This window comes from Aliidiomarina quisquiliarum (assembly GCF_023922585.1).
Lineage (GTDB): Bacteria > Pseudomonadota > Gammaproteobacteria > Enterobacterales > Alteromonadaceae > Aliidiomarina > Aliidiomarina quisquiliarum.
Map to the genome: position 1 here is coordinate 1 of NZ_JAMFTN010000050.1, position 50,349 is coordinate 50,349.

45 protein-coding genes and 3 pseudogenes are annotated in these 50,349 nt (G+C 45.4%); 9 read left to right on the forward strand and 39 right to left on the reverse strand.

Features of this window, described 5'->3' with window-relative positions; genetic code table 11:
• Positions 1 to 326 (forward strand): hypothetical protein (locus M1L23_RS13160; protein ID WP_252627898.1); only part of this gene is annotated, 326 nt, incomplete at its 5' end.
• A gap of 42 nt (positions 327 to 368) precedes the next feature.
• Here M1L23_RS13160 and M1L23_RS13165 read toward each other — a convergent pair.
• The 4 genes from M1L23_RS13165 to galE all read right to left on the reverse strand — a co-directional run bounded on the left by M1L23_RS13165 (position 369) and on the right by galE (position 5,649).
• On the reverse strand, positions 369 to 680 hold the full coding sequence (locus tag M1L23_RS13165) for a hypothetical protein (protein ID WP_252627899.1): 312 nt from the start codon (positions 678 to 680) through the stop codon (positions 369 to 371).
• A gap of 145 nt (positions 681 to 825) precedes the next feature.
• Entirely contained in the window at positions 826 to 3,825 is a 3,000-nt protein-coding gene (locus tag M1L23_RS13170; protein ID WP_252627900.1) for a YjbH domain-containing protein, read from the reverse strand.
• Positions 3,818 to 4,549 carry a YjbF family lipoprotein gene (locus M1L23_RS13175; protein WP_252627901.1) on the reverse strand — a complete coding sequence of 244 codons (732 nt, stop codon included), beginning with the start codon at positions 4,547 to 4,549 and terminating at the stop codon, positions 3,818 to 3,820. Before M1L23_RS13175 ends, M1L23_RS13170 begins: the two co-directional genes overlap by 8 nt.
• Before the next feature lie 68 nt (positions 4,550 to 4,617).
• Complete coding sequence (galE, locus tag M1L23_RS13180; protein ID WP_252627902.1) at positions 4,618 to 5,649, reverse strand: UDP-glucose 4-epimerase GalE; 1,032 nt, start codon at positions 5,647 to 5,649, stop codon at positions 4,618 to 4,620.
• A 133-nt stretch (positions 5,650 to 5,782) separates the two neighbouring features.
• Between galE and M1L23_RS13185 the strand changes: the two genes are divergently transcribed.
• Positions 5,783 to 6,691: a sugar transferase gene (locus M1L23_RS13185; RefSeq protein ID WP_252627903.1), complete on the forward strand. Its 909-nt coding sequence runs from the start codon at positions 5,783 to 5,785 to the stop codon at positions 6,689 to 6,691.
• A 154-nt stretch (positions 6,692 to 6,845) separates the two neighbouring features.
• Here M1L23_RS13185 and M1L23_RS13190 read toward each other — a convergent pair.
• Positions 6,846 to 8,001: pseudogene (locus M1L23_RS13190) on the reverse strand (phosphohexomutase domain-containing protein); the annotation flags it as partial.
• Positions 8,002 to 8,073: 72 nt separating this feature from the next.
• Between M1L23_RS13190 and M1L23_RS13200 the strand changes: the two are divergent.
• Positions 8,074 to 9,635 (forward strand): IS3 family transposase gene (locus M1L23_RS13200; protein ID WP_252627906.1). Its coding sequence is split into 2 segments (ribosomal slippage): positions 8,074 to 8,542 and positions 8,542 to 9,635, totalling 1,563 coding nucleotides; the frame shifts between segments, so codons are not numbered across the junction.
• A 42-nt stretch (positions 9,636 to 9,677) separates the two neighbouring features.
• On the opposite strand, the pseudogene M1L23_RS13205 reads toward M1L23_RS13200, so the two are convergent.
• The 8 genes and pseudogenes from M1L23_RS13205 to M1L23_RS13235 form a co-directional block, all read right to left on the reverse strand.
• A pseudogene (locus M1L23_RS13205) lies at positions 9,678 to 9,884 on the reverse strand (phosphoglucomutase, alpha-D-glucose phosphate-specific); the annotation flags it as partial.
• 35 nt (positions 9,885 to 9,919) lie between these two features.
• On the reverse strand, positions 9,920 to 11,086 hold the full coding sequence (locus M1L23_RS13210; RefSeq protein ID WP_252627907.1) for a nucleotide sugar dehydrogenase: 1,167 nt from the start codon (positions 11,084 to 11,086) through the stop codon (positions 9,920 to 9,922).
• A gap of 39 nt (positions 11,087 to 11,125) precedes the next feature.
• Complete coding sequence (locus tag M1L23_RS13215) at positions 11,126 to 11,905, reverse strand: glycosyltransferase family 2 protein (protein WP_252627908.1); 780 nt, start codon at positions 11,903 to 11,905, stop codon at positions 11,126 to 11,128.
• A gap of 3 nt (positions 11,906 to 11,908) precedes the next feature.
• Positions 11,909 to 12,694 carry a glycosyltransferase gene (locus M1L23_RS13220; RefSeq protein ID WP_252627909.1) on the reverse strand — a complete coding sequence of 262 codons (786 nt, stop codon included), beginning with the start codon at positions 12,692 to 12,694 and terminating at the stop codon, positions 11,909 to 11,911.
• A gap of 3 nt (positions 12,695 to 12,697) precedes the next feature.
• Positions 12,698 to 13,411 (reverse strand): glycosyltransferase family 2 protein, encoded by a 714-nt coding sequence (locus tag M1L23_RS13225; RefSeq protein ID WP_252627910.1) that lies wholly within the window; start codon positions 13,409 to 13,411, stop codon positions 12,698 to 12,700.
• On the reverse strand, positions 13,395 to 13,475 hold the full coding sequence (locus tag M1L23_RS15100) for a hypothetical protein (RefSeq protein ID WP_420840642.1): 81 nt from the start codon (positions 13,473 to 13,475) through the stop codon (positions 13,395 to 13,397). Before M1L23_RS15100 ends, M1L23_RS13225 begins: the two co-directional genes overlap by 17 nt.
• Before the next feature lie 57 nt (positions 13,476 to 13,532).
• Positions 13,533 to 14,828 carry a phenylacetate--CoA ligase family protein gene (locus tag M1L23_RS13230; RefSeq protein WP_252627911.1) on the reverse strand — a complete coding sequence of 432 codons (1,296 nt, stop codon included), beginning with the start codon at positions 14,826 to 14,828 and terminating at the stop codon, positions 13,533 to 13,535.
• A 9-nt stretch (positions 14,829 to 14,837) separates the two neighbouring features.
• A complete protein-coding gene (locus tag M1L23_RS13235) occupies positions 14,838 to 15,620 on the reverse strand; it encodes a glycosyltransferase (protein ID WP_252627912.1) in 783 nt (260 codons plus the stop codon).
• A 232-nt stretch (positions 15,621 to 15,852) separates the two neighbouring features.
• On the opposite strand from M1L23_RS13235, the pseudogene M1L23_RS13240 reads away from it, so the two are divergent.
• A pseudogene (locus M1L23_RS13240) lies at positions 15,853 to 16,821 on the forward strand (IS30 family transposase).
• A 95-nt stretch (positions 16,822 to 16,916) separates the two neighbouring features.
• Here the strand turns inward: M1L23_RS13240 and M1L23_RS15030 are convergent.
• From M1L23_RS15030 to rfaH, 16 genes are all read right to left on the reverse strand, one after another.
• A complete protein-coding gene (locus tag M1L23_RS15030) occupies positions 16,917 to 18,137 on the reverse strand; it encodes an O-antigen ligase family protein (RefSeq protein ID WP_252627913.1) in 1,221 nt (406 codons plus the stop codon).
• 202 nt (positions 18,138 to 18,339) lie between these two features.
• Complete coding sequence (locus M1L23_RS13250) at positions 18,340 to 19,398, reverse strand: glycosyltransferase (RefSeq protein ID WP_252627914.1); 1,059 nt, start codon at positions 19,396 to 19,398, stop codon at positions 18,340 to 18,342.
• Position 19,399: 1 nt separating this feature from the next.
• The gene (gene wecB, locus M1L23_RS13255; protein WP_252627915.1) at positions 19,400 to 20,467 is read right to left on the reverse strand and encodes a non-hydrolyzing UDP-N-acetylglucosamine 2-epimerase; all 1,068 of its coding nucleotides are present in this window, start codon (positions 20,465 to 20,467) and stop codon (positions 19,400 to 19,402) included.
• Positions 20,468 to 20,534: 67 nt separating this feature from the next.
• Positions 20,535 to 21,173 (reverse strand): serine O-acetyltransferase, encoded by a 639-nt coding sequence (locus M1L23_RS13260; protein WP_252627916.1) that lies wholly within the window; start codon positions 21,171 to 21,173, stop codon positions 20,535 to 20,537.
• On the reverse strand, positions 21,130 to 21,954 hold the full coding sequence (locus M1L23_RS13265) for a polysaccharide deacetylase family protein (protein WP_252627917.1): 825 nt from the start codon (positions 21,952 to 21,954) through the stop codon (positions 21,130 to 21,132). The genes M1L23_RS13260 and M1L23_RS13265 overlap by 44 nt, the downstream gene beginning before the upstream one ends.
• Positions 21,955 to 22,095: 141 nt before the next feature.
• Positions 22,096 to 23,226 (reverse strand): N-acetyl sugar amidotransferase, encoded by a 1,131-nt coding sequence (locus M1L23_RS13270; RefSeq protein WP_252627918.1) that lies wholly within the window; start codon positions 23,224 to 23,226, stop codon positions 22,096 to 22,098.
• Positions 23,227 to 23,245: 19 nt separating this feature from the next.
• Entirely contained in the window at positions 23,246 to 24,520 is a 1,275-nt protein-coding gene (locus tag M1L23_RS13275; protein WP_252627919.1) for a lipopolysaccharide biosynthesis protein, read from the reverse strand.
• A 237-nt stretch (positions 24,521 to 24,757) separates the two neighbouring features.
• Positions 24,758 to 25,867 carry a DegT/DnrJ/EryC1/StrS family aminotransferase gene (locus tag M1L23_RS13280; RefSeq protein ID WP_252627920.1) on the reverse strand — a complete coding sequence of 370 codons (1,110 nt, stop codon included), beginning with the start codon at positions 25,865 to 25,867 and terminating at the stop codon, positions 24,758 to 24,760.
• A gap of 56 nt (positions 25,868 to 25,923) precedes the next feature.
• The gene (locus M1L23_RS13285; protein WP_252627921.1) at positions 25,924 to 26,286 is read right to left on the reverse strand and encodes a GxxExxY protein; all 363 of its coding nucleotides are present in this window, start codon (positions 26,284 to 26,286) and stop codon (positions 25,924 to 25,926) included.
• 47 nt (positions 26,287 to 26,333) lie between these two features.
• The gene (locus M1L23_RS13290; protein WP_252627922.1) at positions 26,334 to 26,912 is read right to left on the reverse strand and encodes an acyltransferase; all 579 of its coding nucleotides are present in this window, start codon (positions 26,910 to 26,912) and stop codon (positions 26,334 to 26,336) included.
• Positions 26,913 to 27,866: a Gfo/Idh/MocA family oxidoreductase gene (locus tag M1L23_RS13295; protein WP_252627923.1), complete on the reverse strand. Its 954-nt coding sequence runs from the start codon at positions 27,864 to 27,866 to the stop codon at positions 26,913 to 26,915.
• Entirely contained in the window at positions 27,863 to 29,140 is a 1,278-nt protein-coding gene (locus M1L23_RS13300; RefSeq protein ID WP_252627924.1) for a nucleotide sugar dehydrogenase, read from the reverse strand. The genes M1L23_RS13295 and M1L23_RS13300 overlap by 4 nt, the downstream gene beginning before the upstream one ends.
• 73 nt (positions 29,141 to 29,213) lie before the next feature.
• A complete protein-coding gene (locus M1L23_RS13305) occupies positions 29,214 to 31,412 on the reverse strand; it encodes a polysaccharide biosynthesis tyrosine autokinase (RefSeq protein ID WP_252627925.1) in 2,199 nt (732 codons plus the stop codon).
• A 23-nt stretch (positions 31,413 to 31,435) separates the two neighbouring features.
• Positions 31,436 to 31,891: a low molecular weight protein-tyrosine-phosphatase gene (locus tag M1L23_RS13310; RefSeq protein ID WP_252627926.1), complete on the reverse strand. Its 456-nt coding sequence runs from the start codon at positions 31,889 to 31,891 to the stop codon at positions 31,436 to 31,438.
• 15 nt (positions 31,892 to 31,906) lie between these two features.
• Complete coding sequence (locus M1L23_RS13315; RefSeq protein WP_252627927.1) at positions 31,907 to 33,013, reverse strand: polysaccharide export protein; 1,107 nt, start codon at positions 33,011 to 33,013, stop codon at positions 31,907 to 31,909.
• A 322-nt stretch (positions 33,014 to 33,335) separates the two neighbouring features.
• Positions 33,336 to 33,842, reverse strand: coding sequence for a transcription/translation regulatory transformer protein RfaH (gene rfaH, locus M1L23_RS13320; RefSeq protein ID WP_252627928.1), 507 nt, complete (start codon positions 33,840 to 33,842; stop codon positions 33,336 to 33,338).
• A 589-nt stretch (positions 33,843 to 34,431) separates the two neighbouring features.
• Here rfaH and M1L23_RS13325 point away from each other — a divergent pair.
• Positions 34,432 to 35,859, forward strand: coding sequence for an MBL fold metallo-hydrolase RNA specificity domain-containing protein (locus tag M1L23_RS13325; RefSeq protein WP_252627943.1), 1,428 nt, complete (start codon positions 34,432 to 34,434; stop codon positions 35,857 to 35,859).
• Here M1L23_RS13325 and M1L23_RS13330 read toward each other — a convergent pair.
• The 8 genes from M1L23_RS13330 to cmoA form a co-directional block, all read right to left on the reverse strand.
• Positions 35,849 to 37,915, reverse strand: coding sequence for a hypothetical protein (locus M1L23_RS13330; protein WP_252627929.1), 2,067 nt, complete (start codon positions 37,913 to 37,915; stop codon positions 35,849 to 35,851). The genes M1L23_RS13325 and M1L23_RS13330 overlap by 11 nt on opposite strands.
• 97 nt (positions 37,916 to 38,012) lie before the next feature.
• Positions 38,013 to 38,498, reverse strand: a complete 486-nt coding sequence (locus M1L23_RS13335) for an LPP20 family lipoprotein (RefSeq protein WP_252627930.1) — start codon at positions 38,496 to 38,498, stop codon at positions 38,013 to 38,015.
• Positions 38,499 to 38,616: 118 nt separating this feature from the next.
• Positions 38,617 to 39,522, reverse strand: coding sequence for a UTP--glucose-1-phosphate uridylyltransferase GalU (galU, locus tag M1L23_RS13340; protein WP_252627931.1), 906 nt, complete (start codon positions 39,520 to 39,522; stop codon positions 38,617 to 38,619).
• 83 nt (positions 39,523 to 39,605) lie between these two features.
• A complete protein-coding gene (gene pgi / locus M1L23_RS13345) occupies positions 39,606 to 41,129 on the reverse strand; it encodes a glucose-6-phosphate isomerase (RefSeq protein WP_252627932.1) in 1,524 nt (507 codons plus the stop codon).
• Positions 41,130 to 41,214: 85 nt separating this feature from the next.
• On the reverse strand, positions 41,215 to 42,222 hold the full coding sequence (ruvB, locus tag M1L23_RS13350; protein WP_252627933.1) for a Holliday junction branch migration DNA helicase RuvB: 1,008 nt from the start codon (positions 42,220 to 42,222) through the stop codon (positions 41,215 to 41,217).
• A 127-nt stretch (positions 42,223 to 42,349) separates the two neighbouring features.
• On the reverse strand, positions 42,350 to 42,964 hold the full coding sequence (gene ruvA / locus M1L23_RS13355; RefSeq protein WP_252627934.1) for a Holliday junction branch migration protein RuvA: 615 nt from the start codon (positions 42,962 to 42,964) through the stop codon (positions 42,350 to 42,352).
• Between the two features lie 70 nt (positions 42,965 to 43,034).
• The gene (cmoB, locus tag M1L23_RS13360) at positions 43,035 to 44,018 is read right to left on the reverse strand and encodes a tRNA 5-methoxyuridine(34)/uridine 5-oxyacetic acid(34) synthase CmoB (protein ID WP_252627935.1); all 984 of its coding nucleotides are present in this window, start codon (positions 44,016 to 44,018) and stop codon (positions 43,035 to 43,037) included.
• 97 nt (positions 44,019 to 44,115) lie between these two features.
• Positions 44,116 to 44,847, reverse strand: a complete 732-nt coding sequence (gene cmoA / locus M1L23_RS13365) for a carboxy-S-adenosyl-L-methionine synthase CmoA (protein WP_252627936.1) — start codon at positions 44,845 to 44,847, stop codon at positions 44,116 to 44,118.
• A 109-nt stretch (positions 44,848 to 44,956) separates the two neighbouring features.
• Between cmoA and aspS the strand changes: the two genes are divergently transcribed.
• Complete coding sequence (gene aspS, locus M1L23_RS13370) at positions 44,957 to 46,720, forward strand: aspartate--tRNA ligase (protein ID WP_252627937.1); 1,764 nt, start codon at positions 44,957 to 44,959, stop codon at positions 46,718 to 46,720.
• A gap of 802 nt (positions 46,721 to 47,522) precedes the next feature.
• On the opposite strand, the gene M1L23_RS13375 is transcribed toward aspS, so the two are convergent.
• The gene (locus M1L23_RS13375) at positions 47,523 to 47,723 is read right to left on the reverse strand and encodes a hypothetical protein (protein ID WP_252627938.1); all 201 of its coding nucleotides are present in this window, start codon (positions 47,721 to 47,723) and stop codon (positions 47,523 to 47,525) included.
• 106 nt (positions 47,724 to 47,829) lie between these two features.
• On the opposite strand from M1L23_RS13375, the gene M1L23_RS13380 reads away from it, so the two are divergent.
• Entirely contained in the window at positions 47,830 to 48,567 is a 738-nt protein-coding gene (locus tag M1L23_RS13380) for a YebC/PmpR family DNA-binding transcriptional regulator (protein ID WP_252627939.1), read from the forward strand.
• Entirely contained in the window at positions 48,568 to 49,086 is a 519-nt protein-coding gene (gene ruvC / locus M1L23_RS13385) for a crossover junction endodeoxyribonuclease RuvC (protein WP_252627940.1), read from the forward strand.
• A 46-nt stretch (positions 49,087 to 49,132) separates the two neighbouring features.
• Here the strand turns inward: ruvC and M1L23_RS13390 are convergent, their stop codons facing one another.
• Entirely contained in the window at positions 49,133 to 49,279 is a 147-nt protein-coding gene (locus M1L23_RS13390) for a hypothetical protein (protein ID WP_252627941.1), read from the reverse strand.
• A 358-nt stretch (positions 49,280 to 49,637) separates the two neighbouring features.
• Here M1L23_RS13390 and M1L23_RS13395 point away from each other — a divergent pair, with 358 nt between their 5' ends.
• Positions 49,638 to 50,156, forward strand: coding sequence for an REP-associated tyrosine transposase (locus M1L23_RS13395; protein WP_252627942.1), 519 nt, complete (start codon positions 49,638 to 49,640; stop codon positions 50,154 to 50,156).
• The last annotated feature ends 193 nt before the right edge of the window (positions 50,157 to 50,349 follow it).

Sequence of the window (50,349 nt, forward strand, 5' to 3'; positions counted from 1 at the left end):
ATATTTTCCGTGGCCGTTGCCCCAACCATCGTGCGGCGTACGGCAGTGCCGTACCTACAAAATATTTCCCGTGGCCGTTGCCGATAACCACCGTGCGGCGTACGGCAGTGCCGTACCTACAAAATATTTCCCGTGGCCGTTGCCCCAACCACCGTGCGGCGCACGGGAATGTTACCGTTGTCGTTGCCGTTAACCACCGTGCGGCGTACGGCAGTGCCGTACCTACAAAATATTTCCCGTGGCCGTTGCCGTTAACCACCGTGCGGCGTGTGGGAATGTTTCCGATTGCCGCCCAACCCAAATACAAAAATGCCGCCCTAGTTTAACCTAGGGCGGCATTTATATTTACCAAAAACCAGTCCGGGAAGTTAACCAGTGCTGGTGGTGGTTACTGTGGTTGTCGGTGGCGTTGTTGGTGGTGGTGTTACTGTGCCGCCGTCGCCATCCATCGGGTTGGCTTTTGATTTACCAACTGTGCCTACAACTGCGCCAACAGTTACTGCTCCAGCAGCCAATACACCTGGGCCTAATGCACCTATTGCTGCACCAAATCCACCTGCCGCGCCGCCGGCTGCACCAGCTCCTGCGCCCGCACCAGCTCCACTGCCTGTGCCTTGCGCCATAACTGGGCCGGTCGCTAATGCTAGCGCTGCCACTATAGCTAAAGTAATTTTTTTCATAATACATCCTTAATTCGAAACGTACGTATAAAGTGATGGCCCGCTAAAGCCACCTTGAGCTCAAATGCTCGTTCATACCTGAACGAACACCCTTACTATCCTCTGATCCACACTAAAATTCAAGAACTTTACAATTCCTTCACCCTTAACGCCCATAAAACGGCGCGCGTAAGTCGGTGGCGCCATACAGCGACACGCGGCGGCCTAAACGTTGGCCACCATCCCGTGAAAGCGGTACCCAATCAAAGCCTAAGCGGTTGCGGGTTGGCAACACCCCTAACAAGTCAAAGGGTATGCTTACAAACACGCCTTTAGTAAAGCTGCCTTCGCCGTAATCTTCAGCCGAAACGTTGGTTATGTGCGCATAGGCCCCCACTATTACCCCGCTGTCGAAGCGGCGCTGAAACTGTATGGCGGCGCCGGTGTCTTTGGCTAAAAACTTACCTATGCCCACTTGTAGCATCGAATCTTGCAGCCAAGGCATTTGGTAGTAGGCGGTTAAAAAGCCGGTTACCGTGGTGTAGTCCCGTAAGCCAAAGCCGCCATTAAAATCGCGCTGTTTTACCCAGTTTACATCTAAGCCTAAAGAAAACGGCGAATCGAGCGGACGCCACAGGGCTTCTGCCCCTACACCCGCAAACATGCGCTCTAACAACCCGGCGTAGGCCATGCCATACACGGTGTCGCTAAAGCGCTGAAAACGGGTTATTTGCAAGGTATCTAACCAAAAGTCATTGTCCATGTACTCCCGCGAGTAGGTGCGTACCCGGGGTAATGGTAAGTGGTCAAAGGCGTCCACTTTAAAATTAAATTTATCGAAGTTGTTCGACAGGTTTATGCCCACATCGGTTACAAACCAGGTGCTGTCGTCTAACCACAGCTGTACCGAGCCCTTTAGCCCTAATTGGTAAAAGTGGAAGGTTTCTGGCGCGCCAAAGTCTTGCTCAAAAAATGGTTGTAGGGCATAGCCGGGTTTAAAGTTATATTCCGACGCATCGCGCCACACGGGGCTGTCCCAGTCCGGTCGGTGGCCTGGCTCTACGCGCTGAAACACTTCTTTTACTGCGGCGGGCTTGCGCTCAATCAGCTCGTTGGCAATTTGCGCCCGAAACTCAGCGGCAGGCACTTGGGTGGCCACCATGGGAATAAACAAACTTTGCTCAACAAATTCATAGGTTGCTACACTTTCTGGCAGCTCGGCGGCCAACACGCGGGCGGCGCGCTCTATGGCTTCATTGCCATCACGAAAACGGTAGGGGTGCACATAGGCGGTCACTTTGCTTTCATCTTCATTTACCGCAAATCGGGCCGACCGAAACGCATACTGCTTATCAAGCTTGGTAGCTACGCTGTCCCACTCAACATCTTGCAGGCGCACTTCTGGCGCAGGGGTGGCGGCAACCCGCGCTGGGGTCACTTTCATTTGCGACAAGGTGCTTAAATTGGTGCGTATGGTAAAGCCAAAAGTAAAGGTGTCGCCGCGCTCATAACCTAATTGTAAATCAAGCCAGTCGTAGGCACGGTAGGTTAAGCCTATATTCACTGGGGTTTTCGGGGTCATATCAACGCCGGCGTTATCCTGTGAATAGTCGTTGCCTTCATATTCTAGCTTCAAGCGTAAACCCGGTACTGGTGTTTGGTATTCAACCCCACCGAAAATAGCCGCATCGCCACGAAACCAATTGCCTGTTTCCAGCTTGCCGCCTTTGCCTGAAAAACCATCTTCCCGCTGACAAAAAGAATCTTTCACTTCACAAAAGGGGTTGGGGAATGAATCGCGCGTGCCTAAACGGCCAAAACCAACGCCTAAACTAAAGTCAAAAGCGCCCCAGCGTTTATTGGCCACTACATATTCGCCGCTAAATATGCCCGTGCCGGCAAAGTCATTTAAACCGACAGAAATTTCAGGCAAATAATCGCGCTCTTGCAGCAGCCGAACTTTTAAATCGAAGCCTTTGTCCGTATAAACGTTAGTGCCACTAAAGCCAGGTGAATTACTATAAAGCCGATTCGGAATTCGCACATAAAACCCGGTGGCTTCTAGCCAAGGTAATACTTGTAAAGAAGCACTATACCGACGGTACTCACTCATATCAGAATAGCCCAAGCTAAACTCGCCTTCCTCGGCCATGCGGGCGGTGGGGGTTTGTAGTAAACCTATGCCGCCATAGTTGGTGCGGGTTGGGCTTAAGTCGTGCCGCTGCCAGTTATTGGCGCTGGGTACGTACTGTTCAACGCTGCGCATAATAGACGAGTCCATCAGCTGCGCACCTGGGTCGGCCCACCAGTGGCGAAGTAAGCCGGCTATCTCTTCGTTCAGTTGTTTTAGGGTACGGGCGTGGGCTCTTTGGCTGGGGGTTAAACTTAGTAGCGGCTCTTCAAAGCCAAGTAGCACAATATCCCCAGGTAACATTTGCACTGGGCTGGCGTTATAGTTACCCCACGTTACATTTGTCCAACCTTGTTCACTTATGTGCGCATTAGCGGGCGCACCGCTACTAATATGGTAAGCATGGCTGGTATTGGCATCGGGCCAAAGTAGTTCATTGGCATGGTGTGGCTGTAAATAGCCACGTAGGGTTTGCTGCGGCTGTATCGGTTGTTTACCCGCGCTTTTAGTTAAGCCATACACATAAAAATGTGGCTCGCGTTCGGGTAGGTATAAATGGTAAATACCTTCTGCTAATAAGGGGTTTTCTTCTAAAAACAAGCGGCTGGCGTCTAAATTAGGTGCGCCATAGGGCTGCCACGCTAAAATCATACTACTTAACTGCTCAACTAAAGCCATGGCCTGTGCAGCGCGCTCACGCTCACCTTGCGCTAGCCAATAGTCTGCTAGCCCATGCAGTTGCTCAATAACAGTTAAGCGTTTGGCTTCTAGGCTATCTTGCTTACTTAAGGGCCCTGCCACCATGCTTAAACGGGCGTTGGGCCAATAAATATCTATATCAGGACTGCTTTCAGGCCAGTTTACTAAAGCCGCATCGAGCACCTGGCTTAACCGCACTCTGTCGTTAAAGCTAAGCTCTAACTGATCATTCACTATTACTTTTATCGGTGCGGTTGGCGCCTCTTGCTGCTCGGCAAAAGCAGCGCTGGTAAAGCTAAGGCAGGCTAAGGCCATCATCCATAGTAATCTAGTCATTGCGCCCTACCCACTTTACTTGTGTTAGTTCTATTGGCTTGGTGTTTGCGGTTAATTGCTGGCGGCTTTTCACCACATGGCCGTCGGCGGCTAACCAAAACTCATTGGTAAAGGCTTGGCCCGTAAACATAAACTGCCCTTGCTCTTGCACCCGGGTTACTTGCGTTAAGCCACTCGGCAGCGCTACCGTTTCTGGCCCTATGACAGTAAAGCGCGAAACAACGGTGTCCGTGCTTCGTGGCTCGCTGCTTTTTTTGTAGTTAGGGTGCGAATATGTAGGCTGTATGTCTATTTGGCGGGTCCACTTTGTTGGGCAGTTTGCATTAGTGGCACTGGCGTTAACAGTTGTGAGTATACAGCGCAGCGGATCGGCGGTTAAATTCGACACCCCAGCTAAATCCACCGCTAAGCCGGCGGTGCTAATAATGCGGTTATGCTCTGTTACTAAAGTTTCTCTACCACCGGTTACCCAGGTTAAGCGCTCTACTGCACTGGTTTGGTTCACAAAACCCAGCACAATTAGCACTTGCGTGCCGCCGTCTACTCGAGCATATATAGCCGTATAGGGTAATTCAGCAATTTGCTCCGCCGTTAACACCACATCTTGGGGCTTTTGCCGCGACACATCCCATATTTTTTTAATGTCAGCGGTTAGCGCAGAGCAGCCGCTGAGAAGAAGGCTAGCGAAGAGAGCAAAGCTGGCTAAAGAGGCAAGTCGTTTCAATATGAAGTTCCTTTGTTAAATACAGCGGTCTGGAAATACATTAAGCCCAAACAATACATCACATTCGGTTACTTTTTGTAACCGTTAGGGTTGTTCGACTGCCAGCGCCAAGTATCACGCACCATGTCTTTTATTGTTTTTTCTGTACGCCAGTTTAATTCTTTAGCTGCTTTATCAACTGCAGCATAACAAGTGGCAAGGTCACCCGCACGACGAGGTGCTACCTTGTAAGGGATCTTAACGCCATTTTCATGTTCAAATGCATGTACGAGCTCAAAAACGGAAGTTCCTTTACCACTCCCAAGATTATAAATAGCACACTCTGCTTCTTTATTTGAAAACATTTTATTCAAAGCCGCCAAGTGGCCTTTGGCTAGGTCCACCACATGAATATAGTCACGCACCCCGCTTCCGTCTGAAGTCTCATAATCATCGCCGAATACTGACAGCTCCGGTAGTCGCCCTACAGCTACTTGGCTAATGTAAGGCATAAGATTGTTTGGGATACCCTGAGGATCCTCACCAATTAAGCCAGACTCATGGGCGCCTATGGGGTTGAAATAGCGAAGCAAGGTGACATCCAATGGGTTCGCGGTATTCTTACTAGCCGCATGAATGTCTGTCAGTATTTGTTCTACCATGGCCTTCGACGTGCCATACGGGTTTGTCGTCGTACCACGAGGCATGCTTTCTTTATACGGTGCAGGTGCTTCTTCTCCATACACTGTCGCGGAAGAGCTAAATACTAGCTTAGAAACACCCGCCTTCTGCATTGCTCGCACTAAGCATAAGCTTCCGTTTACATTCACATCATAGTATTCTGTGGGCTTTTCGACACTTTCCCCTACGGCTTTTAAGCCAGCAAAGTGGATGACTGCTTCAATTGGATAAGCGCTAAAAAGCTCATGAAGACCAGCTTCATCCCGAATGTCACCCTGTACGAAGGTAAGCTTTCGGCCAGAAATTTGTTCGACACGTTGTAACGACTCTACACTTGCATTACTCAAATTATCGAGCACCAACACTTTATAGTTATCGTTCAAAAGCTCTAATACGGTGTGGGAACCAATATAGCCGGCACCGCCTGTCACTAAAATCATATACTCAATCCCTAATAATCAATGTGAACCAACCATTGCTCACTTAAACAATACAGATTACAAATCATGCCTGCGCTGTTATAATACGTTCTTCAACTACCTTTACACCTAGAAAAAGAAGGATTTTGCGCTGATGTTAAAGCCAAAAAGGAAAACAATCCACCTATACTGTCCGAAGGAACACGAAGCGTCAGTAACATCAGTATTACAAAAGTACGAAATTAATTTCACCATAAACAGCTTCGACTTTCAGACAAACCGTGGCGATGTGGTTTGTCACTATCGCAGCTATGATTTATCACATGAACAAAAGAAGATACTTATTGAAGCTACCGAAAAAGGTGCTTGGGTAGAGCCTCTCACAAGCTACCTCGACCGAGAGCTAGGCTTCACCGAAATTAAGCTGGTAGATAGTAGCTTTTTTCTCTATCAAAAAGCTTTCTCGATATTGAATAGTGCAAGCAGTAAGTTCATAAAGCGGAGTTTTGATCTCATTCTCGCTAGCATTGCTATCATCATGCTATTACCACTCTTTATTCTTACCGCTCTCGCTATCAAGCTAGATAGCCGTGGACCTGTGTTATTTAAACAAGCTCGCACAGGCCTTTTCAATAAAGAGTTTAAGGTTATTAAGTTTCGCTCTATGACAACAGATGCAGAGAAAGACGGCGCACAGTGGGCTACTAAAAATGACGCAAGGGTTACACGAGTTGGCAAATTCATTCGCAAAACCCGCATCGATGAATTGCCACAGTTATTGAATGTCATCAAAGGAGAAATGTCGCTCATTGGCCCACGACCAGAAAGAGAAGTGTTTATTCAAGATCTAGAGAAAAGCATTCCATACTACCGTTTTCGACACTCAGTTAGACCAGGGATTACCGGGTTAGCTCAGGTTAAATACCCTTACGGGGCTTCAATAGAAGATGCGGAATGGAAACATAGATACGATCTATATTATATAAAACACCAAAGCTTTTGGGTTGATGTTAAAATCACTCTATTGACTATACAAACAGTAATATTTGCCAAAGGCCTGTAATAGCTCAGTCTCCCAATCGAAGAGCTGATTACTTAAACACGACAACTATGTTGACAGACACCGAACGCCACCACGTCATTGCGAGCGAAGCGAAGCAATCCATCTTTCCAACAGCACGGTGCTACAGACAATACGTGGCGGGAAGCAATCCACCTCACAACACCCCAGCCAACAACCCCTGCGCCTCATCAATCAACAACTGCAAATGCGCTTCACTGATAAAGCTCTCAGCATAAATCTTATACAACGCCTCAGTACCACTGGGCCGCGCGGCAAACCAGCCGTTCTCGGTACAGACCTTAATCCCACCAATTGCCGCGCCATTGCCTGGGGCATTGAGTAGCACCGCGGTAATCGCCTCACCCGCCAATTCAGTGGCGCTAATATGCGCAACAGTCAAACCCTTAAACGCAGCCTTCTGCTCAGGCGTGGCAGCGGCATCAATGCGGCGGTAATAAGGTGTACCGTGTTGCGCCGTGAGCTTGGCGTAATACTGTGAGGGGCTTAAACCGGTCACGGCAGTGATTTCCGCCGCTAACAAACACAAGACAATACCGTCTTTATCCGTGGTCCAAGTGTCACCGGCAAAAGTCAATACAGTTGCTCCTGCACTTTCTTCGCCGGCAAAAGCTAATTCACGCTGATGCAAACCCTCAACAAACCACTTAAACCCCACTGGCACTTCATACAGCTCACGGCCATGGGCCGCGACAATGCGATCCATCAAGGATGAAGTGACCAAGGTTTTGCCAATTTTTAGCGTAGAAGACCACAGCGGCCGATGGGTTAACAGGTAATCCACACACACGCACAAAAAGTGGTTGGGATTCATCAAACCGGCGGCATCAACAATGCCATGCCGATCTGCATCGGGGTCATTGGCAAAGGATAAAGCAAACTGCTCACGAATCTTCAGTAAATTCGCCATGGCCGCAGGGCTTGAGCAATCCATACGAATACGACTCGGCAATATAACGCGCCACATAATCGTACTGCGCAAGCTGCGCCAAAGCATCCGATAACGCCACACGCTGCACCGCAGCACAAGCATCACGCAAATACTGATTCGCCCGCGCTTCAATCCAACTCGTCACATCACTGTCTGCTGGACCACCATCGGGCGTGTTGTATTTAATACCGCCATCTTCCGGTGGATTATGCGATGGGGTAATAATCAAACCATCGGCCAAATCCGCCGAGCGCTGCGCGTTATAGCTTAAAATCGCCCGACTGACCAAAGGCGTCGCCGTCACGACCTCATCCTGCGTCACACGCACCGCTACCTGATTGGCCAGCAACACCTGGAACGCCACCTCCCCCCCTCTGGCAGGATAGTTGACACTACTTAAAATTTAACCAGTTAGGGCGTTAAGGTTTTGATTGTGCCACGTTATTCTGAAGAACGTAAAAATGCAGTTCTTAGTAAATTATTACCCCCGTTGAATATGACGGTCGCAGAAGTATCTCGGGTTGAAGGCATTGGTCTACAAACTTTGTATAATTGGCGAGACAAAGCCAAATTACAGGGGCGCTCAGTGCCAGGAAACAAACCAACTTCCGAACAATGGTCAGCAGAAGCTAAACTTGCTGTTGTTATTGAAACAGGCTCAATGAATGAAGCCGAGCTTAGTGAATACTGCCGCTCTAAAGGGCTCTACGTTGAACAAGTTAAAGGCTGGAAAGCCAGCTCACTTAAAGGTTTTGCAAATTCACGTGAGCAAGAGATTGAATCTAAACAGCAGCGTAAAGCGGATCAAGTAGAAATTAAAAATCTCAAGCGCGAGCTGCGAAGAAAAGAAAAAGCTCTGGCTGAAACTGCTGCATTACTGGTACTAAGAAAAAAGCTGGATGCGTTTTGGGAGAACGACAACGAGGACGATTAACCTCGGTCTCAGAGCGCACACAGTATGTTGCATGGATACGTGAAGCCAACCAGTCGGGTGCGCGGTTACCGCTCGCCTGCGACGAAGTAGGGATTAGTTTGCGCACTTACAAACGTTGGTACCAAGACGGACAGGTACTTGCGGATAAGCGGCCTGATGCCGTACGCCCTGAGCCTTTAAATAAGCTTTCTAAGGCAGAGCAAGATGCAATATTAGCGGTGAGCAATGAAAAGCGTTTTGCTAGCTTACCGCCAACGCAGATAGTGCCAACACTGCTTGATGAAGGCGTTTATTATGGCTCAGAGTCTACTTTTTATCGGGTGTTACAACTGCATGGCCAGCTGCATCACCGTGGCCGTAGCGCTGCGCCTAGGGGGCATAAAGCACCCAAGACTTTTGAAGCAACTGGGCCATGCCAAGTCTTTTGCTGGGATATCACCTATTTACCGAGCACGGTGCGCGGTCAGTTTTTTTACCTGTATATGATCGAAGATCTGTTTAGTCGTAAAATCGTTGGCGATGAAGTGCATGAACAAGAGTCGGGTGAACTCGCTTCGGAGCTGCTGCAGCGTACGTTATTACGAGAGGGTTGCCTGCACTCAGGTTTGGTGTTGCACTCTGATAACGGTGCGCCAATGAAGTCACAGACGATGCGTGCAAAAGCTTATGAGCTTGGTGTTACAACGTCTTACAGTCGCCCTCGAGTGAGTAACGACAACCCATTTGCAGAGTCATTATTTAGAACCTGCAAGTACCGGCCTGAATGGCCATCGAACGGTTTTAAAGGCCTTGATGAAGCGCGTGATTGGGTGCTGAAGTTTACGCGCTGGTATAACTACGAACACAAGCACAGTAAGTTGCGTTTCGTGACACCTCACCAGCGTCACACTGGGCAAGATGAAGTTATCTTGGCTAAGCGCAAGCTGCGTATGGAAGCTATAAAGGCGGCAAATCCTGATCGTTGGGGTAAGCGTGATGTTCGCAATTGTGAGCCTGTTGGGCCTACCACACTGAATCCAGAAAAAGAACACATTAAGCAGGAAGATAAACAAGCCGCTTAAACGGTAAAAAGGTGTCAACTAGCTTGAAAAACACCGCTCCCAAGCCGGGCGTGATAAAGCGTGAGTGTCTAAACCGATAAACAACGGCCCAGTAATCCCCGCCTGCCAACGGTAATCCACCACAGCTTGAGCAATGGCGAGAATGTGCAGCTCATTAAAACTGGCAGTTAAAGAAGAACCGCGATGGCCAGAGGTGCCAAAGCTGACTAACTGAGCGGGAAAAGTAGAATCGGGGACAACTGAATAGAAAGCGTTAGTCCATGTACCAATCAAAACAGCCTTCCTTAGTCGCTACCAAACAAATCACGGGTGTAAACCTTATCTACCACGTCTTCTAACTCTACAGACAAGCGATTTGAGATAATCACATCAGCTTCTAGCTTAAACGCGGATAAATCTCGAATCACTCTTGAGCCAAAAAAGTACGCTTCATCGAGTACGGGCTCATACACAATCACTTCAATGCCTTTCGCTTTAATGCGCTTCATCACACCTTGCATAGCGCTGGCTCGAAAGTTATCAGAGCCTGTCTTCATAACTAAGCGATACACACCAATAACTTTAGGCTTGCGCTTTAATACCGCATCGGCAATAAAGTCTTTACGAGTACGGTTGGCATCGACAATTGCGCGAATAATATTATTAGGCACCTGTTCGTAGTTAGCCAAAAGCTGCTTGGTGTCTTTAGGGAGGCAGTAACCACCATAACCAAAAGACGGATTGTTGTAATGATTGCCAATACGTGGGTCGAGTCCTACGCCTTCAATAATTTGTCGACTGTCTAAACCATAAGCTTCGGCGTAGCTATCCAACTCGTTAAAGTAGGCAACGCGCATAGCTAGATAGGTATTAGAAAACAATTTTACCGCTTCGGCTTCGGTGCTTTCAGTGAATAGCAGCGGTACATCTTTCTTAATTGCACCTTGTAGTAACAGCTGAGCAAATTGCTCTGCTCTTGCCGAGCGTTCACCAACAATAATACGTGATGGATGCAGGTTGTCGTATAGTGCCTTGCCTTCACGTAAAAACTCAGGTGAGAAAAGTAGATTCTGCGTATTAAATCGCTGTTTAGCTTCTTCGGTGTAACCCACGGGAACTGTAGACTTAATCACCATCACAGCATTAGGATTAACCGCTAGCACTGCCTGAATTACAGTCTCGACACTGCTGGTATTAAAGTAATTATTTTTTGGATCGTAATCGGTAGGTGTAGCAATAATTACAAAGTCAGCGTCTGCGTAAGCAGTAGCCGCATCGAGCGTAGCAGTAAAATTAAGATTGCCTTCAGTTAAAAAAGCTTGGATTTCTTTGTCTTCAATCGGTGACTGGCCTGCATTAAGCAGTTGAACTTTTTCTGCAATAATATCGACTGCTATTACCTCATTGTGCTGAGCTAATAAAACAGCATTAGATAGCCCCACATAACCAGTGCCGGCAATAGCGATTTTCATATCAACTTCCTTAAATTAACTTTGGTATACACAATATAATCACTTCAAAATGCCTAAGAATCTAGCAACGCCTGGATATTTTGTACGTAACAACCCGCGAACAGCATAATGTGAAAAATAATAACTTGCTTTAGGTAAGCTTAATTTTTCAATGTCACGATATAAGCGCCAAGTAAACAGAGCAGCGCTTTTCTTGTTTGCAGATATGGAATCTTTACGTACTTTGTAAAAGCCTAATGTCTCGTTTAACCCATACGCATATTTAGTTTTCTTCAGCAGTTTTAACCACAAACCTAAATCCTGCCTTTTGCGTATTAAAGGCATGTAAACTTTGCCAAAAAACTCAGTGTCATACATTGCGGTTAAGCAACCAATAGAACATGACTTAAGTAAATCAGAGTAGGTAACTTTATCAGGTACACCTACATGGCCAAAAACCTTGCCAGCTTCATCGACTTTATCGTAAGCAGCAAAAGTGAATGGGTAATCGTTCGCTTGCATAAAAGCTAGTTGCTTCGCTAATTTGTCTGGTGACCATGCATCATCACTGTCTAAGAAAGCTATATAACGGCCTTTCGCAGCTTCGATTGCAGTATTGCGGGCAACAGCAGCGCCTGAGTTCTCAGCCAGTTGAATCAGCTTAATTCGCGGATCTTGATCAGCGAAAGACTGAATCACCTCAACGGAGTTATCAGAGGAACAATCATCAACAATGATCATTTCCCAGTTATCAAAAGACTGAGAAGTTACTGACTTAAGTGTTTTCAAGATAAAAATTGAGGAGTTGTAAGAGGGGGTTATGATGGTAACTAATGCCATTATTTATTTAACTCCAAACATCAAGGTTTTTGTAAAAGGGATGGCATAACCTTCTTTAAGTACAGCAGGAAGCTTTTTTAACCAAAATGCAAAAATAAAAACAAAACTTTTCCAGCCAAATATCCGTTTAAACATCTCGCGTTTTGCTAAGATTTTAGGGAAGTTCGAATAAAAATCCATCCCTGATATTATATCAGGGTGGATGCCTGTGATAATGGGATAATACTTAACCGCTAAGTTGTTTTTTAAACAGTCTGTTAGAAGAATGTACTCTTCTCCAGATGGAAGGTTTGTTCCTAGTCCAAAGCGCTCATCAAACGAAATATTTTTGTTTTTTAAAGACTGAATGTTCAAACAAATTTCAATAGACGCAACACGCGCTGAGCTTAGGAAATTGTGAGCGAACGTTGAGTTAGAGTATGGGCGTGGTGAGTTATCACTTTTAAATTGGTACTGACATGTAGCTACATCGACCTTTTCTTGTTCCATGAAATCAACTAGCTTTTCAATTGCGTCTAAGTCAACCTCAACATCATCATCCATTATGTACCCGTACTTAGTAGTGCATATCTCTAAGGCCACATTACGACTTTTAGAGAGACCAGGGTAATCCAAACGCTTGTAAGTAACGTCAAGTCGACCTTCAAAAAGATTGTCGTAGAGCAAGTCAATACAGTTATTATCAAATACCTGATGAACAACAACGTAATGAATATTTTGATTTTTTGGAAGAATCAAATTGCTGATGTTGTTGTTCACAGTCGATATGAGAACGCTTATCTTATGCATTGTTTAGCTTAGTCTTATAAGAAAAAATAGAAATTTGTACTGGTCAAGCCCAAGCAAACGGGCTAACCGTGGAAACATCGTGCGCAAAACACCACGCACTGCATAATACGAAAAATAATAACTGGCTTTTATCAGGTTTAGTTGTTCAACTTCACGATACAACAGCCAGGTGTAGGCAGAAGCATTGCTTTTTTTGGAGGAAATAGAGCCAGAACGAACCCGATAGAGTGCTAAAGGCTGTTGGATGCCATAAGCGTAATTGACATTTTTCAATAGCCTTAGCCAAAGACTAAAGTCTTGTCTTTTACGAATCAGTAGCATGTAAACCTTACCCAGTTTATGAGTATCGTAGATTGCGGTTAAGCAACCGATAACACAACACTTCAAAAGCTGATCGTAATTGACCTTTTCAGGCACACCAATCAAACCCAGAGGCTCTCCCTGTTCATCAATTTTTTCATAGGCTGAGTAAGAAAAAGCAATATCTTTTTCCTGCATAAACTGCAGCTGACTTTCCAATTTATCAGGAAGCCACAGATCATCACTATCCAGAAACGCAATAAAACGCCCCTGCGCATCCTTAATCGCCGTATTTCTTGCGACTGCAGCACCCGAATTTTCAGACAACTGAATCAGCTTAATCCGTGAATCCTGCTCAACAAAAGACTGAATCACCTCAACCGAATTATCCGTTGAACAATCATCGACAATAATCATCGACAATAATCATCTCCCAGTCAGAAAACGTCTGGCCCAAAACAGACTGAATGGTTTCAGAAATAAATGGATCGGAATTATGGGAGGGGGGTTACTATGGTAGTAAAATTCATACAATCTTCTATATATATGACTCAAAATCTTTTAACTTTTTCTTCTTATCATGTATAAGAACATTTGGAATTATTTCAATTTCCAACGCATCAGAAAAATATGATTTCGATACTTCATTTATCAATACCAATTCTTTATCAGTAATTTCTCTATCCAGTAAAAATTTTAATTTTCCAACCACATGTTGTTCAGCTTTATAATTCAGAACAACTCCGTAATCTAATGCCAGCACCTTAAAAATGTAGTAAAGAGTCAGTGAAGGGTAACTAGAACCATTTTTACCAACAATACTTTTACCGACACGACCTAATACTTCATTTATTATTTTATGCGAACGACCACATTTACATTTAGTATCTGACAAAGAAATGTAATCACCAAGTTCATACCTTATAATCGGAAAAGAAAATGATGCCAAATTTGTTACAACAATCTTACTCTCAACCACCTCGACTATACAATTTTCTTCATTGATATGCATAGAACCATGAGGACATTCAAAAGCAATTATCCCAGCTTCAGCAGAGCCGTACTCACTAACAATTTTCTGACCAAATGCTTTAGTTGCAGCATCTTGATAGTGATCATAAATCTTCTCAGAAGTACCTTTCACAAGTTTTAAATTTTTAAGCATTGTACCATCAGCAGTTAATTTTTTTGCAACCTCATAAATCATCGAACTATAACCGTGTATGTATTTAGCTTTTTTAGCCTTTTTTACAAACTTATCAATATCATTATCATAATAAGAGAAAAGCCTGAATCTATTTTGTAAAAAATCTAATAATGAAGTTTTCAACCTACCCAAAAATGAAAAGGAATAACCCCAAAAATAACCATTTCTGTCCCATAAATTCACACCGTACCAACTCATACCACGTGCTATCGATGCACGATTGATAGAGTCCCACTCCTCATTTTTCCAAAAAGTAAGAGGCTCTCCACTTGAACCTGATGTTTCGGAAAAAAATAGTTTTTTAAACTGATAATTTTTTATGGTGTGTATTCTCTCATTTTCACTTATTAATTCCGACTTAGTAACCGTATCTATAAGCCTAAGATATTCGAAAGGATCAAAATCCCGATTAAAATTCAATCCGACTTGGTCAAATCTATCCTTGTAAAATGAGCTATGATTGTTTGCAAAGACTAATAAATCTTTAAGCCTTGACCTCTGAATCTGAATTATTTCAGACTGCTCGGCATAATCCGTTTTTAATAAATTAGAATAACTATCTAAAAAAGAAGGGTTCCTCTTTTTCACCCCAAGCATAAACACAATTCTTGATATAAAGTTAATCATTTCTTTGAACTACTTCCCAATAAGCATCAACTTTGTAAAAGACCAAAAATATCCTCGTTTATAAACAATATTTATCTTTTTCAACCAAAATGCAAATATATAAAAAATACCAAAAGCACCAAAAACCCTTAATAACATTTCCCTTTTTGCAAGAACTTTCTGTGGGGAACTAAAAAAATCTGTGCCTGAAACTAAAACTGGATGGATACCAGTAAGCAAAGGAAAATATTTAATTGAAAGCCCAGCATTTAAACAATCACTCAAAAATATATATTCTTCTCCCGATGGTAAAGTAGTCCCCAAACCAAATCTTTCATCAAAATTTATGTTTCTTCTTCGGACAGAGTCAACATTTAAACTTATATCAATCGATGCAACCTTAGCTAGAGATAATTTGCCATGTTTAAAAACATTTTGCTTATATTCATATGGATATAAGCCGTTCTGATAAATATGCTGACATGTGCCTACATCCGCCTGTTCTACTTCCATCCAATCAACCAACTGCCTCATTTTTTCCAAATCGAAATCCACATCATCATCCATAATATAGGCAAATTTGGTTTTTACACTACTCAAACCAACATTCCGGCTTTTAGAAAGACCGGGGTAATCCAATCGGATATAAGTGACATCATCACGCGAGATAAAATCAGGCAGCGATTCATTTTTATATGAAGCATCATAAACTTGATGGACGACAACATAACAAACATCACTATGAACTGGCTTTAAATTCAAACCCAAAATGCGTTGATTAGCTGTTGAAATAATTACTGATAAACTTTTCATTAACTCCCTCGATGCAAAAAAAAAGGTATGTAGTTTGTAAGGAAGTCACGCGTAGGATTAGTGGAAGCAAGGTAAAGAGTATTAAAATAAGCAAACGCAGAAACAAACAATACAAAACCTGAATTCAGATAATAACCGCAACACTCATGTAAGGGGATAGGTCGAAGGGAGGTCAGCTACCGACTTCACATATGGTAGGCTTGCTTTTCGACCAAAAAAAACAGGTTCCAACATGAGTTATCGGCAGCTGACCGAGGGACAACGATATCAGATTTCGGCGTTCCTCTCACAGGAATTTTCACAGCGAGAAATTGCGAGAAAGCTAGATGTTGCACCCTCGACCATCCATTGAGAATTGCGACGTAACAAAGATAAAACAGAGTCGTATGACCCTGAAGTAGCTCAGCAGCGCACGTTATCGCGCCGTTTAAAGCCAAAGCCCAAGCGCATTTGTGACAACACCGAATGCGCTGTGGAGTTCATGCTCCAGCTCGATTGGAGCCCTGAGCAGATTTCAGCAATTTGCACCAGGCTGGGTTACTCGGTCAGTCACGAATGGATTTATAACTATGTCCGGGCTGACTTTAATGATGGTGGCTCGTTGTTTAAACACCTGAGGCATAAGCTAAAGCGCTATAAACGCCGCTTTGATAAGCAACGTGGTCGCATACTGAATAGACGCTCTATTCACGACCGACCATCAATTATCGAGCAGCGTGGTCGTTACGGCGACTGGGAAATCGATACTGTCATTGGTAAACAAGGCACGGGCGCGATGGTGACCTTGCTGGAGCGAAAAAGTAACTTTTATCTTGTGAAAAAAGTGTCCAGTAAGCAGGCCGACGTCGTGGCAGACGCCACGATAGAAATGCTGCAGCCGTTTAAATCACTGGTACACAGCATTACGAGCGACAACGGCAAAGAATTCGCTGAGCATCAACGCATCGCTCGTGAGCTTGATACCGATGTCTACTTCGCTGACCCATATGCATCATATCAGCGGGGTGCCAACGAGAACGCAAATGGTTTGCTACGACAGTATGTGCCCAAAGGCACCGACTTGCGCACAGTAACGCACAGACAAATTGAGGCATACCAAGCCCGGCTGAACGAAAGACCCAGGAAAAAACATGGGTACCTTCAGCCGGTGAATATTTTTAAAGAGCAATTGCAACTAGCTATGAGCGGGTGTTGCAGTTAATAGTTGAATTCGGGCACAATAATAGACTCAATTGGTTTGAGTCTGCGCTAAACAATTGAGTGCGTCACTGCGATTTCTAGAGAAACTACTGCTTTTCAAACTGAAGCTGTCAAGTTTTTTGTCATAGAACTATAGCCAGTTTTATAATTAATAACCCAACCTATAAAAAACCAAATATAAACACCACTCCATATTACACTTGAGAAAAATAAATAAAATACACCTCCAAAAAAAATCATAAGTATAAAAAACCAGTCGACAGCGCTAATGTTCTTATCAAACAAAACCAGACCAAACTTCACAAGAACACAAATAACTGGCACAGCAAGTATAAGCCCTCCTTCATAAAGCAATTGAAGTATAAAATTGTGCACATAATAATTATATTTACTTTCAAAAGAAGCTATACCGTTTCCAATTATAGGGCTATTTAAAAAACCCTCAAATCCTTCTCCCCAAATCCGATATCTACCAGAAGAAAGATCTTCATTATTTTCATAAGCATAAATAATTCTAATTAACGACCTAGACTCAACATTATAATCAGAAAGCAATGAATTAAACCAAATCATAATGCTATACAACTCAGAATACAAAACAAACATAAAAACGAGAACTATAAATACAAACTTAAAATTAAACGACTTGTATTTTTTAATAGCAAAAAATATAAAAAACAACACAAAAGCTAATAAAAAACTTCTAGCCCCAAATGTAATCATAAAGATAAAAAAAACTGAAGCCAAACAAAAGGAAACAACCCTTATAATTTTACTATCATCATGCAATGAATTATAAAATAAAATAAATAAATACATACTAACAATATGAGAAATCCGCATATAGTAGCCAAAAGTATCAGTTATATATGAAGGAGTAAAATTATAAAAAACAACTAGATAAACAACCGGAGATATAACAAGTGAAAACAAAACTGCTAATCTGTATAAAAACTTATGGTCAAAATCAATACTAGAGTAAATAAACCCACACACCCCATAAATAATGAATGTGGAAAAATAATCTATATACGTCTTGTGGTCAACATTAAAGACTAAAGGAGTTATTAAGAAATAAACAAAAAACAACAATAAAAAAACCAATGCACCCTTTTTTAAAACCCTTCCACCTTGAACATATATTCCTATAAAAAGACTTATAAAAGCAGATGCTGCAACTATACCGGGAACTGGAAACACAAGAGTTAACCCTGGAGAAAAAAACAATAGAGACAAACCTAAACTAGCAACAATAGGCTTTGAAATTATTAAAGTATTAATATATATGACTCCAGCAAAAATAAAAACACAAACCACACGAAAATATCAAATCACTGATTTTATCAGCCATCTTTTAATTATTTAACATATTCTCATGTTATATTAAAAACCTCGATCTGAACCACAAAATATAAACTTCTACATTTTGATTCAAACAAAACAACCATATAATGTTATTTAGCATATAACAGTCAGTCTGGCCAAGTGCAAAGAATCCAAAAAATTATAAAATATAAAACTATAACCTATATAGCATCTTCTTCAGTTTTTCTTCAAGTGCGAGATTGTTTTCAGCATACACTCTTACTTCTTCCGGTGCTGGTAGATCTCTTTGAGCAAGCTTTATCAGAATTTCAGCTATTGGTTCTATACTTTCATCGTTAGGCACAAGAAACCTATAAGGTGAGTCTTCTGGAAAGTCTGGATCTTTACCCGCCCCAATCACACACAAGCCTTTAGCTATATACTCCCTGGTTTTAAGCACAGATGCTTCATCAAGCCCAATTCTAGACAATCCAAGACTTGCCACACTTATATTCATACTTTCATAAGCTGCTTCAAGCTCTTGACCATAAAGTGCGCCAGAAAAACGAACATGAGCGTTTAATTTTAGTTCATCAGCAAGTTTTTTTAATTCAGGTAAAAGTTCACCATCACCTACTAAGTTTAAATTTATTTCGATATCAGGATCTTTTTGCTTTGCTAAAGCCATTGCTTTAAGCAAGCGATCATAACCATGCCAAAAAGCAATACTTGCGACAGCAATTAAATTAATTTTATTTTCTTGCTTTTGCTGTTTAACAATTTTAATTGATTCATCAATTAAAATACCGTTACCCATTTTTAGAGTTTTACTTCTTAATCCAAAGGAAAAAAAATTAGACTCTTCTGCATACTGAATTATTAAGTTTGCCGGAAATAATATCCAAGAACTAAAAATATAATTCCATACAATTTTAATTTTTAAGTTTTTAGCTTGTGCGCCTCGCATTTCATTTAAAGCAATAGCGCGTGGTGTCGGTATATCAATTATAATTTTTTTACCCTGCAGGCGCTTTATTAATACGATAGGAAACAGTAACGTTTGGATAAGAAAAGAAAACCGTATAAAAATAATATCAGCATCATCGATAAGGATTGCTTTCCAGCTTTTATATTTATCAGCAGATTTGTATGCTTTGTGCTCAGCTTGTAAACCAAGGTTTTGTGCAGCTTTGACTGTATTGTCTATTTTTTTCATTACCCCGGGGAAATTCTCACTGCCGTAGGAATAATAGCTCATCTTTTTAAAATTCATATTAATTTACGCTCTGCAATATTCGTGCTATCCGCTTTGCCGCTTTACCACCACCATACAACCCACTCTCATCCTTAACCGCACGGCCTAAGTTACGCGTAGCAGCCTCAATAATCTTATCGGTATCCGCCCCCACCAACTCATTGGCCTCCGCTTCAACTAACTCAACCCACTCCGTCTGGTCGCGCATGGTGACGCAGGCTTTGCCCATAAAGAAGGCTTCTTTTTGTACGCCCCCGCTATCGGTTAACACTAAGCCTGTGTGTTGTAGTAACCACAGCATTTCTAAATAACCCACAGGTTCAATAAGATGCACATTCAGGGTTAAGCCTTGTTCAGCAATGACTTTACGTGTGCGCGGGTGTAGGGGTAAAACCACAGGAGCAAGGTGTGCGTGCAAATGATTTAGCGCAGCAACAATGGCAGCGAGCCGTTGTGGGTTATCGGTATTTTCAGCACGGTGTAAAGTGGTCAAGATAAAACCATCCACCACAGAAAACCCAACAGGCATAATCGCGCGTGGTGCAAACAGCTCCGCGCTATCCTGCATCACATCGCCGACCTGCAACACTTGGATGAGCTTATCGGCAAAGCCTTCGCGTTCTAGGTTAGCCACAGCTGAATCCGTTGGGCAAAACAACACACTGCTGATTTGATCCGTCAAAATGCGGTTAATTTCTTCTGGCATCTGCATATTAAAACTACGCAAACCAGCTTCAACGTGCGCTACAGGGATATGCAACTTAGCAGCGGCTAAAGCACCGGCAAGCGTGGAGTTGGTATCGCCATAGACCAATACCCAATCAGGCTTTTCTTGCAGCAAGACCTTCTCAATCTCAATTAGCATGCGACCGGTCATATCACCGTGACTACCACTACTGATATTGAGTTGATAGTCAGGACGTGGGATGGCCAGTTGATCAAAAAACACATCCGACATATTCGCGTCAAAATGTTGGCCGGTGTGGACTAAAACTTCAGCTAGGCCGTCGGTTTCTTGAATGGCTTTGGAGACGACGCTGGCTTTAATGAATTGAGGGCGCGCGCCTATAACTGTCACAATCTTCATGAAAAAATTACACCCTTTATCTAATTATAAAACCAGACAACCTATTTCCTATATTAGAATAGTAAAACTAGCCTTTATAACCTTTGATCAGTAACCCTTCGGAGGTTTTATCTGAAATAATTTTCGCTGGTATTCCACCAATTGTTGCATTTCCTTCTGAAAAACTTCTATTCACTACTGCATTTGCCCCTATAGACATATTTGATCCAAGCTGTATTTTTCCAAATATTTTAACACCTGGCCCAATATAACAATTATCGCCTATAGTCGGTGCATAATCACTCTTTCCAGCCTCTGTACCAATATTTACACAAACATGTATACGGCAATTAGCACCAACTTTCGCACCACCATTTACAACTAGCGTTCCTCTATGAGCAATTGACAACCCAGGCCCAAAGATATTAATTGGAATAGAATAGCCTAATTTACGACCTTGCATCTTATATCTATAAGCAATATATGCTCGATAAAATCTATTTTTTTTGCAGTTAGTCAAAAATTCTAATTTACGCATTGTTTTTTGAAAACGCCAAATATCATTAAACAAATAATTCATAAGTGTTTTCTCAATGCCTAAAGAAACTCTATCTGCCTCAAGAAATTTCAAATACTGTGCATATGTTTTAATCATCAAACGTACCCATAAAATTATAAAACCTTTAAGATACACAAACTTTGGTATAAAGTTTTTTATCAAATTCATTATGAAAATGACTATTATGCCAAAGCAACGTAAAGCACCCACTCACCCTACGACACGTATCTTTCAGCCCTGCAAATTTGTTCTCAGCCTCAGCGCCATAGCCTAAGCCCATATAACGGTCGGCGATTATAGTGCATTCCATAGCTATTAGTGGCCTTATGCGTATTTGTAGTGATTGCTGGGTGATGGTGTTAAACGCTGGGTACTCAAAGCAAGTGCCGCAACGAAAGCCGGGCAAGTCGGCGTAGCTTAGCGTTGAATCGTAAGTCATGCCGGCATCGTTCCACGCTTGTAAGGTGCTGGGATGCTCCCAGCGCAGGTAATGCATACGTCCACCAAATTCGTTTTGTTTGATACCTTCTTTTTGCATTACAGCCCGTAGGCGGTTGGCTTCTTGCTTTATGAGCTGGGGCGTTTGGTAGGTGCCGTAGCTGGGGTGTAGGCCAATTTCGTGCCCGCGCTGATGTATTCGTTGTATCAGTTCGCGTATGGCTGGCTCTTCTGGCTGATAGTCAGCATCCATGTTGCTGGTGGTGCCGCAGATAAAATAAAACGCACTGGTTAGCCCGTTTTTTTCTGATACATCCATTAGCCAGTCAAACGTATTATACGGGTCAGCAGGATGCAGCTTCTGGCCACTGTTTAAACGCACCCAAGGGGCTATCATTGCGCCTTTAATATCTCTGCGCTTAAGCACATCGCCTGCCATGTTTTTAAGTATGCTTTTAGCCGAACCAAAGCCATAACGGCTCGGTGCATCCACATCATGGCTCACCTTCATACTGAATTCATGCTGCTTAAGCCCAACCTGCGGCCACTGTTTTTAAATCACTTGCCCTAACACATGCAACTACTCGTCTACTACAGGGCGTACAAGCTAGTTGTGCTGATCGGCGTGGCTTTGGATGACTAACAAAATTTATTAATTACGTCCGATTAATTTTTTTATAACTTTTGCCATAAGTGGAGACACTTTTAAATACAAAGAGGTTGGATATTCATTATGCTGTTTACCTGGCTGGGACATGATTTGGTCAAATTCTTCTTTACCCATATCTAGCTTATCAAGCACTCTTTGAATCGTTTCTTGCATATCGGCTTCATCATACAAAGGAAGCTCATATTGACGTTGAGCTTCTTCACGAGTCATTTGTCCGGAAGCAATCATGCTGGATAGATGGGATGTGCGTTTATCAACACCAAATTTATGATAAAACCAATACTGCTGCACAAACTTTGTCAAATCGTTTTCCAGGTGCTTACCACCGTAGTATTCAAAACCACAATAACCCATGAGTTCTTGCATAGCTCTATCGCGGTTGTAATCAATTAAATTTAAGGGTGTAGGAGTCTCTACTTTCAATAAATAAGCATCAATATCTTTCTTAAAGGCAGACAAAAGGGTTAGTTTATTCAAACTTCCTTTCCCAAAATTTTTATGAATATACTTTAAATTAGTCAAATCATATGCTGTATACGTGTTACCTGCTTGCAAAATACATTCAAGCGCATAGTTACTACCAGAGACAAATGTTCTAAGTTTATTTTTTTTCATAAACTCATAAACAGCTGCAAACAATACATTATCTTGCGGCACGGCTAGATTTGGTACGCCAGCACGCATATAAGCTTTAGTTAACTCATTAAATTGCTCTGTGTCTGGCTTTACAATTTTCATATCTAAATTAGGAAAGTTAGCTATACGCTCTATGTTTCTTTTGGAGACTTCTGTATCAAAGCCATCATCAACATGAACAGCTAATATTCTAAGCCCCCACTTTACAGAACCAAGGTAAGCTAAATAAGAGGAATCAAGACCTCCTGAAATACCCATTAAACAATCGTATTTATGATCTTTATTTTCTTCTTTTAATCGCGCAATTAACTCTTGAAGCTTTTGTTCTCCAAGTTTGTTAGGAAAATAAACTTTATCTTGTATTTCTAGTGCATAGCTACAGTAGTTACAGAAACCTTCTTTATCAAAAGCTATTTTATCATCAGATTTGTTGTCCATAATACAGCGGTTGCATTGCTGATATTTTTCTTTATTCATAATAAGTCACCTTTAAAAACTAGATTTTGTCTTGTATTTTCCTAACTGTAGCAAGCACAACCATTAAATATAAAGTATAAAAAATAAACCCTGATACTGCGTAGTATTCTCCGATGAATATATTTTGATACGTGGCTGCAAAATATACAGCACCAACTCTAATTACCAAGCCAGAAGCCTGAAGATAAAATGCTATTTTTTGGTTGTTTGTAATATATAAAATTGAAGAAACTGGTGAGGTTATAAATTGCATAAAAAACCAAGGCGCCATCCAACTAATCAAAACACCAGTACGACTCCATTCTTCGCCAAGTAAATAAGGCATAAGAATAGGAGATATTATTGCAGCAGCTAATATAGGAATACCAGATATCTTAGCAAGATTTATTATGGTTTTTTTTGTAAAAGATTTAAGTTCGCCACGGTGATATCGGTCTGCACCTTCTGCTAAATATACCTGTGCTATAGCGCCGCCTAATAAGCTCATTGGTGCTGAAAGCAATTGCATGGCGATCATTAAATAGCCTGCCTCTGAGCCTATTGTATAATAGGCGATAATTATTATTGGTAGCTGTATACCTGCAGTGTTGGTGAAAACTTCTAAAGTTGTATACTTTGGAAATTTATCATATCGCTTCAAAGCTAGTTTAAAGTGTTTGAGCTTAACGCTTTTAAACACTTTAATATCATATTTTAAAAGTGAAGCCCCTAAGCTAATAAAACCAGAACCTTGCGCAAGCAGTTGCCCAAAAATCAAACCAATGGTAGAGCCGGCCAAAAAATATCCCGCACCCAACTTTATGCCAGTACCACTTAGAGACTGTGTGACTCTTGTTTTGGCTATCAATCCAAATTTTTTATTACGAGTGCTCCAGTACTGTAATGCATTGTACATTCCAACAGCGAAAACCCCAATTGGAATAAGCCATAAAAAATGTATCAATTTATCATTAGTCAGGGTATTTATTAGTTCTTTTAAAAAGATAACAGCTAGTGTGGATAAACCAGTAAAAACAAATACACTCGTTATTGCAAGCAAGCATAATGCTGCAGCAACACGATCTGATTTTGGTAGTGGTATTGCGTATTCAAAACACAAACAAGAAACCACAGTTATCAGTGAAAGTGCAGATACATATACTGCTAAAACAGAGAAAGCATCAGGACTGTATAGTCTCGTTAATATTGGCAGGCTTAAGATTGCAATCAGTTGTCCTATTGCTGTACCGCCAACCAACATAGCAACCCGACGTAAGAAAGGATTACCAGATAGTTTATTTTTTATAAAACTCATCAGAGTAAGAACTCTTTTATAATAATCAATGCTTGTTTAGCATATTTTACCTACTTCATTTAAGTGGTGTTCGTCATAGTAAATTAGATAGCCTTGCCAAACAGGTGGCTGTATAAGAATATCCAATCTATCTAGCCTTAAATAGATAATTTTATTGGTAATAAGCGCTAGCTATGGCAAGAGCTAGCGCTTCACGAAACAGATCAAAACAATGTGCTAAAAAGCTGAGAAGCAATGTTAGCTCTGCAAAACTGAAACCACCTTCTGTTGTTCTCCTTCCGTCATATACGGATGCATCGGTAGGCTCATCACTTTCTCAGCTACGGCATCGCCTATGGGTAGTTGTACGCTGGCGTCTGCTACCGCTGGTTGTTTGTTAAGCGGGATTGGGTAATGTACGGCTGTGGGTATGCCGGCTTCGTTTAGCTTGGCTTGTACTTGGTCGCGGTTGTCTACTTGGATGGTGTATTGGGCGTAGACGCTGGTGTTGTGGTCTTCTATATAGGGGGTAATTATTTGATTTGTCGGGCTAAAGCCGCGACCTACAAGAGCATGTTCCGCGAACAGTTCGTTATAGCGCGCAGCAACTTGTTGGCGTAATGCCACTTCTTCAGCAAAGATTTCTAGTTTGGGTAGTAAAATCGCAGCCTGTAGGGTGTCTAATCGGCTGTTTACTCCAACTCGAATATGGTGGTAGCGACGGTCTTGGCCGTGGCGGGCGATCTGGCGCAGCACTATTGCCAGCTCATCATCATTGGTAAAAATAGCGCCGCCATCACCGTAGCAGCCCAAGGGTTTACTAGGGAAGAAGCTGGTGCAGGATACTGTACTGAGGTTGCAAGACTGTTTGCCCTTATAAGTTGCGCCGAAGCTTTGTGCGGCATCTTCAATGACGGGAATGCCGTATTTGTTGGCGATGGCATTAATGGCATCAAAGTCTGCGCATTGGCCGTATAAGCTCACAGGGATAATGGCTTTAGTGCGCGGTGTGATGGCGGCTTCTAGCTTGGTTGGATCTAGATTGTAGGTTTTTGGGCATACATCAACATACACAGGTTTTGCGCCTAACAAGGCAACGGTTTCAGCGGTGGCTATGTAGGTAAAGCCTGGGGTGATTACTTCGTCGCCTTGGCCAATACCGAAAGCCATTTGAGCTATTTGTAACGCATCAGTACCGTTAGCAACACTGATGCAGTGTTTTGAACCTGTAAAAGCAGCAAGTTTTTCTTCTAGTTCAGCGACCTCAGGGCCTAAAATATACTGACCATGAGCAAGCACTTTTTGAATGTTTGCGTCTATTTTATCTTTAATGCGCGCCTGTTGGGCTGCTAAGTCTATAAATTGCATGCTGAAACCTTTGTTATTGGCCACGGAATCCACTGAAAACACGGAAGTAAAAAATTTTAATAAATAATTCTTTTAATAGAGGCTTTGGGGTGGGTGAAGTTAATTAGTAGGCCTACTTTTATGCCGGTGACTTTCAAATAGTTGATTAGCTGTGCTTCAGCAGCATGTGGCACTTCTTTTTGAGCTTTTAGTTCAAGTAAGACTTTATTATCAACTATTAAGTCTGCTCTAAATTCACCTACTAGCTGTTCTTTGTACAAAACCTTTAGGGGTACTTCCGAGTTAACTCGTAGACCCTGTAATTGTAATTCTTTGATAAGCGCATTTTGATAAACAACTTCAAGAAAGCCAGCGCCTAGTGTGCGGTACACTTCATATACACAACCGCGTATTTTATAGGTCAGTTCTTCTTCATACATAAGCAATCCTTGCTTTTCTGTGTTCTTCCGTGGTTTCCGTGGCTAATTTAGTTTTTTGTTACTACGCCGTTTGTTAATGTATACGTTGCACCCGTGTGTTGGCATTTAGTTTGGGCGTTGCCGGTGAGGGGTAGGTCTAGAGCTTCGCCGTATTGGCTCATCCAGCCTATTTGTTTGGCTGGCACGCCTACCATTAGTGCATAAGCAGGTACGTTTTTATTGATGACTGCCCCAGCACCGACAAAAGAATATTCACCAATGGTTACACCACAAACAATGGTGCAGTTAGCACCTAGCGTTGCACCTTTCTTAACAATGGTGTCTAGGTACTGATCTTTGCGTTCTATCAATGAGCGTGGGTTGTATACGTTGGTAAACACCATGCTGGGACCACAGAATACACCTTCTTCAAGATGCACATTGTCGTATACAGAGACGTTGTTTTGAATTTTGCAGTTATCGCCGATCGTAACCTTGTTACCCACGAAAACGTTTTGCCCTAAAGAAACACCCTTACCTATTTGTGCTCCACTGCAAACATGAACAAAGTGCCAAACACGTGAGCCTTCGCCTATTTCGGCGCCTTCATCAACAATTGCACTTGGGTGTACTTGGTAGTTTGCCATTTATTTCACCAGTTGAGTGACATAGGGGTGATAGTCGCCTGTCAGTGGGCTTAGTTCAGCCGCACGTATCGCAGCAACTGTTTCAATAGCAACACGGTTTTCTTCTAAACCAAAGCCGCGACCAGCCAGTATTTCTTGGTAACTAACGGTATGTAAGTCGGTAAAGCCACCTGAGAATTCGATGGACTCACCATCAGCGGTAATTGAGCGATAGGTACGCTGCCCTTGCGCTCTCAGCGCTTCTGGTACGTCATTTACATCAACAGATAAGAACCAACGTACTCGAGCTTTTTCATATTCTAAATAACCAGCAGCTTTTGTCGGTGAGGTGAAATGAACTTTGTTGTCTTGCAGAGCACCGAATACAAAGTGCAGCATGTCATAAAAATGCACGCCGATATTAGTCGCAATACCGCCCGATTTATTGTCGTCGCCTTTCCAAGACTGCAGATACCATTTTCCACGGGAAGTGATGTAAGTTAAGTCCACGTCGAATTTATGGCCCGTTTTAGTTGCGGCTACTTTTTCTTTGAGAGCGATAATAGCTGGGTGTAAACGTAGTTGTAAAATAGTGCTTACTTGCTTACCAGTGTCTTTTTCAACTTCAAGTAAACCATCGATATTCCATGGATTAAGAACTAAAGGCTTTTCACAGATAGCATGGGCACCAGAGCGAAGTGCAAAGCGCATGTGTGAGTCATGTAAATAATTCGGTGAACAAATTGAAACATAATCGACTTTATTGCCATGGTTGCTACGGCTTAACTTATCAATATGGCGATCAAAACGCTCAAATTCAGTGAAAAAAGCGGCCTCAGGGAAATGGCTATCCATAATGCCGACGGAGTCGTTTTTATCTAATGCTGCTACTAAGGTATTTCCAGTTTCTCTGATAGCAATCATGTGCCGTGGTGCGATATAACCTGCAGCGCCAATTAATGCAAAGTTTTTCATAGTCTTAAATCCGATTCGTTTTTATTCAGGACGTGTTTTACGTCGTAAAGTACATGTTGCTTCTTTGCATAAGAGCGTATTTTATTTTCGCCCCACTGTTTAAACTCTGAGTGATCCACGGCAAGTATTATTCCGTCGTAAGCTTCTTTACTAAGCACTTTTACTAATTTAATACCATATTCATGTTCTACTTCAGAAGCATTTGCCCAAGGGTCAAACACATCTACATTGATATTGAAGCTTTCTAGTTCTTTGATCATATCTACTATTTTGGTGTTACGAACATCTGGACAATCGCCTTTAAAGGTAATACCTAAAATAATCACCCGCGCTTCATCAATGTGTATTTTCTTGCGTGCGAGCGCCTTTACCATTTGTGTTGCTGTGTACTGCCCCATACCATCGTTTATACGGCGACCTGCCAAAATAACCTCTGGTGTGTAACCCACTTCTTTTGCTTTATAGGTTAAATAATAGGGGTCAACACTAATACAATGCCCGCCGACAAGCCCTGGCTTAAAAGGTAAAAAGTTCCATTTAGTGCCAGCGGCATCAAGTACTTCTTGGGTGTCGATGCCCAGCAAGTTAAATATTTTGGCAAATTCATTAATGATGGCAATATTTAAGTCGCGTTGCGTGTTTTCTATAACCTTGGCGGCTTCTGCTACTTTTATAGAGCTGGCTGAATGCGTTCCTGCAGTGATTATAGAGCCATAAAGATCATCAACAAACTTTGCAATTTCTGGTGTAGAGCCTGAAGTTATTTTCTTGATTTTGGTTAATGTGTTTACTTTATCACCTGGATTAATACGTTCCGGACTATAACCAGCATAAAAGTCTATATTGAACCTAAGCCCAGAACCTTTTTCAATGATAGGAATACATACTTCCTCGGTGGCCCCAGGATAAACAGTGGATTCATAAATCACTAAATTGTTGGGTCGTATAACACTAGCTAACATAGCCGAAGCTTTGCGTAATGGTGTTAAGTCTGGCGCATTACTTTCATCTATTGGTGTTGGCACCGTAACGATATAAATATCACAGCTTAATAAGTCTTGAGCATTACTGCTAAACGTAAGGTTTGTAGATTGTTGTAAAACCTGGTCTTCAACCTCAAGTGTGCTGTCATGACCAGCTTGTAATGCTTTTATACGGTTTTGATTAATATCAAAACCTAACACTGAGCGTTTTTTTCCAAACTCGACAGCCAGAGGCAGACCTACATAACCAAGGCCAATGACAGCTATTTTTGCGGTTTTTAGATCAAGCATGAAAATTCCATCTTTATGACGTCATGCAATGCATGACCTACGGGTGAATGTTTGTGTGTCAGGTAATATCTGATTAAGATACTGACTCGTAAGCGTAACCGTATTGATATTGATAGTTATAGCCGCCTGCACGACGTTCAACGCCATTAAGGATAACACCTTTAATGTTCACACCGTTTTGTTCAAACCGTTTAATAGTGTGCAGCATTTCATTCACTGGTGTTTGATCAAAGCGTGCCACTAACAAACTAGTACCTGCATAGCGGCCAATAATGGCGGCGTCGGTTACAGCGAGTATTGGTGGGGTGTCGATAATGACATAATCAAAATCTTTGGCTACTTGCTCTAACAACTCTTCCATACGGTTATGCATTAATAACTCTGCTGGATTAGGTGCTGAAGCGCCTCGTGGGATAAAACTTAACCCCGGCACGCCCGTGCTTTGCACTATGGTAGTGTAGTTTTCTATTTTGCTTGTGTCGGCAATAAAGTCGGTTAGTCCACGGCTATTTTGCGCTTCTAATATTACGTGGCTGTAACCACGGCGTAAGTCGCCGTCGATATACAATACACTTTGTCCTGCATGAGCAAGTACTGCTGCTAAGTTGGCACTAATAAAACTTTTACCCACTTCAGGGCTTGGACCGGAGACCATTATAATATTATTTTTCGCTTCCATCATGGCAAAATGTAAGCTGGTACGTAATCCTCGAAGTGCTTCAATAGCTAAGTCTGTTGGGTCTTCCTTGGCTAACAGTAATTCAGTATTGGCGCGCCGCCTCGCTTTACTACGTGTGCCTGGCTTGAGGTTAAATTTCTGTTGTTTATCTGATAAAGGAATAGTGGCATATACACTCACACCATGGTTTTCTAATTCTTCAGCACTTTGAATGCCTGGATTAAGCGCACTTCGCACTAACACCAAAGCCACGGATAACATGCCACCGAGCATGGTGGCAATTACTACGATGAGTTTCTTTTTTGGAGCTACCGCAATGGCATGGCCAACGGCAGTGTCTAATATACGTACATTACCTACTGTGCCCGCTTTTAGTATGTTCAGCTCTTGCATACGGTTTACTAACTGTAAATAAATTTCTTGGTTTACTTCTACGTCGCGAGTTAAGCGTAATACCTGCTGCTGAGTTTCAGGTAGCTGTTCTATTTGCTCTGTAAGTTTAGCTTGGTCTGCTAGTAAGCTTTCTTTTTGGCTTAACAGTGCTTGGTAGCTGGGGTGCTGTTTAGTAAACAAACGGCTAATTTCAGTTTCTTTTATAGCTAGTTCATTCAGTTGTTTTTCAATAGCGATAACTTGGGTTAACAAGCCTGACGTTTCTAGGGATATGTCGACCGATTTACTTTGTAACCGATAAGCATTTAACTGCTCTTCAGCTTTGGTTAAGTTATCGCGAACATCGGGAATTTGCTGTTGTAAAAACGTGAGGCTTTTCTCTGCTTCAGCAGCATTTCGCTGAATATTCTGCAGCATATATTCATGGCCAATAGCATCTAATACTTCTACTGCAAGTTGTTTATTTGAGTGTTCAATGCTACCTACTAAAATACCTGTTTGCTTGCCCCGCTCTGAAACACTTAACAGCTCTTGCCAATCACTAATTACTTTTAACCGATCAACTTTTGTTAACGAGTAGGAGTTTGTATTTGCTAGAACTGCATCGCTAATATGCAGGCTAAAGTCACCGTTGATAACTTTACGCCCTACTTCGCCTTGTAGCACTGTTTGTTCATCGCTGTTTTGTAAGGTAAAGCTTTTACCTTCGAGCTTTAAACTTAATTCTTTGCCGATATAACCTTGCGGAACTGTAAAGCTTTCAATGACCAGTTGATCTTGCTCTTCGCTACGTCGCGCTAAAAAGTTTCCAATGAGCGGCATGTAATTGGGGGTGACTACGGTGGTTAAATTAAGTTGGTCGACTACACTGCCAATAATCATGCGCGATTTGATAATTTCAATTTCAGTGGCAGCTTCACTTTCACCGCCAAAGAGCTCGCCCATTTCACCTAAGGCCGGCATGCCTGAAGACTTTTTCTCTACTTGCAGCAAGGTATCGGCCCGATAAATAGGCGTCGCTAACAAGGCATAAGCAATCCCTGCTACAGTGAATAAAGCCGTAATTGCAATAATCAGCCATTTTTTTTCAATCAGTTGGCCAACCAAACGCATTAAATCAATTTCGTCATCGTCTGGCTGTCTGTTTTTTGACAAGCTAGAGGGCTTACCCGCTGGTTTTTGAGACAAAGAATCTTGCATGTAATCTACTACCTATAGGTCAATTATTTAAGCTTTGCGTGCCAAGCTGTCGCCGCAGTATCTATGAGTTGATACACATGTTGGAACACTTCATCGCTTTTTTTGTATGGGTCGGGAATATCTTTATTACTAGTGTTTGGTAGCCAATGCCCAAGCAACATAGTTTTGGCATGGGCTTCCGGGAAGCGTTCAGCGATTATATTGCGCTGCTTTGCTTCCATCACTAAAATAAGATCATATTCACTAATTAGTTTTTGGCTAAGCTGCTGTGCTTCATGTTTAGGGCAGTGTAGCCCATTTTGCTCCGCTATTTTGCGAGCGGTGGCATCCATGTCCCAACCCGTGCCATTACTATGAATACAGGCTTTTAAGCCTGCAGAAGCTATATGCTTATGGGGTAGTTTTTGTTTCAGTAAAAATTCTGCCGTAGGGCTACGACAGATGTTTCCTAAACAAACCACTAAAATATTTTCAAACATTAATTTTGCTCTTATTTACTTCACGTCCGTCTGAAAACGACCCAGTGAGTATAAACCGGTAATCGACGGTAATATTTGGCTGATCACACGGTTCCAACGGGCCACCGGCGCAGCGGTAACGTAAATAATATCACGTTGTTGCAGTTCAAACTGCTCGGCGAGTATAAGTGCCGTGGCATTTTTGGCGTTGAGTTGATACACATCAGCTAAACGACCACTTTCAGCGCTGGCTTGACGAATAACAAATACGCCTGAAGCATCGGCTGTTTGTTCAAATAACCCGCCCGCTTCTGCTAAGGCTTCAGCTAAGGTCATGCCGCTGCGGCCCATGACATAGCTTTTTGGCTGGCGCACTTCGCCAAGTACAAACACTTTATTGTCGTCGCTGCGGGCAATATGCACCACATCGTTGCCTTGTAGCAATATGTTCTGTTCTGTATCGCCTAATTGATATAAACGGCGTAAGTCGAGCTTTTGCTCTTGGCCATTACGCAATAAGGTCACATTTTCCCAGTTTGATTCTGGCGTTAAACCACCAGAAGCGTTAATAGCTTCGATTAAGCTGGTAGGTACGTTGGTAACTGGTAATACGCCTGGTGTATTCACTTCGCCGGTAACATAAATGCGCTGGCTCATAAAGCCGGCAATAGTGACATCTACTTGCGGTTTTTCAATATAGCGGGCGAGCCGTTCGGCGATTAAGTCACGAATTTCAGTAACTTTTAAACCTTCTACTGTTACCCGGCCAATATAGGGATAAAAAATAGTACCGTCGTTGTGTACCCAGTTACCCGCTTCTTTGGCGCTACGCATAGAGCCGGCAGGAATGGTTAGTTCAGGATGATCCCATACGGTAATATTTAAAACATCGCCACGCCCTACTCGGTAGTCGTAGTTAGCGCGCTGACCTTCAAAGCTAGTGTTCGCCACTAAAGCCGGTTGTTCACTACGGGCTAGGTTGTTTTCAGCTATTACTGCTGGGGTAATGGCGTAAAACTTCAACTGGCCAGTAAGCTCTGGGCTGGCTTCGTCGGTTTCAATGAAACTACCAGGGGCGAAGGCGCAACCGGAAAGGAATGCGGCGGCGCAAAGGGAAATAGTTATTTGTTTAAATGTTCTCATATTCGATTGCCCTGCAGTTTGATTAACGTCTGCCTCAACGTACGGCGGTGCCGTACCTACGATTATAATTTACGTCAGGCGGTGCAGCGTACGGCGATGCCTTCAACGTCAGGCATTGCAACGTACGGCGGTGCCGTACCTACGATAATATTGTGTGTCAGGCGGTGCCGTACCTGCGCGTGCATTTTTTAAAAATGCACGCTACCGCCCGTGGGTTTTTGGCTCCCAATGTGCCTGACGTTTCAATTTTTTGTATTGTAACCCATGCAATGCGTGGGGTGTTTATTTATTTAACCGTGTCCGTTTTCAAAAGTAGTGTACGTCATGCATTGCATGACGTACGAATAGACCTTTCTTCAATTTCTATGCGCTGCTGTTTGCCGAGCATGTCGAGTAATACCATGCAGCGCTCTTCGCCTTTGGCTATTTCATATATTGCTTGTAGGCCACTAAAGGGGCCTTCGATTATTTCTACTTTTGCACCCGCCGGAAAAGTTTGCTTGGTGCTGGTTTCTTGTAAATGCTGTTGTTCGATAGCCAGTATGTGTTCCATAACAGCACTTGGCACTGTGGCGGGTACGCCGCCGAAGCGCACAAAACCGTTCACGCCACGGGTACTACGCAAGGCGTTAAAATTAGCGGTTTTTTCGTTTAATTGTACAAATAGGTAATTAGGAAACAGTGGCTCGATACAGCTAGTACGTTTTCCACGTAGCACTTTTTGCAGCTTTACCTGCGGCAAGCTAGTGGTGTACCCCTGATTTTCTACATGAACGCGCGCACGGGCTTCTTGCCTCGCTTTGCAATGTAGTAAGTACCAAGCTGTCATTATGCGAATACCCCTTTCCCTAAGGTGTTCTTTATAATTGTATATTCTTATTTTTTACGCCGTTACTTTTTTACCCTTGCAAACGGGGCTCTTTACTTATTCTTAACATGCGGGCTGCTTATTTAGCCGCTGCTTGCTCACTGATTCCAAGTAAAGCCAAAGTAAGTACCTAGTAAGGGCGTAACGCCTTCCGAAGCTGAAGGATTCTACGCCAAATTAAGCAATAACTGAAGCGCAAATAGTGCAGGTTATGTAAATTATTTGTTTGATTTTTTGATTTTCTGATTTTCACGTTCGTTTTTCATCCACCCCATGCCTCAACGTTACCCAAAATTTGACGTTTCCAACCCACGGTACAAAAAAACCGTAGGTACGGCACTGCCGTACGAAATGCACCGCAGTACGCCGCACCATAGGTGAATCGTTACACCCACAGCAGGCAATGCCTGCCCTACGAATATGTCGGCACCGCAGTACGCCGCACCGTTGGTCAATGGATACGTCATGTTTGACGTTTTGAAATCCATGGCATACGTTTATGTATAAATTACAAACAGATAAGGATGTTGATATGAAACAAAACTCAGGAATTCAATTTATTCACCACGGCGCCCGTGAGGGGGTAACAGGCTCGTGCCATGAGTTGTTGTTGCCCAGTGGTAAGGCCTTATTGGTAGACATTGGTTTATTTCAAGGGGCGGAAACTTCGGGCCTACCTTCTAATTCAAAGGGTAGCGACAAAGGCGCGGATGCCAATAACCAAGCTATCGAATTTCCCGTTGACCATGTGGAAGCCTTAGTGATAACCCATTGCCACATTGACCACGTAGGCAGGCTGCCTTGGTTAATTATTGCTGGCTTTCGTAAACCAATTTATTGCACCAAGGCCACGGCCCACTTGTTACCTATGGTAATAGAAGATGCACTTAAAATTGGTTTAACCCGCGATAAAAACCTAATTGCTGCAGTGTTAAACTTACTTGAGCGCTTAATGGTGCCTGTTGCCTATGATGAGGTTTTTCATATTCCTGCTTTAGGGGTGAGCGGCCGTTTTAAACAAGCAGGGCATATTTTAGGCAGTGCCTTTGTTGAAATTGATGTTCCTGCAAACCACGTGCGTCATGCAATGCATGACGTACCAGAAATACCAAACATCCGGGTGGTGTTTTCAGGGGACTTGGGCTGTAAAAACTCACCTTTGTTACCCGACCCTGCCCCGCTTTCTCGCGCCGACTATTTGATTCTTGAAAGTACCTACGGCGACAAGAACCACGAGAACCGTAATGAGCGCCAGCAGCGGTTACGTAAAGTGATTGAGCATTGTGTTACCGACGGCGGTGCTGTGCTTATTCCAGCCTTTAGTATTGGCCGTACCCAAGAGTTACTGTATGAATTAGAAGACATTATTCATAACTTTGCAGGCGGCCACGAAGTGTGGCGCAACATGGTGGTGATTGTTGACTCACCCATGGCTGCTCAATTCACCGGTAAATATCGTCAATTGAAGAGATTATGGGATCGTGAAGCCACTCGGCGCTTACAACAAAACCGACATCCGTTAAATTTCAAGCGCTTACATACGGTTGATAGCCACGCCGACCATACCCGCATTGTGAATTATTTACGCCATACGGGCGACCCTTGCATAGTTATTGCTGCCAGCGGCATGTGTACCGGTGGCCGTATGGTGAACTATTTAAAGGCACTACTGCCCGACCCACGCACCGATGTATTGTTTGTTGGCTATCAAGCCATAGGCACCCCAGGGCGCGATATACAGCGTTATGGCCCAACCGGTGGTTATGTGGATCTTGATGGTGAGCGGGTGTGGATTAAAGCTCAGGTGCATACCTTAGGCGGTTATTCAGCCCACGCAGATCAAAAAGAGTTGATGGAGTTTGTTGCCACCGCCGAACACCTTGGCCAAGTTAGGTTAGTGCACGGCGACGCCCCCGCCAAAGAGGCCTTAGCCAAGAAGTTGCGGGAGCGGTTTGATTGCGAGGTGGTTATTCCTTGATGTGATTCACAATCGCAGGTTTACGGTAGCCGCTTTCAAAGAAATTATACGAAAGGCCAAATTGTATAAGTGGCTGGCGGGTTTCAAAGGGCACAATCACACTCACGCTAAACCCGAAGCCTTCGCCTAAACTAAACAAGGCGTTGGCCTCGCCAAATAAATAGCGGTTGGCTTTGCCGCCGGTGCTCGGTAACAGCGCCCATTCGTTATTCGGCAACTGCAGGTAAACGTCGCTGTCGTGGTTCCACTTGGCGTATTCGTAAGCTTGGTTCACGGTTACCGATGCCAGCACCATGCCGGAATAAAAACTATGCCAAAAACCTGCCCCAACACTGCCCGTTAGGCTATTGAGCTCAAGATCTTCATGGCTAAAGCCACTGGCATTGCTGGGTCGGTAAAACGTATGTTTACGAATTCCTGCACTGCCTTGCACGGTAAAATTAAAGGTGTCGAAGTAGCGTTGCACATTCAACAGGAAGTCTTCTGCTGAGCCCAAATGAAAGTTGTCATATTGGCCGGCGTCGCGCTTAAACTGCCCGTAATGGCCGGTACCAGTCATGCCAGCACCATCGCTGCTTGAGTATAAATAAGGGACTCGATAGGCAGCAGTGGGCTCGCCACCACCCCGTAGCATATACAAGCTTACCCCCCAACCATGTTTATAAGGCTCGCGATAAAGTGGCGCCGGATACACTCGGCTGTAGGTTTGTTCGTGCTCGAGTTCAAATAAGTCTTGGATAATTTGATAGTTTTCGTCGAAGCTTTGCCCTTGGGCCCGGCCCACTCGCGCCACATACGAGCCTGCTTCGGCGTATTCTTGCTCGAACGTTCCGCCATGGGCCAGTTGCCATTCTTGTAAATCGCGCCGTACTTGCAGCGTGTTGCCACGCCCCCGCACAGCTAGGTTTAAGTGGCCATATTGGCGCGCTTCAAGCTCGACCGCATAAAAGGCATAGGCGGCACCGCTTGGAATAACCAACTGATCGCTGCGCTCGCGATAGCGTTCGGCCCGCACTTGTAGCTGGTAGCTGGCCCCTGGCTTTAAGCTGTGCCTTACAGGTGCCCCGAGGCTTTCATTATTTATACGTAAGTTAGCTTCGCCTGGGTTTAAGTAAAAGAACACTGTAGTTTCATTGGCTTGGGTAATATTGGCATAGCTATAGCGGGCAATTTCACGAAACTGCTCTATAGCCGAGCCGCTTACGACACGCTCAGCCACTTTCATGCTGACGGTAAACTGCTCGCCAAGCTCTGCCCGAGACAAATAACGGGTGGTACCTTGGCTATTGGTGGTGAGTTCATATTCTTTACCAGCGTTAGGGCCTCTTGTACTTCTTACATAGAGTTGGGCGTTTCGCTGTGGCGTGGCGGTTTCCGTATGTAACAGCACGAAGGCAATTTCTTGGCTGTGGTCTTGGCTGCGGCCTTTGCTGCCTGCTTGTATGATAGGAATAGCGGTTAAGGCCCGCACACTGGCTTCGGTGACTTCTTTAAAATAGGTTTCAAAAGTGGCCGAGCTGCCATGACTGGTAAGGAAGTCGTGTTTAAAGACCTTGTCGCGGCTGGCAATGTTGTCGCCTTGTATGACACCCGCGAGACGCTGGGCCGGTTGGGTTAAAGGCAGTTTTTCAATTTGGTACACGGCGTTTAGGGCCGGTGCTTTTTCTCGCGCCAGCTGGGTAAGGCGCTCTAAGGTGGGGCGGTCGATGCGCAAGCGCACATAGTATTCCGTGGCGGTGTTGACCTGCAGCCGCTGTTCAAAGTCGACCCGGGTGTTTTCCAGTGAAACGTTCGACCATGAGAATGACGAGGAGGCAAATTCACGGGTCACTTCTTGTTCGGCGGTTGCCCGTAAGTCTTGGCGGGTTTCCGTGCGCACGTTCACCAAGATCATTTCTGCCAGCTCGTCGCGGGCCGCCCGCAGTGCTGCTTCACGGCTTTGGCCAAAACCATGGCCGTAGGCGTAACGGTCGGATTGGGATTCCGTGATTTGGAAGGTGCTTTGTTCTTCTTTTTGTGGGGTTAACACACAGCCCGTGACAAACAAAAGTGCCATAACGTAAGTCAGGCACCACCTGACGTTGCACCACCTGACGAATGAACCCAGGGTGCGGCGTACGGCAGTGCCGTTTGACCGTACGGCAGTGCCGTGCCTACGGATCACGACGGGTTTGTTTCATGCGCGCGTCGAATTCGTCGAGAATTTCTCGGCCGGTGCGGGCGCCTTGGCTACGTGGCATGCGCATGCGCACAAACACTCGGGTGGAGCCGTCGGGTAAACGCACCCGCTGTACCATATCGGTTTCCACCGACTGCACGGTTTCTTGTACGCGGGCTTGGATGGCGTCGATAAAGGTACCGGCGGTTTCTTGTTCGCCGAGGTCAACCTGCCCGGCTTGGCGCGCTTCGCTTTCCACATAAATAGCAAAAGATTCGGCTAATTGTGCTTGCGCATTTAAGCGGGCTTGGCGCGCAGCTAGGTTTGAGTCGGAGCTAATGCCTTCACCGAAACCGTAAAAATAGGTTTCAGGCTCGGCTTGCACGTCGAACCATTTTGGCCATTCGGATTCGGGCTTGCTTGAACAACCCGCGAGGGTGAGAAGCAACGTTGCGAGTAGGATTGTGATGTGTTTTTTCATTGTGTTTATCTCGCTTTTATCATTTTGGAAGTCAGGCACTGCCTGACCTACGGATACATTGTCTTACCAATGGTTAATTGGATACCATTACAACGGTGCGACGTACGGTAAATAAAAATCATACGGCGCCGGTGGTTTCCGGGTGGCGCTTGGCATATTCAATAAACGCTTTTACATAGCCGACTTTGTTGCCGCAGTCGTGGCTTTTGCCTTTCATGTAATAGGCGTTCACTTGTTCTTTTTCTAACAGCATGGCCATGGCGTCGGTGAGTTGTATTTCGTCGCCGGCGCCCGGTGGGGTAATTTTTAGCAGCGGCCATAAGTTTCTGGTAAACACATAACGCCCTACTACGGCTAAGTCGGAGGGTGCTTCTTCAACACTTGGCTTTTCGACCAAGGCACGAATAGATGCTTGTTCGCCTTCTGCTAAGGTTTCGCCATTAATGTCGGCGATGCCATAGCTGCTAACTTTGTTTTGTGGCACTTTTTCTACCATGACTTGGCTAACGCCCGAGGCGTTAAAATTTGCCACCATTTCGGCTAGGTTAGCGGTTTTTAGGTTTACGCTGCCTTGATCAAAGGAGTCATCCATTAATACGTCGGGCAGTACTACGGCAAAAGGCTCGTTACCCACAATAGGCTGGGCGCATAAAATGGCATGGCCTAAACCCTTCGCAACCCCTTGGCGCACCTGCATAATGGTAATCCCTTTAGGGCAAATGGCTTGTACTTCGTCGAGTAACTGACGCTTTACGCGCTTTTCTAAGGTGGCTTCAAGCTCAAAGCTGGTGTCGAAATGGTTTTCAATGGAGTTTTTCGACGCATGGGTCACAAAAATAATTTCGGTCATGCCGGCGGCGGCACATTCTTCGACAATAAACTGAATGAGTGGTTTATCTACCAGCGGCAGCATTTCTTTTGGAATGGCCTTGGTGGCGGGCAACATACGCGTGCCTAAGCCTGCGACGGGAATAATAACTTTAGTGATTTTCTTTGCTGCTGTGGTTGTTATATTAGTTGTCATGTTGGGTGCCATGTTATTTGTCATGTGGTTTAAACGTCCCTATTTATTTCTTTTATGTAAATTAGCTGGTTTGAATTCAGGTATTAAATGTCGCGTGTCAGACCAATAATACTGTCGGTGCTTGCATCGAAATGACCATTTTTATTATGAATGGCCGCTAAAGTGCCTTCTGCAACTTTCTTGCCCAGCTCTACGCCCGGCTGATCAAAACTATTTAGCTGCCAAATGAGCCCCTGAGTAAACACCTTATGCTCGTAGGCGGCAATAATAGCGCCAAAACTTTCTGGGGTTAAGTGTACCAGTGCTAATAAGTTATTTGGGTTATTGCCCGGGTAATGGTTTCTTGCTTGTTCGCTTTCGCTGCCATAGGTCATTAAATGCCGGTGGGCTAAACAGTTTGCGACTGAAAGCTCTTGCTGCTCTGCCAAGCTTGCTTGCACTGCTGGCGAAAACTGCTTCGCTTTACGGTGCAAAACTACAATAAAGTCGGCACAAAAGGCATCGTAGCCTTGGTGCAAATGCTGGAAAAACGCATGTTGGCCGTTCGGGCCAAAGCCACCCCAAATAATGGGCCCCGTGGGCGTGTCGATAGCTTCACCGCTGGCGGTGCACTGCTTACCGTTACTTTCCATATCGAGCTGTTGTAAATACGAGGGCAAATGCCGAAAGCGGCCGTCGTAGGGCAGCACAGCTAAGTTATTAATTTCTCGCTCTTCGCGGTTATACACCCCACATAGGGCCATAAGCAGAGGAATATTTTCCGTGAGCGGCGCTTCGGCAAAGTGGCGATCCATTTCCGCGGCACCTTGTTGCAGGCGACGAAACACTTCAACCCCACAGCTGGTAGCAATGGCCAAGCCAATGGTCGACCACATGGAAAACCGGCCGCCGACACTTTGGTCAAAGGTAAGCTGGTGCGCTGGCGGTATGCCGTAGTCGGTCATTTTTTGTGGGCTAGCGGAAACGCCAATAAGGTGATGTTCGAGCCAGCCATGTTCGGCTTGGTCAGGGCTCAGTTTGTTTTGGCCGGTGAAATGCTCCAACGCCCAAATTTTGGCCGTGTCGACGTTAGCGAAGGTGTCGAGGGTGCCAAAGGATTTCGAGGCAATAATAAACACCGTGGTTTCAGGGTTGACGATGGGGAGCACCGCGTACAGCTGGCCGCCGTCCATGGACGACACGAAGTGGGTGTTTACCTGGTGTTGTTGCACGTCGCTGGCGAATTCTTTTAAGGCGAAACTGGTCATAAGCGGGCCGAGATCAGAGCCGCCGACGCCAATATTTACGATATCGGTGATTGGCTTACCCGTAGCGCCCAGCCAGTTACCACTGCGCAGCCGGCGCACCATTTGCACAAAGCGCGAGTCGTCGCCATTTCTAAAGGGCGAATGGCTAGAGCGGCTGAGCACATGAGTAACTTTGCGGTTTTCGCTGATGTTTTTAAAAGTGCCCTGCATAAGCGCCGCCCGCTGCTCGTTAAAGTTTGCAGGCAGGCGCTTTGCCGCAAAGGCGGTTATTTTTTCCGGGCTAAGGAATTGATAGCTCCAGTCAAAAATAAGGCCATTAAGGGTTACCTGTTGTAAGGGTAAGAGTTCTTTCCGTGGCATGGTACTTCCTTAAATTATTATCGTAGGTCATGCAATGCATGACGTGTGAACGTTAACCATCGAGCAGCGTACGGCAGTGCCGTACCTACTGGGGGTCTTTTGTAATACCAAAGTGTATATACGCTCGCGGTGTGGCTATGCGCCCCCGCGGTGTGCGCTGGATAAAGCCCTGTTGAATTAAAAAGGGCTCGATCACGTCTTCAATGGTGTCTTTTTCTTCACCGATGGCGGCGGCAAGGTTTTCAAGCCCCACTGGCCCACCGTCGAATTTTTCCATAATGGCTTCAAGCAGCTTACGGTCCATATAGTCGAAGCCGGCACGGTCTACGTCGATCATATCGAGGGCTTGGCCGGCCACGGCTTCGGTGATATTACCATCGGCGCGCACTTCGGCAAAGTCGCGCACTCGGCGTAATAACCGGTTGGCAATGCGCGGCGTGCCCCGCGAGCGCCCAGCTACTTCCCGTGCCCCTTCAGCGGCCATTTTTAGCTCAAGATAATGGGCCGAGCGGGTAACAATGGTAGTGAGGTCGTCCACATTATAAAATTCGAGCCGCTGCACTATGCCAAAGCGGTCGCGCAGTGGGCTGGTAAGGGCGCCAGCGCGGGTGGTAGCGCCAATTAAAGTAAACGGTGGCAAGTCGAGCTTTAAAGAGCGCGCGGCTGGGCCTTCACCGATCATAATATCGAGCTGGTAGTCTTCCATGGCCGGATACAGAATTTCTTCTACTACCGGGCTAAGGCGATGAATTTCGTCGATAAAGAGCACATCGTTCGGCTCGAGGTTGGTAAGCAGCGCGGCTAAGTCGCCGGCTTTTTCCAAAATAGGCCCCGAGGTGGTTTTAATGCTCACGCCCATTTCATTGGCAATAATATTCGCCAAGGTGGTTTTACCTAACCCCGGCGGACCAAAAATAAGCACGTGATCGAGCGCATCGCTGCGACCACGAGCCGCTTCGATATAGATGCTTAACTGTTCAACCACATGCTTTTGCCCGGTATAGTCGGCAAGTTTTTTCGGCCGTATCGCCCGATCAATCACTTCGTCTTCTAGCATGGCCTGTGGTTGGATCATGCGATCCGCTTCAATCATTGTGGTTCCTTTAATTATGGGGTCAGAACAAACTTTCCACCCACTTTTCGCGTATTCCGTGGCTTATAGAGCGTTGGTTCTGACCCCAAGTTGGAGGGGTCAGAACCAACTTATCCCAAATTCAAACCTACATCATCGCTTTTAACGCTTGGCGAATGATATCTTCTGCTGACATGTCGTCGGTTGCAACCTTTCTCATGACTTGTTCTGCTTGGTTTGGCTTGTAACCCAGCGCCACCAGCGCACTTAAGGCTTCGCTTTTCGCACTTGGAGTCGGCGCCATCAGCCCTTGGCCGGCTTCGGTGCCTGGCAACCCGGTGTTGTAATCGGCGCCGGTGAAGTCTTTTAAGCGGTCTTTAAGTTCAACCACCAGGCGGTCGGCGGTTTTCTTACCCACCCCAGGTATTTTGGTGAGCATAACAATGTCTTTATTTTGAATGGCGGCAACGAACTGCCCACCGCTCATACTCGACATAATAGTAAGGGCTAACTTTGGCCCTACGCCTTGGGCACGCAGCAACAAACGGAACAGCGCCCGCTCGTCAACGGTATTAAAGCCAAACAATAGTTGGGCGTCTTCGCGCACCACAAAATGAATCCACACGGTAACTTGCTGGCCCACGTCGGGCAGTTCGTAAAAACAGGTCATGGGCATTTGCACTTCGTAGCCCACGCCTTGTACATCAATTAACAGCTCTGGCGGGTGTTTTACCGCTAAAATGCCTTGCAAACGTCCTATCATTGTTTTCCCTTTGTTTGTTTACGATAAATGCGCAACCACCCCGTACGTTGCATTGTATGACGGTTCAAAATCAACGCGCTGGCCCGGTGGCAATCACCACGGCGCGTTTCGGTGCTGGGTATCCTTCCACGGTAAGCGAGTGGTCACTTGCATCAAGAAAATCAACCAGCGATTGCCCCTGCATCCAGTCGGTACTGCGCTGCTCTTCAAGAGTGGTAACGGTTTCGTCGACCACCCGAATATTAGTCATGCCGAGGCGTTCGAGCCAGTGGCACAAGGCTTTCGAGCTGGGGATAAACCACACATTGCCCATTTGTGCGTAGCGCTCGCCGGGCACTAATACTTGCTGCTCGTCGCCATCGATAACTAAGGTTTCCAGCACCAGTTCGCCGCCGGGCGCCAGCTGGTCGATACATTGCTGCAAAAAATCAATCGGCGAGCGGCGATGATACAACACCCCCATGGTAAACACCGTGTCGAAGGCTTTTACCGGCTGTAAATGTTCAATGCCAAGCGGTAGCAGCTCCACGTCGCGGGTTATTTCTGCGGGTAAATAGCGCTGAATGGCCCGAAACTGCATCATAAACAGCTGGGTTGGGTCGATGCCCACCACCAAAGACGCGCCCGCCCCTTTCATGCGCCACAGGTGATAGCCGCTGCCACAGCCGATATCGAGCACGCGGCGGCCGTTTAAGTCGCTAATATGGGGTAATACGCGGTCCCATTTCCAGTCGGAGCGCCATTCCGTGTCGATATGCACGCCGAACAGTTCAAACGGGCCTTTACGCCAAGGCATAAGCTGCGACAGCAAGCCTTTAATACGGGCTTTTTCACCGTCGTTGGCATCGTTTTCAGCGCCAATGCGTACTTTGTTCGTAAGTTCAAAAGAGCTCGGCGTAATGTTCGGTAGCTGCTCGACACTGCGCTGCCATTTTTTCATTTCACCATGGTGCTCGTTTTGCTGCCAATGGCGAATAGCCGCCGGCAAAGTTTCCAGCCAATGGCCCAAGCCCGACTCGGTTAAACGCGCATAAAAAGGAGTGAAATCGTACATTTACTGATGCCTTATTAATTGTGGGGTCAGAACCCCTGCTCTACAAGCCGCATTATACGTGAAAAGGGTGTCAAAAGTTTGTTCTGACCCCAGCACTTTATTTAATAGCGAACCAGGAGGTGAAGTTGAAGCAGCGGTACCAGTTTTGGACGGTGCTAAAGCCGGCGCTGCGTAGGCGTGTTTCCTGTTGTTCGGCGGTGTCGATGCGCATAACGTTTTCAATGGCGGCGCGTTTTTGTGAAATTTCCAGTTCGCTATAGCCGTTTTGGCGTTTAAATTCGTGGTGCAGCTCGACTATTAAGGCGTCGGCGGTTTGGTCTTCATGACGCACTTTTTCTGACAACAACAAAATGCCACCGGGTAATAAGGCGTCGTAAATTTTTTGTACCAAGGCAGCGCGTTTTTCGGGCGCGATAAATTGCATGGTGAAGTTCATAGCCACCACCGAGCACGGCTTTAATGACTGTTCAACAATGTCGGCGCAGATAATTTCCACCGGTACGTCGCCCCGCCAAGCGTTCACGTGGGCTTGGCAGCGTTGCACCATGGCTTCCGAGTTGTCGATGCCGATAATGGTCACGCCTTTAGCTTTCACATGTTGCTTCATGGCGATACTGGTGGCGCCGAGCGAGCAGCCTAAATCGTAAATAAGCGCGTTATTTTGGGCGTATTTACCGGCCAGCAGCCCCATGGTTTGTACAATAGTGGCGTAGCCTGGCACTGAACGGCTGATCATGTCGGGAAATACTTCCGCAACGCGGTCGTCGAAGGCAAAATTGGCCACATCGCCCAAGGGGGTGGCATAAATCGAGTCGCGGGGTGTGCTCATGAACCCTAGTTCCTTTTCTGTAAAACAAGTGCATCGTGAATTGTACCTCAAGCACCCTGTATCGTATACTACACGCCATTCACAACACGACAAACAGGGTTTATAGCAGATGCGTAGTCACTATTGCGGGCAAGTTACGGAAAATTCTCTTGGGCAACACGTTACTTTAGCGGGTTGGGTTCACAAGCGCCGAGATTTAGGCGGGTTAATTTTCGTCGACATGCGCGACCGTACTGGTTTAGTTCAGGTGGTGTTTGACCCTGAGCACGCAGCTATTTTTGATACGGCCAACGCCCTGCGCCAAGAGTTTTGTATTCAGTTACGGGGTGAAGTGCGCGCCCGCCCAGACGGGCAAATAAACGAGCGCATGACCACCGGTAAAATTGAAATTTTGGCTACCGAGCTGACTATTTTAAGCAAAGCCGCGCCCTTGCCTATCGACTTTAATAACCAAGTGAGCGAAGAGCAGCGCCTGCGGTTTCGTTATTTAGATTTACGCCGCCCGGAAATGAACGAGAAAATAGTGTTTCGTGCCAAGGTGGCCAGTGCCGTGCGCCGGTTCTTAGACAACGAAGGCTTTTTAGACATTGAAACGCCGATGCTAACCCGTGCCACCCCAGAAGGTGCTCGTGACTATTTAGTGCCGTCGCGTACCCACGAAGGGAAGTTTTTTGCCCTGCCCCAGTCGCCGCAGTTATTTAAGCAATTGCTGATGATGTCGGGTTTTGACCGCTATTACCAAATTGTAAAATGCTTCCGCGACGAAGACTTACGGGCCGATCGCCAGCCTGAATTTACCCAAATTGATATTGAAACCAGCTTTATGAGCGCGCAAGAAGTGCGTGACACCACCGAGCGCTTAATTCGTGGTTTGTTTACTGAGTTGCTTAGCGTTGATTTAGGCAGTTTCCCAGTGATGAGCTACGCCGAAGCCATGCGTTTATATGGTTCTGACAAGCCCGACCTGCGTAACCCGATGCAGTTAGTTGACGTGGCCGACCTATTAACTGACATTGAATTTAAAGTGTTTGCCGGCCCAGCAAATGACCCCAACAGCCGCGTTGCCGCCCTGCGTATTCCAGGTGGCGCTAGCTTAAGCCGTAAGCAAATTGACGACTACACGGACTATGTAAAAGTGTACGGTGCCAAAGGCTTAGCTTGGCTAAAAGTGAACGACAAAGACGCCGGTATGGACGGTTTGCAGTCGCCGGTATTGAAGTTTTTACCTGAAGCCGCAGTTACTGAAATTCTTGCCCGCACCGGCGCAGAAACCGGCGATATTTTATTGTTTGGCGCCGACACCGCCACGGTGGTAAGCGAAGCTTTAGGTGCGCTGCGTTTGAAAGCTGGTAAAGACTTTGACCTTATTGAAGACAGCTGGAAACCACTGTGGGTGGTTGACTTCCCCATGTTTGAAGAGCACGAAGGTGGCTATGCCGCTATTCACCACCCGTTTACCGCGCCAGTTGGCGTAACCGCTGAAGAGCTAAAAGCCAACCCGGCCGCCGCTATTTCAGACGCTTACGACATGATTTTAAACGGTTGCGAAGTGGGCGGCGGCTCTGTGCGTATTTACAACGCCGAAATGCAGTCCACCGTGTTTGAAATTTTAGGCATCGACGCCGACGAAGCGAAAGAGAAGTTCGGGTTTTTACTTGAAGCATTAAAGTACGGCACACCGCCACACGCCGGCTTGGCCTTCGGTTTGGACCGTTTAGTAATGCTCATGGTAGGCGCCAGCAGTATTCGCGAAGTGATTGCCTTCCCGAAAACCACCACCGCCGCCTGCGTATTAACCGACGCCCCCGGCATCGCCAACCCCGACGCCCTAGCAGAACTGCACATTACCGTGAATGCCAAACCCGACGCGTGATAAACGATACAACGGCATCGGAATCCCGTAGGTCATGCAATGCATGACCTACAACGGTGAATATCGAAGCTCCGTAGGTACGGCATTGCCGTACGTTGAATGCATTGCATGACGCCGCTCGGTGGCTAACGGAACCAATGGAATAACGGCAGGCCATGCCTGCCCTGCGGAAATGGCGATAAACGGACATAACGCGGCACACGGCGGTAATAGAAACATCGTAGGTCATGCATTGCATGACGCCGCACCGCCGGTAAATATTAACACCTAAACGGCAGGCAGTGCCTGCCCTACGGAAATGGCGATAAACGGACATAACGCGGCAATAGAAACATCGTAGGTCATGCATTGCATGACGCCGCTCGGTGGTAAACATTAACGCCCAAACGGCAGGCCATGCCTGCCCTACGGAAACGGCGATAAACGAACATAACGCGGCAATAGAAACATCGTAGGTCATGCATTGCATGACGCCGCCCCGGTGGTAAACATTAACACCCAAACGGCAGGCAATGCCTGCCCTACGGAAATGGCGATAAACGGACACTACGAGGCAATAGAAACATCGTAGGTCATGCATTGCATGACGCCGCTCGGTGGTAAACATTAACACCCAAACGGCAGGCAATGCCTGCCCTACGGAAATGGCGATAAACGAACATAACGCGGCAATAGAAACATCGTAGGTCATGCATTGCATGACGCCGCTCGGTGGTAAACATTAACACCCAAACGGCAGGCAATGCCTGCCCTACGGAAACGGCGATAAACGGACATAACGCGGTAATAGAAACATCGTAGGTCATGCATTGCATGACGCCGCACCGCCGGTAAACATTAACACCCAAACGGCAGGCAATGCCTGCCCTACGGACATAACGCGGCACACGGCGGTAATAGAAACATCGTAGGTCATGCATTGCATGACGCCGCCCCGGTGGTAAACATTAACACCCAAACGGCAGGCAATGCCTGCCCTACGGAAATGGCGATAAACGGACATAACGCGGCAATAGAAACATCGTAGGTCATGCAACGCATGACGCCGCTCGGTGGTAAACATTAACGCCGAAACTTAACGACAATTAAAACAACAGGAGTTTTCATACATGGCTGGACATTCCAAATGGTCGAATATTAAACACCGCAAAGCGGCGCAAGACGCCCAACGTGGCAAAATATTCACCAAATTAATCCGCGAACTGGTGGTTTCTGCCCGCGAAGGTGGTTCTGACCCCGAAACCAACCCGCGTTTACGCGCCGCAATTGACAAGTCGCTGTCGAACAACATGAAACGCGACACCATTGATAACGCCGTGGCCCGCGGCGCCGGTGAACTCGACACCGACAACATGGTTGAGATTCGCTACGAAGGTTACGGCCCAGGTGGCGTTGCCGTAATGGTGGAATGCATGAGCGACAACCGTAACCGCACCGCCGGCGATGTGCGCCACGCGTTCACCAAAAACGGCGGCAACTTAGGCACCGACGGCTCTGTTGCTTACTTGTTTACCAAGCACGGCGTGTTGAGCTTTGCCCCCGGCGCCGACGAAGACGCCATTATTGAAGCCGCTCTTGAAGGTGGAGCCGACGACGTTGAAACCCACGATGATGGCAGTATTGATGTGTACACCGACCCGTACGAATTTGGTGCTGTGGTTGATGCCATGAAAGAAGCTGGATTCGAGCCGGATAACGCGGAAGTGACCCAAGTAGCCTCGACTGAAGTTGAGTTGGATATCGAAACCGCCAAAAGCATTGTGAAGCTGATTGATATGATGGAAGAGCTTGATGACGTACAAGAAGTGCACCACAACGCCGACATTCCACCAGAGGCTTACGAATAATTGTCTATTATATTGGGCATTGACCCGGGTTCGCGCATTACCGGCTACGGCATTATTCGCCAGCAAGGCGCGCGCCTAACTTACCTGGGCAGCGGTTGTATTCGCGCCGCTTCTACCAGCGCCAGTACCAAAGCCAATGGCGAGCCAAGCATGGCTGAACGGCTGCGCATTATTTATGATGGTGTGTCGGAATTAATCGCCCAATTTAACCCCGACCAATTCGCCATTGAACAAGTATTTATGGCCCGCAACCCCAATTCAGCGTTGAAATTAGGCCAAGCCCGCGGCGTTGCCATGGTAGCCGCCGCCAAACACGACCTAGCCGTGGCCGAGTATTCCGCACGACAAATAAAACAAGCCGTGGTTGGCACCGGCTCCGCCAATAAAGAGCAAGTACAGCACATGGTGATGCAGATATTAAAACTGCCCAGCCGGCCCCAAGAAGACGCCGCCGACGCCCTCGGAGTCGCCATTTGCCACGCCCACACCCACACCACCCTTATCCGCAACGCCCGTTAATGAACGTTTATACCGCAATAGAAACATCGACACCGCACCTGTGGGGTTAATGCAACGATGGAATTCGTAGGTCATGCATTGCATGACGCCGCTCGGTGGCTAACGGAACCAATGGAATAACGGCAGGCAGTGCCTGCCCTACAGGCATGGCGATAAATGGACACAACGCGGTAATAGAAACATCGTAGGTCATGCATTGCATGACGCCGCTCGGTGGCTAACGGAACCAATGGAATAACGGCAGGCAATGCCTGCCCTACAGGCATGGCGATAAACGGACATAACGCGGTAATAGAAACATCGTAGGTCATGCATTGCATGACGCCGCTCGGTGGCTAACGGAACCAATGGAATAACGGCAGGCAATGCCTGCCCTACAGGCATGGCGATAAATGGACATAACGCGGTAATAGAAACATCGTAGGTCATGCATTGCATGACGCCGCTCGGTGTTGCACGTTGCCACCATCAGCCATTACGCAACATTCTGGCGTGACCCCCTTTTGTTTCCTACCATTTCAGCCAAACCAACCCGATACATGGAATGTGCAATGGGAAATATGTTTCGTTACTACGCCGCGGCCGGCTATTACTTCATTACGCAAAACACGCTGAACAATAAACCTGTACTACTTCGACCTGAAATTCGTTCAGCATTAAAACAAGCAATTATTGAAACCCAGAAAACCTTGCCCTTTGATACTCACGCCTTTGTATTAATGCCAGACCATTTTCATCTTATTTTAGGCATTGAAGATGACAAGCTTTCTAAGCGAATAGGAACCATAAAACGCCTTACTAGTAAGTATTCAAAGTTTGGTCAAGGGGCGGATTTAACCGACAATTACCGCCGAGAAAGGCGTTCCAGCCTTTGGCAGGCACGGTTTTGGGAACAAACTATAAAAACGGAAGATGAGTTACACAAAAATATAATGTATTGCTATATAAACCCAGTGCACCATGGTTATGTGAAAAAAGTTGGTGATTGGAAGTTTTCGACATTTCATCGCGACGTGCGCAATGGCCTGTTACCCGCCGAATGGGCCGGCATAACCGTTGATCGCAAGTAATCATTGGTAGCATCGTCTGCCGTGGGTGTGACGATTAACCTATGGTGCGGCGTCATGCATTGCATGACCTACGGGGCCGACATATTCGTAGGGCAGGCATCGCCTGCTGTGTGGGTGTGAACGTTAACCACCGTGCGGCGTACGGCGGTGCCGTACCTACGGGGCCGACATATTCGTAGGACAGGCATCGCCT

Excerpts from the sequence above, each read along its gene's own strand:
- M1L23_RS13165 (WP_252627899.1), bottom strand. The coding sequence starts at position 680 with ATGAAAAAAATTACTTTAGCTATAGTGGCAGCGCTAGCATTAGCGACC.
- M1L23_RS13170 (WP_252627900.1), bottom strand. The coding sequence starts at position 3,825 with ATGACTAGATTACTATGGATGATGGCCTTAGCCTGCCTTAGCTTTACC.
- galE (WP_252627902.1), bottom strand. The coding sequence starts at position 5,649 with ATGATTTTAGTGACAGGCGGTGCCGGCTATATTGGTTCCCACACCGTA.
- M1L23_RS13185 (WP_252627903.1), top strand. The coding sequence starts at position 5,783 with ATGTTAAAGCCAAAAAGGAAAACAATCCACCTATACTGTCCGAAGGAA.
- M1L23_RS13210 (WP_252627907.1), bottom strand. The coding sequence starts at position 11,086 with ATGAAAATCGCTATTGCCGGCACTGGTTATGTGGGGCTATCTAATGCT.
- M1L23_RS13215 (WP_252627908.1), bottom strand. The coding sequence starts at position 11,905 with ATGGCATTAGTTACCATCATAACCCCCTCTTACAACTCCTCAATTTTT.
- M1L23_RS13220 (WP_252627909.1), bottom strand. The coding sequence starts at position 12,694 with ATGCATAAGATAAGCGTTCTCATATCGACTGTGAACAACAACATCAGC.
- M1L23_RS13225 (WP_252627910.1), bottom strand. The coding sequence starts at position 13,411 with ATGATTATTGTCGATGATTGTTCAACGGATAATTCGGTTGAGGTGATT.
- M1L23_RS13230 (WP_252627911.1), bottom strand. The coding sequence starts at position 14,828 with ATGATTAACTTTATATCAAGAATTGTGTTTATGCTTGGGGTGAAAAAG.
- M1L23_RS13235 (WP_252627912.1), bottom strand. The coding sequence starts at position 15,620 with ATGAAAAGTTTATCAGTAATTATTTCAACAGCTAATCAACGCATTTTG.
- M1L23_RS13250 (WP_252627914.1), bottom strand. The coding sequence starts at position 19,398 with ATGAATTTTAAAAAGATGAGCTATTATTCCTACGGCAGTGAGAATTTC.
- wecB (WP_252627915.1), bottom strand. The coding sequence starts at position 20,467 with ATGAAGATTGTGACAGTTATAGGCGCGCGCCCTCAATTCATTAAAGCC.
- M1L23_RS13260 (WP_252627916.1), bottom strand. The coding sequence starts at position 21,173 with ATGAATTTGATAAAAAACTTTATACCAAAGTTTGTGTATCTTAAAGGT.
- M1L23_RS13265 (WP_252627917.1), bottom strand. The coding sequence starts at position 21,954 with ATGAAGGTGAGCCATGATGTGGATGCACCGAGCCGTTATGGCTTTGGT.
- M1L23_RS13270 (WP_252627918.1), bottom strand. The coding sequence starts at position 23,226 with ATGAATAAAGAAAAATATCAGCAATGCAACCGCTGTATTATGGACAAC.
- M1L23_RS13275 (WP_252627919.1), bottom strand. The coding sequence starts at position 24,520 with ATGAGTTTTATAAAAAATAAACTATCTGGTAATCCTTTCTTACGTCGG.
- M1L23_RS13280 (WP_252627920.1), bottom strand. The coding sequence starts at position 25,867 with ATGCAATTTATAGACTTAGCAGCCCAACAGGCGCGCATTAAAGATAAA.
- M1L23_RS13285 (WP_252627921.1), bottom strand. The coding sequence starts at position 26,286 with ATGTATGAAGAAGAACTGACCTATAAAATACGCGGTTGTGTATATGAA.
- M1L23_RS13290 (WP_252627922.1), bottom strand. The coding sequence starts at position 26,912 with ATGGCAAACTACCAAGTACACCCAAGTGCAATTGTTGATGAAGGCGCC.
- M1L23_RS13295 (WP_252627923.1), bottom strand. The coding sequence starts at position 27,866 with ATGAAAAACTTTGCATTAATTGGCGCTGCAGGTTATATCGCACCACGG.
- M1L23_RS13300 (WP_252627924.1), bottom strand. The coding sequence starts at position 29,140 with ATGCTTGATCTAAAAACCGCAAAAATAGCTGTCATTGGCCTTGGTTAT.
- M1L23_RS13305 (WP_252627925.1), bottom strand. The coding sequence starts at position 31,412 with ATGCAAGATTCTTTGTCTCAAAAACCAGCGGGTAAGCCCTCTAGCTTG.
- M1L23_RS13310 (WP_252627926.1), bottom strand. The coding sequence starts at position 31,891 with ATGTTTGAAAATATTTTAGTGGTTTGTTTAGGAAACATCTGTCGTAGC.
- M1L23_RS13315 (WP_252627927.1), bottom strand. The coding sequence starts at position 33,013 with ATGAGAACATTTAAACAAATAACTATTTCCCTTTGCGCCGCCGCATTC.
- rfaH (WP_252627928.1), bottom strand. The coding sequence starts at position 33,842 with ATGACAGCTTGGTACTTACTACATTGCAAAGCGAGGCAAGAAGCCCGT.
- M1L23_RS13330 (WP_252627929.1), bottom strand. The coding sequence starts at position 37,915 with ATGGCACTTTTGTTTGTCACGGGCTGTGTGTTAACCCCACAAAAAGAA.
- M1L23_RS13335 (WP_252627930.1), bottom strand. The coding sequence starts at position 38,498 with ATGAAAAAACACATCACAATCCTACTCGCAACGTTGCTTCTCACCCTC.
- galU (WP_252627931.1), bottom strand. The coding sequence starts at position 39,522 with ATGACAACTAATATAACAACCACAGCAGCAAAGAAAATCACTAAAGTT.
- pgi (WP_252627932.1), bottom strand. The coding sequence starts at position 41,129 with ATGCCACGGAAAGAACTCTTACCCTTACAACAGGTAACCCTTAATGGC.
- ruvB (WP_252627933.1), bottom strand. The coding sequence starts at position 42,222 with ATGATTGAAGCGGATCGCATGATCCAACCACAGGCCATGCTAGAAGAC.
- ruvA (WP_252627934.1), bottom strand. The coding sequence starts at position 42,964 with ATGATAGGACGTTTGCAAGGCATTTTAGCGGTAAAACACCCGCCAGAG.
- cmoB (WP_252627935.1), bottom strand. The coding sequence starts at position 44,018 with ATGTACGATTTCACTCCTTTTTATGCGCGTTTAACCGAGTCGGGCTTG.
- cmoA (WP_252627936.1), bottom strand. The coding sequence starts at position 44,847 with ATGAGCACACCCCGCGACTCGATTTATGCCACCCCCTTGGGCGATGTG.
- aspS (WP_252627937.1), top strand. The coding sequence starts at position 44,957 with ATGCGTAGTCACTATTGCGGGCAAGTTACGGAAAATTCTCTTGGGCAA.
- M1L23_RS13375 (WP_252627938.1), bottom strand. The coding sequence starts at position 47,723 with ATGTCCGTTTATCGCCATTTCCGTAGGGCAGGCATTGCCTGCCGTTTG.
- M1L23_RS13380 (WP_252627939.1), top strand. The coding sequence starts at position 47,830 with ATGGCTGGACATTCCAAATGGTCGAATATTAAACACCGCAAAGCGGCG.
- M1L23_RS13390 (WP_252627941.1), bottom strand. The coding sequence starts at position 49,279 with ATGACCTACGATGTTTCTATTACCGCGTTGTGTCCATTTATCGCCATG.
- M1L23_RS13395 (WP_252627942.1), top strand. The coding sequence starts at position 49,638 with ATGGGAAATATGTTTCGTTACTACGCCGCGGCCGGCTATTACTTCATT.